Raw genomic sequence first — 54,185 nt, forward strand, 5'->3', positions numbered from 1 at the left:
CAGGACGCCGAGGGCCGCGCCCGGGCCGACCGGGCTGGGGCGGAAGGCGAAGCGCGCACCCTGGCGGCGGAGATCGCCGCGCTCGAGAAGCTCCTCTCCGGCGATGACGGGGACGGCGCGCCGCTGCTGGACCGCTTGCAGGTCGAGACGGGGTTCGAGGCGGCGCTCGGCGCGGCGCTCGGCGACGATCTCCGTGCGTCAGGGATCGGGGCGGAGGAAACCGAAAAGGCCGGCTGGACCACGCTCCCGCCTTACAACCGACCGTCGGCACTGCCGCACGAGGCGACGCCGTTGGCGAACCGCGTGACGGCGCCCGCCGCCCTGTCCCGGGCGCTGTCGCAGGTCGGCCTCGTCGAACCGAACACGGCCGAGCGTTTGCAGGCGCAGCTGCGGCCGGGGCAGGTGCTGGTCTCGACGAAGGGCGATCTGTGGCGTTGGGACGGGTTCCGCGTCCCGGCCGGGTCCGCCCCTTCGGCCGCCGCGCTTCGCCTGCGGCAGACCAACCGGCTCGTGCGTCTGCGCGCGGAGCATGCGGCGGCAGAAGGGCGGGCCGAGGCCACGCGTGACGACCACGCGGCGCAAGCCCGGCGGTTGACGGAAGCCCGGTCGGCCGAGGCGGCGGCGCGCGATGCGCGGCGCGATACGGACCGGGCGCTGAGCGAGGCGGGGCGGCGGCTTGCACAGGCCGAGGGCGCGCGTGGCACGGCCGAAGCGCGGCTCGAGACGGCCCGGAGGGCAGTGGACCGCCTCGACGGCGAGCTGCGCGACGCCCGGGGCGCGTTGCAGGAGGCGGAGGCGGCGCGGCGGGACCTTCCCCCTCTCGACGCGACGCGCGCGGCGCTGGAGACGCTTCGGGGCAGCGTCGAGGGTGCGCGGATGGCGATGATGGGTCGCCGGGCCGAGGTCGAGGAGCTGAAGCGCGACGCGGAGGCACGGGCGAAGCGGCTTCGCACGGTGGTTAAGGATCTTTCGGACTGGCGCGCACGCTTGGCCTCCGCCGATACGCGGCTCGGGGATCTGACCGCGCGGCGCCGGGCGATCGGGACGGAGCTCGAGGCTGCGCGGGGCGTTCCGGCTTCGCTCGCGGACGAGCGCGACGAACTGGCGCGGGAGATTGCGCGGGCGGAAAGCCGGCGGGACGCCGCGCGGGCCGCGCGTGTGTCGGGCGAGGCCGCCGCGCGGGATGCGATGCAGGCGGCGCGGGAGGCGGAGCGCGCGGCAGGCGAGGCACGGGAAGCGCGGGCGCGGGCGGAGGCGCGACGGGACGCGGCCGGCGAAACGCTGGGTCTGGCCGAAGCGCGGATCGCGGAGGCGCTGGACTGCACGCCGGCGGAACTGCTCGACGCGCTCGGCACCGATGCGGACACGATGCCGTCCGTCGCGACGGTCGAGACGAGGGTCGCGGCGCTTCGCCGGCAGCGTGACGGGCTCGGCGCGGTCAACCTGCGCGCCGAGGAGGATGCCCGCGAGGTGCAGGTGGAGTGCGACCAGCTCTCGACCGAGCGGACCGATCTCGAACAGGCGGTGGGTCAGCTGCGCGCCGGGATCGCGTCGCTCAACCGCGAGGGACGGCAGCGGCTGCTCGACGCGTTCGACACCGTGAACGAGAATTTCGCCACGCTCTTCCGGCACCTGTTCCAGGGCGGCGAGGCGCGGCTGGAACTGGTGGAGAGCGACGACCCGCTGGAGGCGGGGCTCGAGATCCTGTGCCAGCCGCCGGGCAAGAAGCTCTCGACGCTGAGCCTGCTGTCGGGCGGCGAGCAGACGTTGACCGCGCTGGCACTGATCTTCGCGGTGTTCCTCGCCAATCCCGCGCCGATCTGCGTGCTCGACGAGGTCGACGCGCCGCTCGACGACGCCAACGTCACGCGGTTTTGCGACATGCTCGACGAGATGACCCGCCGCACCTCGACCCGCTTCCTCATCATCACGCACCACGCGGTGACGATGGCCCGGATGGACCGTCTGTTCGGCGTGACGATGGTCGAGCCCGGGGTGAGCCAGCTCGTCAGCGTCGATCTGCGGAAAGCCGAGACGCTCGTCGCTTGATTGCCGCGGCGCAGAAGATTAACGGCAGGACAGGGAACTCGCCGCCGGTATTCGTGTAGGACCAGATGGACATCATCATCAATTCAGAACTCAGCTACGATTTCGCCGCGCCGACCGACGTCCTGCTGCAGATCGAGCTGGCGCATGTCGCCGGCCAGACGATCGGCGAGGAGGGGCTGTTCACGACGCCAGTGAAGGACTTCAACCGCATCCCGGGCGAGCAGGCCTTCGGGCAGCGGGCCTGGATGCAGGCCGAGGGCCGGCTCGACATCACCTACAAGGCCGAAGTCACGATCACCCGGCCCGACAGCGATTTCGACCACTTGGAGGCCAGCCCGCCACGAACCATGACGTCCGAGGCGACGTCGTTCCTAATGCCGTCGCGCTATTGTCCGTCCGACGAGTTCCAGGCCTTCGTCGCGGCCGAGTTCGGCAACCTGAGGGGCGGCCCGCTGATCGCGGCGATGCGGCAATGGATCGAGCGGAACTTCAGCTACGTGTCGGGATCGAGCAACGTGGCCACGACCGCGCGGGAGACGTTCGTGCAGCGACAGGGCGTGTGCCGCGACTACGCCCATGTGATGATCGCCTTCGCGCGCGCCGCGGGCATTCCCGCCCGCATCGTCTCGGTCTATGCGCCGCATGTCGATCCGCCCGACTTCCACGCCGTGGCCGAAGTCTGGCTGGAGGATGCCTGGCACCTCGTCGACGCGACCGGCATGGCGAAGCCCTCGGAGATCGCGATGATCGGTGTCGGCCGCGACGCGGCGGACGTCTCGTTCCTGCAATCCTTCGGGATGGCGACGATGGTGCGCCAGCAGGTGACCGTACGCGAAGCCTGACCGCGTCAGGCCAGATGCCCCACCAGGCCGAGGACGGCCACCACGATCAGGGCCAGCCCCCAGGCACGCCACAGGGCGGCACAGGCCGCGTCGATATCCGCCGAGTTCGTCGTGCGCCGTCCGCCCGCGTTGACCCAAGGGAAGTCCTGCATCCGGCCGTCGTAGCTGCGCGGCCCGGCCAGCGCGAGGCCGAGGATCGGGGCCAGCGCCGCTTCGGGCCAGCCGGCATTCGGCGACCGGTGGCGGCGCGCGTCGCCGGGAACGCGCGACAGATGGTGCAGCGCGCCGTGGCTCGCGAGCAAGACGAGCGCGGTCAGGCGCGCGGGCATCCAGTTCATCACGTCGTCGAGCCGCGCGGCGGCCCAGCCGAACGCTTCGTGGCGGGGCGTGCGATAGCCGATCATGCTGTCGGCCGTGTTGACGACCTTGTAGACCATCATGCCGGGCAGGCCGGCGATCATGTACCAGAAGATCGGAGCGATCACGCCGTCGGACAGGTTCTCCGCCGCGCTCTCGATCGCCGCGCGGGCGATCTGGGCCGCGTCCATGTCGCGCGTATCACGCCCGACGATCCGCGACACCGCCTCCCGCCCGGCTTCCGGCGAGGCGCGGAGGGCCCGTGCCACGGCACGGACGTGATCCACGAGCGACCGATGGGCCAGGAGGATCGCGGCAAAGGCGATCTCGAGCAGGCCGAGATCGGGGATTGCGGTGATCGTCAGTCCCGCGAGCGCGGCTCCGGCGACGAGAAGTAGGATCGCCGCCACGCCCCGTGCCCGCCGCATGGCCCCGCGATTCAGACGGGCGTCGAGTCCGGCGACGCCCCGTCCCATCGTCACCGCGGGGTGCGGGAACCGCCGCCACAACCAGTCGGGCTCGCCCAGCCAGGCGTCGAGCAGCATGGCCAGCGTCAGGATCACGCCAGCACGGCCTCGAGACGCGGCCATCCTTCGGCCGGTGGCAGGCCGAGGCGAAGCCAGATGTCGGAATAGGGAAAGGTCCGGGACCAGATGCGGTGGTGCGCCAATCGGCTCTGAAACGCCGACGCATCGGGGAGGGCGTAGAGCCGGAAAAGCGTCGTGCCGCCGAGGCAGGTGCCATGCGGCGCCATCAGCGCGTCGAGTCGTGCCGCATCGCGTGCCAGCCGCGCGCGGGTCCGATCGGCCCAATCCGCGTCGCCGAGGGCCGCCGTCCCGATGGCCAGCGCCGGCCCCGCGACAGGCCACGGCCCGAGCGCGTCGGCAAGTCGTGCGATCGTTTCGGGCCGGGCGATGGCGAAGCCGAGGCGCAGCCCGGCCAGTCCCCAGAACTTCCCGAAGCTCTTGAGCACGACCGTCCCCGGACGCTCTGCCAGCCGGATGAGGGAGGCGTCCGGGGTCACGTCGCAGAAGCTCTCGTCGATGATCGCAAGCGGGGCGTCCGCATCGGTCTCCGAATGCAGGCGGCCGTCGGGATTGTTGGGATGGACGATCACGATCGCCTCGCCCCCCGCCGCCGTCACCGTCCAGCCCGCCATCCGGAAGGCCGCTTCGTGCTCGTTGTAGGTCGGTCCGGGAATGGCGACGCGGCCGCGCGGCGCGAGATACGGCAGCCGGGGAATGAGGGCGGAAACGCCCGGCGCGGCGAGGATCTCCGCCCCGTCCGGCACGGACCAGGCCTGTCGTGCGGCGGCGCGCAGGGCGGCTTGCGCGTTCCGGTCGGGCAGCGTCGCCCAGGCGCGGGCGGACAGGTGCGGGATCGGGTAGGGTTCGGGATTGATGCCCGTGGACAGGTCGAGCCAGGCCTCGGCGCCTCCCCCGAACCGGGCGCGCGCGGCGTCTAGACCGCCGCCGTGGTCGAGGTCCGGACTCACTCGGGGAGGGGCGGGTGCCGCGTGACGAAGTGCCCCTTGATCGCCGCCGGCCAGTCCCGGTACGGCACGACCCCGGTCGCGCTCGCGGCGTGCCGCGCAGCGTAGTCGATCAGGCCCGCCGCGACATCCTCGGACGGTTCGAACCCGCCCAGCGTGTACGCCATCTTTCCCGGCGATTGCAGCGTCACGTTGCAGGCACGAGAGCAGCCCATCAGGCAGGAATGCCGCCGCGTCCGGACTTCCGCCGCGTCCGACGACAGGGCTTCGACCAGCTCGGCCAGGGCCTCTCCGTCGGTGCGGCCGGACGCGCTCGTCCAGTCGTCGCGTTTGCAGGTATCGCAGATGGTAATCGTCGTGGTCATCCCGCCCCCTGGATCGTCCGGCGGAGATAGACCGCGCGTTCCGGACATTGCAATGAGCAGGATTCCGCCGAGGCCGCGGCGGATCCGGTTTGTTAACCCCTGTCCTCCGCCACCGCCCGACACTGCGCCGATTGCAAGGCGTTCGCGTAACGGTAACGGGTTGGGAGTGGGTGAGATGACGCAACGGGTACACCGGGCCCTCGTGGTCGGGTCGAGCTACGGCGATGACGACAGGCGGCAGCAGGCGATCGACACTCTGTCCCGGGAAGGGGTAGAGATGCACTTCGCCGCGAGTCAGCACGAGGCCGGGGTCTGGCTTTGCGAGAACAACCCGTCGGTCGTCCTGATCGACCTGACGCTGGAGGATGGAAGTCCGCTGGCGGTCGCGAATTTCTGCAGCTATCGCCGCCCGGACGCGCGGGTCGTCCTGCGCGGGTGCGGGCGTCTCTTCACCGACGGCTCGATCTTCGCCCTGATCGACAACGTCCATGCGCTGGTCGCCGACCACACGACGGAAGACGACCTCTCCGCGCTACTCTCCTTTCATGCCTCCGCGCCACGCGACGGGGTGGCGCAAAAGGACGGGGCGGTTTTCGAGCCGCACTTATCCGCGCGTCCCGCCGGGCTAGCCCCGCCCGTGGGGCGCGTTCCAGTCTAGGTCCGGCCCGATGGGCACGATCCGATGCGGGTTAATCGTGTCGTGGCTGTAATGGTAGTGCTGCCGGATGTGCTCCATGTCCACCGTCCCGGCCACGCCCGGCACTTGGTAGAGTTCGCGGGCCCAGCCCCATAGGTTCGGGTAATCGACGATCCGCCGGCGGTTGCACTTGAAGTGGCCGTGATAGACCTGATCGAAGCGGACGATCGTGGTGAAGAGGCGCCAATCCGCCTCGGTCAGCCGGTCACCGGTCAGGTAACGGTTCCCGGACAGAATGCCTTCCAGCCAGTCGAGCGCCTCGAACAGGGCATGCACGGGCGCCTCGTAGGCGTCCTGCGTCGTGGCGAAGCCGGCCTTGTAGACCCCGTTGTTCACGTCGTCGTAGACGCGGTCGTTGATACGGTCGATCTCCTCGCGCAGGTCCTCGGGGTAGTAATCCGCGTCGTTGCCCGTCAGCCCGTCGAAGGCCGAATTGAACATCCGGATGATCTCCGCGCTCTCGTTGGAGACGATCGCGTCGGATTTCGTGTCCCAGAGCACGGGGACGGTCACCCGCCCGGAGATGTCGGGCTTCGCCTTCGTGTAGATGTCGCGCAGGAAGGGCAGGCCGAACAGCCGATCCCCGGTCGCCCCCTTCATGTCGTCGCGGAAGGTCCAGCCCTCCGACAGCATGTGCGCATGGACGACGGAGACGGGGATCAGGTCCTCGAGCCCCTTCAACGCGCGCAGGATGAGCGTCCGGTGCGCCCAGGGACAGGCCAGCGAGACATAGAGATGGTAGCGTCCGCCCTCGGCCGCGAAGCCGCCTTCGCCGCCCGGCCCGGGCGCGCCGTCGGGCGTGATCCAGTTGCGGAACTCGGTCTCGGAACGGACGAACGCGCCGCCCGTCTCCTCGGTGTCGTACCAGACGTCCTGCCATTTTCCGTCGACCAGCTTGCCCATCGTTCCCTCCTTCAACGCGTCACACACACCTAGCGGCTGGCCGCGCCATGAGAAGTGATGGCCCCGCGCAGGCCCTGCGCGGTTGCGAACAGGGGCGCGGGCCTACTTGTAGGCGACGGTGGCGACCTCGTAATCCTTGGTGCCGCCCGGCGTGCGGACCTCGACGCTGTCGCCCTCCTCCTTGCCGATCAGCGCGCGGGCCAGCGGCGAGCGGATGTTGAGGAGCCCGTTCTCGATATCGGCCTCCTGCTCGCCCACGATCTGGTAGGTCTTCTCCTCCTCCGTGTCCTCGTCGACGAGGGTGACGGTGGCGCCGAACTTGATCGGGCCGCTGAGCTTGGCCGGGTCGATGACCTCGGCGCGGGAAATCAGGCCCTCGAGTTCCTTGATGCGCCCCTCCACGAAGGATTGCTTCTCGCGGGCGGAATGGTACTCGGCGTTCTCCGACAGGTCGCCATGCTCGCGCGCCTCGGAGATGGCGCGGATGATGGCCGGCCGCTCCTCGGACTTCAGCTTCTTCAGTTCGGATTGCAGCGCGGTCATGCCGCGCGGCGTCATCGGTACTTTGTCCACGGACTTCTCCCCCAGGGGCCCGATGGCCCCCGTTCCTTGCGTTGTTCCGACTGTATCAGCGGCAAGCACAGGCGCAACACGCGCGTCAGAAGGTCCGGGCGATCCCCGCGCTGGCCGAGCCGGAGACGGTGATGGCCGGCTCGACGGTACGCGCCTCGGGTTCGACCTGCGACGGCGGGACGGGGCGTCCGTCGATCCCGCAGCCGGCAAGAAGGAGGACGAGCGGCAGCAGGCGCATCATGCGAGGCGCTCTTTCCAGCGAGCGACCTGCGCGCGGACGTTCGCGGGCGCGGTGCCGCCGTAGGAGGTGCGCGACGCGACCGAGTTGCGGACGCCCAGCACGTCGAACACGCCCTCGGTGATCCGCGGCTCGACCGCGTGCATCTGCTCGATGCTGAGCTCCGGCAGGTCGATTCCCGCCTCCTCGGCCAGCTTCACCAGTGCGCCGGTGACGTGGTGCGCCTCCCGGAACGGCAGGTCGAGCTCGCGGACGAGCCAGTCGGCGAGGTCGGTCGCCGTCGAGAAGCCGGAGGCCGCCGCCGCCTCCAGCGCTTCGCGGTTGGCGTTCATGTCGCCCACCATCCCCGTCATCGCGGCGAGCGCGAGCATCAGGCTGTCGGCAGCGTCGAAGACCTGTTCCTTGTCCTCCTGCATGTCCTTCGAATAGGTCAGCGGCAGCCCCTTCATCACCATCAGGAGCGCGGCCTGCGCGCCGAAGATCCGTCCGATCTTGGCGCGCAGGAGCTCGGCCGCGTCCGGGTTCTTCTTCTGCGGCATGATCGAGGATCCGGTGGTCCAGCGGTCCGACAGGCGCACGAAGCGGAACTGCGCGGAGGACCAGATCACCAGCTCCTCCGCGAGCCGGCTCAGATGCATCGCGCAGATCGTGGCGGCGGACAGGAACTCGAGGGCGAAGTCCCGGTCGGATACCCCGTCGAGCGAATTGGCGCAGGGCCGGTCGAAGCCGAGCGCGTCCGCCGTCATCTCCCGGTCGATGGGGAAGGACGTGCCGGCCAGCGCCGCGGTGCCGAGCGGGCACTCGTTCATCCGGCGGCGGGCATCCTCGAAGCGTCCGAGGTCGCGACCGAACATCTCCGCGTAGGCCAGCATATGGTGGCCCCAGGTGACCGGCTGCGCGGTTTGCAGATGGGTGAAGCCCGGCATGACCCAGTCCGCGCCCTGCTCGGCCTGCGCGACCAGCGCGCCGATCAGGCGCGGCAGGGCGTCGATGGCGGCATCGGCCTGATCGCGGACCCACATCCGGAAATCGAGCGCGACCTGGTCGTTGCGCGACCGCGCGGTATGGAGTCGTCCGGCGGCCGGGCCGACGAGTTCGGTCAGGCGGGCCTCCACGTTCATGTGGATGTCCTCGAGCGCGGTGGAATACTCGAACCGGCCCTCCTCGATCTCCCTGAGCACGTCGAGAAGCCCCGCCCGGATCGCCTCGGTATCGGCCTCGGAGACGATGCCCTGCGCGGCGAGCATCGCGGCGTGGGCGCGGCTGCCCTCGATGTCCTGACGGGCCATGCGCCGGTCGAAGCCGATCGAGGCGTTGATCGCCTCCATGATCGCGTCGGGCCCTTCCGCGAACCGGCCGCCCCACATCTTGTTCGACTTCTTCTCCGATGGCTCGGACATGGAACGCCTCTCGCTGTGATCTGCCCCCGCGCTATATGGCCTGCCTCGGTGCATCGCCACCCCCGGCGCCCGCGGCGCGCCTGTCGCGCGGGCGGTCGTGTCCCGACCGGCTTGCGAGTGGCCCGGATCCGGCCCGGGGCCGGCATCGAAATGGGATCGGCGACGTGGATCGGGGCCGCGACGTCCTGTCGGCGCGCAAGATGCTCGCGTCGATGGAGGCCGACAGCGCGCCGGGCATGGGTGCGGCGTCCTGCGGGGACAGGCTCGCCATTGTCACCTCAAGCGGTCCGAGGTCATCTTTCGGCAATACGACATGATCGAGTCAAACTCGTGACATTCGCCGGACGCTGGCTAACCCATCGGTAACGTCTCCCCGGCGATGTCCTGCCTCCAAGGAACCGGAGCAGGATCGATGATGAGCTTTGACCTCTTGATGGATTTCGTCGGGTCCCTCGCGGTCCTCGGCATGCTCGTGCTGGCCTACGGGACGCTGCGCCACCGGTTACCGGAGCACGGGGCCGTGGGCGTCGTGAAGGGGGCGCTCTTCGGTCTCGTCTCGGTCCTGCAGATGTACTACGCCTTCAGCCCCGCCGAGGGCATCATCATCGACCTGCGTTGCGTTCCCGTCGTGCTGGCCGGCGCGTTCCTCGGCCTGCGCGCCTGTCTCGTCTGCGTCTTCATCGCCGCCGCCACGCGGCTGCAGCTGGGCGGGATCGGCGCGATGACCGGCGTTGCCGGCATCCTGCTGGCCGGTGCGGCGGGCCTGCTGTGGCGCGGGCTCATCGGACATCGCCGGGGAATCACGGCGATGCTCTGGCTCGCCGCCATCGCGAGCTGCCATCTGTGTGCGATCGTGCTGCTGCCCTACGACAACGCGATCTGGTTCCTGCGGGAAGCCGCCCTCGTCCTCGTCGCGGCCTACTTCCTCGCCATTCCGCCGATCGGTCTCCTGATGGAGCGCGAGCGCCTCCGCATCCGCGATGAAACGCGGCTCCGCGCCGATGCGATCGCGGGGCTGGGCGACCGGTTCATGCCGCGCCAGGCCTTCGAATGGGCGCTGACCCAGGCCGCGACCTCGGGCACGTTGCGCGGCGAGGTCGTCGTGGTCGGTCTGCACCTGCACCGTCGCAACCGGATGCTGCAGCTCTGGGGTCCGGAGGCGGAGGACATTGCGATGCGGGCCATGCGCGACCGTCTCGACGGGATCGCGCCGAAGGGCAGCTTGGCCGGTGCGGTGCGCGACGAACTCGTCCTGCTGGCGCTGCCCGGCCTGCCGGAGCAGAGCGTCGACGCGCTGCTTGCGCGGGTCCGCCGCGAGATCACCGAGATGCCCGTGAAGGTCGCGGGCACGGCGTCCCTGCGACTTTCAATCGACGTGACGGTACGGCGCTATCCGCAACTGCCGGCCTTCGCGGAGGTCGTCGAAGACCTGGCGATACGGAAACCGCTGCTCCCCGTTCCCGCCCGTACGCCTGCCAAAGCGGCGCCTGCCGAGGATTTGCGGCATGGCCCGGGCACGCTGGCGGGGCCCGACATGCTTTTCGAGACGTTCGACCGCCTGCACGCGCTGCGCTTCGGCTCGGTCTGACCGGCGCGATGTTGCATAGGCCCGCCGGCCCCGTCATATCGGATCGCATGGTTCGGACGGACGGGACGCAGCGGGCATGACGCAATATCTCGATTTCGAGAAACCCTTGTCGGAGGTCGAGGGCAAGGCCGAGGAGCTGCGCGCGATGGCGCGGTCGGATTCCAAGGTCGATGTCGAGAAGGAGGCCTCCCAGCTCGACCAGAAGGCGCGCGACATGCTCGCCAACCTCTACCGGAACCTCTCTCCCTGGCAGAAGGCGCAGGTCGCCCGCCACGCCGAACGGCCGCATTGCAAGGACTATATCGAGCGCATCTTCACCGAATGGACGCCGCTCGCCGGCGACCGGAACTTCGCCGACGACCATGCGGTGATGGGCGGGCTCGCCCGGCTCGACGGACGGTCGGTGATGGTGATCGGCCACGAGAAGGGCCACGACACCCGCACCCGGATCGAGCGGAACTTCGGCATGGCGCGTCCGGAGGGCTACCGCAAGGCGATCCGCCTGATGCAGATGGCCGACCGGTTCGGCCTGCCCGTGGTCACGCTGATCGATACGCCCGGCGCCTATCCCGGCAAGGGCGCGGAGGAGCGGGGCCAGTCCGAGGCCATCGCGCGGTCGACGCAGGAATGCCTCCGCCTCGGCGTGCCGCTCGTCAGCGTGGTGATCGGGGAGGGCGGCTCCGGTGGCGCCGTGGCCTTCGCGACGGCGAACAGCGTGGCGATGCTGGAGCACTCGATCTATTCGGTGATCTCGCCCGAGGGCTGCGCCTCGATCCTGTGGAAGGATGCCGAGAAGATGCGCGAGGCGGCGGAAGCGCTGCGGCTCACCGCGCAGGACCTGCTCAAGCTCGGCGTGATCGACCGGATCGTGGCCGAGCCGCTGGGCGGGGCGCATCGCGACCGCCACGCCGCCATCGCCTCCGTCGGCACGGCGCTGACCGCCATGCTCGCCGAGTTCGACGGCCAGAACGCCGAGACCCTGCGCGGACAGCGCCGCGCCAAGTATCTCGGCATGGGCTCGAAAGGCCTCGCGGCCTGACGACCGCGACGGGTCAGGTGCGCCGGTACACGCCCTCGGGAAGGTTCAGCGCGGTGACGAGGTCGCGCAGCTGCCCGTTGGTCAGCGTCACCCGGATCGGCTCCCCGCTGCGGGGGTCGAGTTGCGTCAGGGTCACGCACTCCTCGAAGGCCGAGACGACGACGTCCTCGCCCGGCGGCGTGCCGGGTTCGCCCTCGTCCACCAGCGTGACCACCGTGGCGTCGAATCCGTGTTCGATCGAGAACATCCGTCCTCCTTCGCTATCCCATAACCATATCGCGACTTTGCGCTGACATCGCCAACGTCCATCCTGTAGACAGCCAGAATCTAACGTTTTCCGGGGAGAGATCCATGCGCCTTCCTTTCTTCGCCGCGCTGGCGGGATGCCTTCTTTCGGCCTGCGTCGCGGTCGAGTCCTCCGCGCCGAGGGCCCCGCTGCCGGAAGGGCCGGTCCCCGACCGGGTCTCGAGCGCCACGGCGACGACGAACTTCCGCACCGCCGTGAACCGGGTGGAGCCGGCGGCGGAGTCGCTCTGCCGCCAGCGATCGCAGGGCATCAACTGCGACTACCTCATCCGCATCGATCCGAACCCCAGCGCGCCGCCGAACGCGTTCCAGTCCCTCGATCCGAACGGACGGCCGATCATCACCTTCACCCGCAGCCTGATCGCGGAAGCGCGCAACGTCGACGAGATCGCCTTCGTCGTCGGCCACGAGAGCGCACACCACATCGAGCAGCACATCGCCCGACAGCGGCAATCGGCGGCGACCGGCGCGCTGGTCGGCGGGCTCATCGCCTCGGTCGCGGGCGCGGACGGACGCACCGTCAACGAGATCAGCCGGCTCGGCGCCGGGGTCGGCGCGCGCCGCTTCTCCAAGGATCACGAGCTGGAGGCCGATGCGCTCGGCACGATCATCGTCGCGCGGGCGGGCTACGATCCGGTCCGGGGCGCGCAGTTCTTCACCCGCATCCCCGATCCCGGCGACAGCTTCCTCGGAACGCATCCGCCCAATGCCGACCGCATCGATATCGTGCGCCGGACCGCGGCCGGGCTCTGATCGTCCGATCAGAAATTTGTGATTTCACGGGCGGGCGTCCCGCGTCGATCCTACGTCCTCGCCGATGACGGAAGGAGGGCCGCCATGATCCATAGACGTAAAGTGCTGTTCGGGGGCGCCGCCGCAGCGGCCCTGGCGGCGGGGGCCGGCATCTGGCTGACCAACGACACGGTCGCCGGAGGTACATTCGCGCTGGATCTGTCCGAGGAGGAATGGCGCGCGCGGCTGACGCCCGAGGAATATGCCGTGCTGCGAAAGGGCGCCACGGAGCGGCCTTTCTCGAGCCCGCTGAACGACGAAAGCCGGGACGGCGTCTTCACCTGCGGCGGCTGCGCGGAGGCGCTCTACCGCGCGGAGACGAAATTCGAGAGCGGCACAGGCTGGCCGTCCTTCACGCAGGCCATCGACGGCGCCGTCGGGACCAAGCCGGACCGGTCGCTCCTGATGGTGCGGACGGAGGTGCATTGCGCGAATTGCGGCGGCCATCTGGGCCACATCTTCGACGACGGGCCGGAGCCGACCGGCAAGCGGCATTGCCTGAACGGCGCCGCACTCGACTTCGAGCCGGCCGCGGCCTGACCGCTCAGACCACGCGACCCCAGAGGTCGTACTCGCTGGCCTCGTCCACTTCGACGTCGAGGATGTCGCCGGGGGCCAGCGTCTCGAACCCTTCGTCGATGAAAAGGTTGCCGTCGATCTCCGGCGCGTCGGCTTTCGTTCGGCAGGTCGCGCCCTCCGCATCGACCGTGTCCACGATCACCGCCTGCCGCGTGCCGACCTTGGCCGCGAGTTTCGCGGCCGAGATCGCCTGCGCGCGCTCCATGAAGCGGGCGAACCGCTCCTCCTTGACGTCTTCGGGCACGTGGTCGGGCAGGGCGTTCGAGCGCGCCCCGGCCACGTTCTCGTAGCGGAAGGCGCCGACCCGGTCGAGCTGCGCCTCGTCGAGCCAGTCGAGGAGCGTCTCGAACTCGGCCTCGGTCTCGCCGGGATAGCCGACGATGAAGGTGGAGCGCAGCGTGATCCCGGGACAGATCGCGCGCCATTCGGCGATCCGGTCGAGCGTCCGCTCCGCCGCCGCCGGACGCGCCATGCGGCGCAGCGTGTCGGGATGCGCGTGCTGGAACGGCACGTCGAGATAGGGCAGCACCGCGCCCTCCGCCATCAACGGCACGAGGTCGCGCACGAACGGGTAGGGATAGACGTAGTGCAGCCGAACCCAGGCGCCGAGGGAGCCCAGATCGCGCGCGAGGTTCACGATATGCGATCCCGCCCCCGCGCGGTCCTTCCAGTCGGTGCCGTAGGCGGAGGTGTCCTGACTGATGACCAGCAATTCCTTCACGCCTGCCTCGACCAGCTTCTCCGCCTCGCGCATCACCGCCCGGTGCGGGCGCGAGGCGAGGCGGCCCCGCATGTCGGGGATGATGCAGAACCGGCACTTGTGATTGCAGCCCTCGGAAATCTTCAGATAGCTGAAATGCCGTGGCGTCAGCGTGACGCCGGAGGCCGGCAGCAGGTCCACGAACGGGTCCGGCGCGGGCGGGACGCTGGCATGGACGGCGTCCAGCACCTGCTCGTATTGTTGCGGCCCGGTGACGGCCAGCACCTTCGGATGCGCGCCGGTGATGTAGTCCGGCTCCGCGCCGAGGCAGCCGGTGACGATCACCCGCCCGTTCTCGCGCAGCGCCTCGCCGATAGCGTCGAGGCTTTCGGCCTTGGCGCTGTCGAGGAAGCCGCAGGTATTCACGATCACCGCCTCGGCGCCCGCGTAGTCCGGGCTGATCGCGTAGCCCTCGGCGCGCAGCCGCGTCAGGATGCGCTCGCTGTCCACCAGCGCCTTGGGGCAGCCGAGGCTGACCATGCCGATCTTCGGTTGGCCGGGCCGGGCATCGCCCGGCAGGACGGCGCGCGGCGCAAGGTCGGGGCGGAGCTCGGGCGGGTTCTGCGACATGGGGCGGCACATAGGCGCGCCGGAGACCGGGCGGAAGCCCTTGCGGCTTTTCGATGCGCGTTTCATCGTCCGCAAAAAGGGGCCGGGCATGAAATGGATCGTTCGGGGCGTGATCGCGCTCCTTTTGCTCGCGGTGGTCCTGGTGGGGGCCGTGTGGCTGATCCCGACGGAGCGGATCGCCCGGCTCGCCACCGACCGGATCGAGGCCGCGACCGGTCGCGCGTTGACGATCGAAGGATCGGTCTCGGCGACGCTCTGGCCTCGGCTCGGCGTCCGGGCAGAGGGGATCACGCTGGCCAATGCAGACTGGTCGGTGGCCGGGCCGATGCTCGTGGCGGAAGCGTTCGAGATCGGCATGTCGCCCGGCATCCTGCTCGGCGGCGACGTCCGGATCGACAGCCTGACGGTCGATGGCGCGCGGCTCGTGCTGGAGCGCCGTGCGAACGGGAGCGGAAACTGGATTTTCGATACGGGGCCGGACGACACCGCGCCGGACGACGAAGGGACGGCCGGCCCCGGGACGGGATCGGACGCGTCGATGACGGATCTGGCGGTCGACGACGCGGTCCTGATGGACTCGGAAATCGTCTGGATCGACCATGCTACCGACCGGCGGATCGAACTGCGGGACGTGAACCTGCAAACCGCCTTCGCCGGGATCGACGCGCCGGTCGAGCTCTCCGGCAGCGCGGCCCTCGGCGAACATCCCGTCCGGTTGGACGCGCGCCTCGAGGCGTCCGCATCGCTTCTCGACGGCGCGCCGGCCGCCGTGACCGTCTCGCTGGATACAGAAGCGATGGCGCTCGACTTCGACGGGCGGCTCGGTATCGACCCGGTGTCGCTCGAAGGCGTCGCCACGGTCGCCTCCTCCGATGGCTTCGCCCCGCTCGAGGCGTTGGGCGTGGCGCCGCCAGCGCTGCCGCCGGGTCTCGGCGCGGCGCAGGTGGATGTCGCCGCGTCCGTCACGCTCACACCGCAAGGCACGCTGCACCTTCGCGACATCGCGGCGGCGTTCGACGGCAACCGCATCACCGGCGATCTGGACCTCGATCCGACCGGCGAGCGACCGCGTCTCGTCGGTGCGCTCGCGGCGGACGCGCTGACGTTTCCCCGCCCCGACGGGTCCGGTGGGGCGGGGAACAACGCGGGTGGCGGCAGGGAAGGGTGGTCCGCGGACCCGATCGACGTCTCGGGCCTCTTCGCGCTCGACGCCGAACTGACCGTCGACACGGGGGCCATCGCCTACGGCGACGTCGGCATCGACGCGCTCACGGCGGCCCTGACGCTGGAGAACGGCCGCGCCGTCCTCCGGCTCGACCCGCTCCGCGCCTACGGCGGGGCGGTAACGGGCCGGGTGGTGGTGAACGGGCGCGGCGGGCTGTCGAGCCGGGCCGTGCTGGACGTGACCGGGTTGGAACTGCAATCGCTCCTGACCGACCTCGCCGGGCAGGACCGGCTCAGCGCGACCGGCGCGGCATCCATCGACCTGCTGGGCTCGGGCGAGAGCTTGCGCGCACTGATGGCCGGGCTCGAAGGCGAGGTGTCCTTGCGGCTCGGGCCAGGGACCTTCGCCGGCCTCGACATAGCTGGAATGGTGCGGACCCGCGACCTCGGGTATCGCGGTGAAGGGCAGCAAACGGTGTTCGAAGCGTTGTCGGCCTCCTTCGACGTCGCGCAGGGCGTCGCGCGCGGCGACGACCTGACGATCGAGGCGCCCTACCTTACAGCGACGGGGGCGGGGGCCATCGACCTCGGGCGGCGGAGTCTCGACTACCAGCTGATCCCGACCCTGCGCCCGGACGGCGACGGCGACGGCCTTACCGTCCCTCTTCTGATCGACGGCCCGTGGGACGATCCGCGCGTGCGTCCCGACCTGGAATACGTCGCGCGGCAGCAGCTCGACGTCGACGGCGTGCAGGACCGGGCCGAGGATCGCGTCCGCGAGAAGCTGGCCGAGGAACTGGAGGTCGCGCCCGAACGGCTCGACAGTCGCGAGGCCATCGAGGACGCGATCCGCGAGCGGGTGGGCGATCGGCTCAGGGGCCTGCTCGGCGATCGTTGACGCCCGGTCGCTGGACCCGAACCCGTCGGCGCGGTATCAGCGCGACAACCTGAAAGGGATTCCATGAGCGTCAGCCTCACCAGCACCTTCATCAAACCGGTCCATCGCGAGGGCCCGAAGTTCATCGCCGCCTTCGCGGTCGTCACCGCCATCCTCTGGCTCCTGTGGGAACCCCTGGGTCTCGTCGGGCTCGTGCTGACGGTGTGGTGCTACTACTTCTTCCGCGATCCGGAGCGGACGGTTCCGATGGACGAGGGGCTGATCGTCTCGCCCGCCGACGGCATCGTCTCGCTGATCGGACCGGCCATCCCGCCGGCGGAGCTCGACCTCGGACCCCAGCCGCTGATGCGTGTCTCTGTCTTCATGTCGGTCTTCGACTGCCACGTGAACCGCGCGCCCGTCGCGGGCGAGGTGACGGAAGTGGCCTACCGGCCCGGCAAGTTCTTCTCCGCCGAGCTCGACAAGGCGTCGGAGGAAAACGAGCGCAACGGGCTGGTCCTCACGATGGCCGACGGCACGCGGCTCGGCGTGGTGCAGATCGCGGGCCTCGTGGCGCGGCGCATCCTCTGCGAGGTCGATGCCGGCGCCCAGCTCGAGCGGGGCGACCGGTTCGGCCTGATCCGCTTCGGCTCCCGCCTCGACGTCTATCTGCCCGAAGGCACCGCGCCGCGCGTCGCGGTAGGGCAGGTGATGACTTCGGGCGAATCGATCCTCGCCGTGATCGGCCGCGACGATACCGCCACCGCGAGGACGGAATGACCGCCCCGCGCGAGCCGCGGGAGACGCCGTTCCCGGTCGTCCTGCTGCTGCCGAACCTCGTGACGATCCTCGGCCTGTGCTTCGGCCTGACCTCGATCCGCTTCACCTTCGCCGATCAGTACAGCTGGGCCGCGGGCTTCCTCGTGCTCGCGGCGCTCGTCGACGGGATGGACGGGCTGCTGGCGCGGCGCCTGAACGCGGCTTCGCCCTTCGGGGCAGAGCTCGACTCGCTGTCGGACTTCGTCTGCTTCGGCGTGTCTCCCGCGCTTCTGGTCTACAATTTCGGGCTCGAGGGTCTGTCGGGGATGGGGTGGGTCGCCGCGCTGACCTTCGCGATCTGCTGTTGCCTCCGGCTCGCACGGTTCAACGTCAACGCGAAGGCGGAGACGAACTCGAAAGGATCCTTCACCGGCGTGCCGGCGCCGGCGGGGGCGATGCTGGGCATCTTTCCCGTCTCGCTGCACCTCGCCGGGTTCCTCGACCTGCGCGACGTGCCGATCCTGATCGCGGTCTGGATGATCTTCGTGGGCGGGCTGATGGTCGCGCGGTTCAAGACCGTCTCGCTGAAATCGGTCCGCATCAGCCGGGAGAACGCCGTCTACGTCCTGATCGGCGCGACCGTGGCGATCGGCTTCATGCTGACGCGGCTCTGGTTGTTCCACGTCCTGATGTCGGTGATCTATCTCTGCATGCTGCTGCAGGGGATGATCGCCCAGCGGCGTCGCCGCCGGGCAGGCTGATCCGCCTGGATCAGCGACGACGGTCCCGACGCGAGGACATCGGCTGGAACGCGACGGAGACATGCGCCTCGCAATAGGGTTTGCCGGCCTGGACCTGCAGGCCGCAGAACCAGAACTTCTCTGTCGCAGGGTCGCCGATCGGCCATTTGCAGGTCCGCTCGGTCAGCTCCATCAGCGAGATCTTCTTCGCCGTCTTCTCGACCGCGTTCACCTTCGCGAGCGCCTCGGGCGAGATCTCGTTGGCCGAAGGCTGCGGCGGCAGCGGCTGGCCGGCCATCAACGGCTTGCGTAGGGGCGTGACGGAGGCGCCGTGCGGCACCGCGGCCATCGTGCGCGGCTCGTCGTCGTCGGGCTCCGGCTCGGGTTCCGCCGCCGCCGCCGGCGCCTCATCGGGCACGACCGACGGCTCGGGATCCGCGGCGACGTCCGCGAGGGGGGCGGTGTCCGCGACCGGCTTCGCTTCCTCGGTGCCGCGGTTCGACAGGCCCAGCCGGTGAACCTTGCCGATCACGGCATTACGCGTCACGCCGCCAAGTTCCTTGGCAATCTGCGAGGCCGAGGCGCCCTCGGTCCACATCCGCTTCAGCGTCTCGACACGCTCGTCCGTCCAGGCCATCGATGTCTCCTTGTCTGCCCGCTCCGGCCGCCAGCACGCGCGAGGGGTGGCGATCCCGAAGGAAAGACTATTGTAAGCATCCCGCGGCGGCGCGACAAGGCGGCCCGCCCGAGATGGAGGCACAGGACATGACCGACACGACCGCGATGCAACAGGACGCGCAGGCCGCCCGCCACGGGGTACGCCGGTTCGGGCGAGTCAACTGGCTCGGGCTGCAGACGCTGATCCTGCGCGAGGTGCGGCGTTTCAGCTCGGTCTGGACCCAGACGCTGCTGGCGCCGCTCGCCACCGCGGCGCTGTTCCTGCTGGTCTTCTCGCTCGCCGTCGGCACGCGCCGGGGGGACGTGATGGGGTTGCCCTTCGTGCATTTCCTAGCGCCCGGCATCCTGATGATGACGGTGATCCAGAACAGCTTCGCCAACGTCTCCTCCTCGATCGTGATTTCCAAGGTGCAGGGCAACATCGTCGACACGCTGATGCCGCCGCTCTCGGGGGGCGAACTGGTGGTGGGCTACCTCGCCGGCGGGATCGCGCGTGGCCTCGTCGTCGCGGTCGCGATCGCGGTGCTGATGTTTCCGTTCCTCGGCCTCGGCATCCACAATCCACTGATGGCGCTCGTCTGGGTCGCGCTCGGCGGCGCGTTCCTCGGCGCGCTCGGGCTCGTCGCGGGGGTGTTCGCCAACAAGTTCGACCAGATGGCGGCGATCACCAACTTCATCATCACGCCGCTGAGCTTCCTGTCGGGCACGTTCTACTCGATCGACGGCCTGCCGCCGGTGATGCGGGCGCTGAGCCACGTCAATCCGGTGTTCTACCTGATCGACGGGCTGCGATCCGCCGTGCTCGGCGTATCGGACAGCTCGCCGGTGCTGGGCTTCTTCGTCGTATCGGCCGCCACGTTCGCCGTCGCGCTGCTCGGATGGTGGATGTTCCGGACGGGCTACCGCCTGAAGTCCTGAGAGGCGGGCGGCCTCAGACGTCGAGGCACCAGCGCATGATCGCCTTCTGCGCGTGCAGCCGGTTCTCGGCCTCGTCGAAGACGATGGATTGCGGCCCGTCGAGCACTTCGTCGGTGATCTCCTCGCCGCGATGGGCGGGCAGGCAATGCATGACCAGCGCGTGCTCCGGCGCGGCCGCCATCAGGCGGGCGTTTACCTGGTAGGGGCGCAGCAGGTTGTGGCGGCGCTGGCGCGAGGATTCCGCGTCGCCCATCGACACCCAGGTATCGGTCACGACGAGATCGGCGTCCCGCACCGCCGCTTCGGGGTCGCGCTCGATGCGGACCTCGCAGCCGGCCTGCCGCGCAGCGCCGACGAGCGCCTCGTTCGGGTCGAGCTGCGCGGGGCCGGCGAAGGTGAAGTCGAAACCGAAGCTCGCCGCCGCGTGCAGGAAGCTCTGCGCGACGTTGTTGCCGTCGCCCATCCAGGCGACGCGCTTGCCGGCGATCGGGCCGCGATGCTCCTCGAAGGTCATCACGTCGGCCATGATCTGGCAGGGATGGGAGTTGTCGGTCAGGCCGTTGATGACCGGCACGGTCGCGTGCTCGGCCATCTCGCTCAGGATGTCCTCGCCGAAGGTGCGCAGCATGATGAGGTCGACATAGCGCGACAGGACGCGCGCGGTGTCGGCGATGGTCTCGCCGTGGCCGAGCTGCATCTCCGCGCCCGAGAGGACCATGCTCGTGCCGCCCATCTGGCGGACGCCGACGTCGAAGCTGACGCGGGTGCGGGTGGAGGGCTTCTCGAAGATCAGCGCGACGACCCGGCCGGCGAGCGGCAACTCGTCGTCGGGCGTGCCCTTGGGCCGGTCCCCCCGTGCCGCCTTCATCGCGTTCGCGCGATCGAGGATGGCGCGCAGCGCGGCCGGGTCGGTGCGGTGGATGTCGAGGAAATGGGTCATGGGGATCTCCGGTCGGAAGGCGCCGGGGGCTGTCTGCCCCCGGACCCCCGAGGATATTTCGGAAGCAAAGACGGTCAGACGTCCGCAGGCTCGGTGATCGCCGCCGCGACCCGGTCGAGCCGCGTCAGCGCCTCCCGCAGGTCCGCGTCCTCGATGTTAAGGGCGGGAAGCAGGCGGACGACGTTGTCGGCGGCCGGGACGAGGCAGACCTGCTCGCGGTAGGCGCCCTGGATCACGTCCGCGTTCGGAACCTTGCATTTCAGGCCCAGCATCAGGCCCGAGCCGCGCACCGCATCGAAAACGTCGGGGTAGGAGGCGACGAGGCCTTCCAGTCCCTGCCGGAACATGCCGGCCTTGCGCCGCACATCCGACAGGAAGCCGTCGGTTGCCACGATCTCCATCACGGCGTTGCCGACGGCGCAGGCCAGCGGGTTGCCCCCGTAGGTCGAGCCGTGCGTGCCTGCCGTCAGCCCGACCGCCGCCGCTTCGGTCGCCAGCAGCGCGCCGAGGGGGAAGCCACCGCCAATGCCCTTCGCCACCATCATGATGTCGGGCGCGACGCCCGCCCATTCATGCGCGAAGAGCTTGCCGGTCCGCCCCATCCCGCATTGCACCTCGTCGAAGACGAGAAGCGTGCCGGTCGCGTCGCAGAGTTCGCGCAGGCCGCGCAGGCACTGGTCGGGCACCGGGACGATCCCGCCCTCGCCCTGCACCGGCTCGACGATGATGGCGGCCACGTCGTCGGCCTCCATCGCCGCGCGGAGCAGGTCGTGGTCGCCGAAGGGAAGGTGACGGAAGCCGGGCAGAAGGGGGCCGAAGCCGCGGGTCATCTTCTCGGACCCGGCGGCGGCGATGCCGGCGGCGGAGCGGCCGTGGAAGCTGCCGGTGAAGGCGAGGATGACGTTGCGTTCGGGCGCGCCCTTCTCGAACCAGTACTTGCGCGCCATCTTGACCGCGAGCTCGCAGGCCTCGGTGCCCGAATTGGTGAAGAAGCAGGTATCGGCGAAGGTCGCCGCGACGAGCCGCTCGGCCAGCGCCTCCTGCTGGGGAATGTGGTAGAGGTTCGACGTGTGCCAGAGCGCCTGCGCCTGCTCGGTCAGCGCACGGGTCAGGCCGGGATGCGCGTGGCCCAGCACGTTGACCGCGATCCCCGCGCCGAGATCGAGAAAGCGTCGCCCGTCCGCTTCCACCAGCCAGGACCCTTCGCCCGAGACGAAGCTCAGGGGGGCGCGGTTGTAGGTGGGAAGGATGGCGGAGATCATGGCCGGGTCCTGTCGGTTGAAGGGTCAGGCGTTCGGGGTGGCCGAATTACGGGGGTCTGTCAATTCTGGCGCCGCATGCCTCGGGGCGACCCGCAATCGCCCGACCCTCCCTCGACATCGCCCCGCCGAGTGGGCAAGGGTTAACGGCATGTGGCCCCGTACCCGCGCTCTTTCCGTTCACCTCCTGACCGCCACCGGCGCGGTCTTCGCGATGCTGTCGCTTCTCGCGGCGGTGGAGGGGGCGTGGTCCGGCATGTTCCTGTGGCTGCTGATGGCGCTGATCGTCGACGGGGTGGACGGTCCGCTCGCCCGCCGCTGGGACGTGACGTTGCACGCCGCGCGGTTCGACGGGGTGCTCCTCGACCTTATCATCGACTACCTGACCTACGTTTTCATCCCAGTCTACGCGCTCTACGCGAGCGGTCTCGTGCCGGGCTGGCCGGGCTGGGGCATCCTGATCGTGGTGCCGTTCGCCTCCGCGCTGTATTTCTGCGACACGCGAATGAAGACACCGGATGCGAGCTTCGAGGGGTTCCCCGGCTGCTGGAACATGGTGGCGCTCGTGGTCTTCGTGCTGGAGCCGAATCCGTGGCTGACGCTCGGCGTGTCGATCCTGCTGGCTGTGGCGATGTTCATGCCGTGGCGGTTCGTCCATCCGGTGCGGACGGAACGCTGGCGGCCGGTCACGCTGGCCATCACCTCGGCCTGGATGGTGCTGGCGCTGATCGCGGCCTGGGGCGAGTTCGGCCTAGGCGAGGTGCTGGGCTGGGCCTTCGCGATCTGCAGCGTCTACCTGCTCTGTGCCGGTCTGGTGCAGCAGGCGACTGAAAGCGTGCGCGCCTAGAGGTCCACCGGGCCGTCCGGGTTCGATTCGGACTCGGCGTCCGGATCGGTCGTCAGCGGCTCTTTCCGGCGGATAATGATGTCGCCGTTCTCTAGGATCTCCGGCGCCTCGTAAGCATCGACATCCTCGACCACGTCGCTGAGGTTGCGCTGCAGCTCCTCGAGATAGGGGCGGGCGTCCTCCGCCAGCCCCTGGAAGCCGCGCAGCGCCGGCTCCACCTCCTCGCGCAGCCCGTCCATGAAGAGCCGCAGGCCGCGTTCCATCGAAGAAGATCCGTCTTCGGGGGACGGCGCCGTCTCCTGCGCGGCGGCGGGAACGGCGAGGAGCAGGGCGAGCACGACGTGTTTCATAGATTGGCAGATGTAGCGGGAACCGGGTCGGTCAAGGCCGCTCCCGGTGACGTATGCAGGGCGGCCCATAGCCATCACGCCGCGCCGGCCTGTATCCGCTCCCAGGCGCGGTTGACCGCGACCAGCCGCTTCTCGGCGAGCTTCACCGCCTCCTCCGGCAGGCCGCGCGCCATCAACCGGTCGGGATGCGTCTCGCGCACCGCTTGGCGCCAGGCGGCGCGGATCTGTGGCAGCGGCGTGTCCGGCGCCACGCCCAACACCTCGTAGCAATCGGGCTCGCCCGCGCCGAAGCGGGCCCGGAGCGAGCGGAACTCCCGGTCGTTCAACCCGAAGATCGCGGCGACACGGGCGAGGAACGCGTCCTCGCCCTCATGGTAGGTCCCGTCCGCCATCGCGATGTGGAACAGCCCGTCCATCAGGTCGCGCAGCGTCTCGTGATCGTCGGCGAACATCCGGTGGATCCGACGGGCGTAATCCTCGAACCCGGCCACGTCCGTGCGGGCGAGGTCGAAGACGCGGGCAGCGTTGTCCTCTTCCTCGGGCGGGATGGTGAAGATCTCCCGGAATGCGGCGACTTCGGCCCGGCTCACATGCCCGTCGGCCTTTGCCATCTTCGCGCCGAGCGCGATCACCGCGATGGTGAAGGCGACCGAGCGCTCGGGCGGGGCGCGCAGGCGGTCGAACAGGTTCGAGAGCGCTTCGCCCGGCGCGAGGCTGGCGAGGGCCGCGAGGATGCGGGACCAGAGATTCATGGCCGCGACCCTAGCCGCTCGTCAGCGCGACGAGAACGGCGATCTCGGAAAGTTGCTGCACCGCGCCCAGGACGTCCCCCGTCTGGCCGCCGATCCGGGCGCGGGCGAGACGGCCGAGCCCCCAGAGCACGCCCACGACGAGCGCGCCGGCGAGCAGACCGTGCGCGCCGTGCAGGACGAGCGCCCCGGTCGCCAGCGCCACGGCGATGTAGGCCGCGCGTGCGGGGGGCCGCCCGGTCCCGCGCGACAGCCCGTCCGGGCGGGCGGCCGGCAGCCAGCGCATCGCCACCGCCATCGGCGCACGGCTGACCAGCGCGGCGGTGAGAACGACCGCGAAGAACTGCCCCTGCATCAGCGCCGTCACCACGAGCGACCAGCGCAGCATCAGCGACAGGACGAGCGCGATCGTCCCGTAAGTGCCGATCCGGCTGTCGCGCATGATCTCGAGCCGCCGCGCAGGATCTCCGCCGCCCCAGAGCCCGTCGGCGGTATCGGCCAGTCCGTCCTCGTGCAGCGCGCCGGTGAGCAGGACGGAGACCGCCACCGTCACCGCCGCCGCCACGGCCTGCGTCGCGCCGAGCCCCCAGGCGAGCCAGCCGCAGGCGGCCGCGACGATTCCCACGAGGAGACCGATCAACGGCCAGGCCCAGGCGGCCTCGGCGGCGCGCGGGGTCGGCGTGCCCCGGACGGGCAGGCGGGTGAGAAGCATCGCCGCTGCGGTCAGGTCGGTTTTCAGGCTCATGTCGCACCCGTCTGGTGAAGTGACGCACCGTCGCATATCGCTGCCGCCGATGCCGGTAAAGCCGGCGACGGACCACGAATGACGGAGCATCCCATGACCGACCTCGCCACCTTCGCGGATCTCCGTGCCGCGCTGGCCGACATGCCCGGCCCCGATGCGACCGCCCGGACCGCGGCCGCGGAACGCAACGGGCAGCTGACCAAGCCTCCCGGTTCGCTCGGACGGCTCGAGGACCTGGCGATCTGGTACGCGGGCTGGGTCGGCGAGCCGCGGCCCGCGCTCGACGCGCCGCAGGTGCTGGTTTTCGCCGGCAATCACGGCGTCGCGTCGCGGGGCGTTAGCGCCTTTCCGACCGAGGTGACGGCGCAGATGGTCGGAAACTTCCGCGCGGGCGGGGCGGCGATCAATCGGCTCTCGGACCTCGCCGGGGCCCGGATGGACGTGCACGCGCTCGAACTCGACCGCCCGACCGAGGACTTCACCGAAGGCCCTGCCATGTCCGAGGCAGAGATGTGCGCAGCCTTCGCGACCGGCTGGAACGCGGTCGATCCGGCGGCGGATCTCCTCGTCACCGGCGAGATGGGCATCGGCAACACGACATCGGCCGCCGCCATCGCCTCGGCGCTCCTCGGCGGGACCGACTGGGCCGGGCGCGGGACGGGCGTGGACGATTCGGGCCTCGCGCGGAAGGAGGCGGCGATCGCCGCGGGCCTCGCCGCCAATCCGGGGCGCAGCGGGTTCGAGGTCCTGGCCGCGCTCGGCGGGCGGGAGATCGCCGCGATGGCCGGGGCCATCGCCGGAGCGCGGGCGCATCGCGTGCCGGTCCTCCTCGACGGGTTCATCTGCTCCGCGGCGGCGCTTTGCCTTCACGCGGAGGCACCCGGCGCCCTCGATCACTGCCTGGCCGGGCATCTCTCGGCGGAAGGCGCGCATGCGCGGATGCTGGAGGCGTTGGGTTTGGTCCCGCTGCTCGATCTTGGCCTGCGGCTGGGCGAAGGGTCGGGCGCGGCGCTGGCCATACACATCCTGCGCGGCGCGCTGGTCTGCCATTCCGGCATGGCCACTTTCGAGGAGGCGGCGGTCTCCGGCGGCTGAGACGGCGATGGGACGCGCCCTACGTTCCATCGGGCGTACCGATCACACGACGAGCGTCAGAGCCCGTCGGAGTTCCCGGTCCGCCTGTCGCGCTCCGCGAGCACCATCGCCAGCGTGTCGGCCATCGCCTTCGCGCCCGCCCCGCTCGTCACGCCGCCCACCCCGACGCGGCGGCCCGTTCGCCACCACATGCCGGGCGCCCAGGCCAGGCCGATCGGTCGTGTCAGGTGCAGGACGAACCCGTTCGACGGCTTGAACGCGAAGACCCCCCGGTCGACCGACGCAATCAGATCCATCGGCGCGATGAGCTCCCCGTTCTCCTGCCGCAACCCGTTCGCGTCGAGCACCAGGGCCTGTGCCGATTCGCACCAGCCCTCCCGGGCGAGGATCAGCACGACGATACCGAGGCCCAGCAGCACCGCGCGCCAGCCGAACGGCATGGTCGACGACGCGACCGAGATCCAGACGAGCAGCGCCCCGAGCGCCAGATGGACGGCGAGGCTCGTCGTCCGTCGGGCAAGCGAGGCGTGAAGGACGTGCAGGGGGTCACTCATGCTTCCACGTAGACCTGCGGCCGCGGGCTGGCAATCGCAGTGACCTGCGGCTACGCATCGCGAATGCTGCACACGCTTCGTCACGGCCGGGCCACCAGCGCGCCTCCGCTCCTGATCGTCCACGGGCTGTTCGGCTCGGCACGGAACTGGACCGCGATCGCCCGGCATCTGGCGCGGGACCGGGAGGTCGTGGCCGTCAATATGCGCAATCACGGGGCGAGCCCGTGGTTCGACACGAACGGCTACGCCGACATGGCGGCCGATCTGGCCGAGGTGATCGGCGACGTGCCGCACGACGTGCTCGGCCATTCGATGGGCGGCAAGGCGGCGATGGTGCTCGCCCTGACCGAGCCCGCCCGGCTGCGCCGCCTGATCGTCGCCGACATCGCACCCGTCGCCTACACGCACACGCAGTCGCATCTGATCGAAGCGATGCGGCGGGTCGATCTGTCCACCGTCACCCGCCGCTCCGACGCCGCCGCGCAACTCGGCGACGTGCCCGACGACGGCACGCGCGCGTTTCTGCTGCAATCGCTCGACGTTAAGGCGCGGCGGTGGACTCTCAACCTCGACGCGCTCGAGCGGGAGATGCCCGAAATCGTCGGCTTCCCCGAGATCGACGGCCGGTTCGACGGCCCGGCGCTGTTCCTGTCGGGCGGGGCGAGCAACTACGTCCGCCCCGAGCATCGCGACCGGATCAAGGCGCTGTTCCCCGAAGCCCGGTTCGCGAAGATCCCCGGCGCGGGACACTGGCTCCACGCCGAAAAGCCGCGCGAGTTCGAGGCGACGGTGGCGGCCTATCTCGACGCGTGACCGCGCATCCGCAAAAGGGGCTGCATTTCACCCCACACGACCGCATCGGCGGGTGTCCGGCGAAGCGGCGCCCCGTGCCTTTCCCGGCTAAACACTCCGCGAAACCAAATCAAGCCCCTGACCTCTAGACCGCCAATCCCTCCGGCTCCGCGAGGCCGTTCGCGCGGCAGCAGGCCGTCAGCGTGTTGGCGAGCAGGCAGGCGATCGTCATCGGTCCGACGCCCCCCGGCACCGGCGTGATCGCGCCCGCGACCTCGGCGCAGCTCTCGAAGTGGCAATCGCCCACCAGCCGCGACTTGCCGGCCTCGCCCGGCACCCGATTGATTCCGACATCGATCACCGTCGCGCCCGGCTTGATCCAGTCGCCCGGCACCATCTCCGGCCGGCCCACGGCGGCCACGACGATGTCGGCGCGGCGCACCACCGCGCCCAGATCCCGCGTTCGCGAATGCGCCACCGTTACCGTCGCCGAATCGCCCAGCAGAAGCTGTGCCATCGGTTTGCCGACGATGTTCGACCGGCCGATCACCACGGCCTCCATTCCAGACAGCGAACCCAGCTGGTCGCGCAGCATCAGCAGGCAGCCCAGCGGCGTGCAGGGCACGAGCGCCTTCTGGCCCGTGTAGAGCATGCCGACGTTGGAGACGTGGAACCCGTCCACGTCCTTCGCCACGTCGATCGCCTCCAACACCTTGGCCGCATCGATATGCGCCGGCACCGGCAACTGGCAGAGGATGCCATGCACCGCCGGATCTGTGTTGAGCCGGCCGATCAGCTCGAGCAGGTCCGCCTCGGGCGTGTCGGCGGGCAGGCGGTGCTCGACGCTCTCCATGCCGACCTCGACCGTCTGCCGGCCCTTGTTGCGCACGTAGACCGCGCTGGCCGGGTCCTCGCCCACCAGCACGACGGCGAGTCCCGGCGTCACGCCGGCCGCCTTCACGCGCGCGACCTCCTCGGCGATGCGTTCGCGCAGACGCGCGGCAAAGGCCTTTCCGTCGATGATCTTGGCTGTCATGGGGTCTCCTTCGCTGCGCCGTCGCAGCCATCTATACGCGGCCGCGAGCGGGACGCCATCGGGGGGCGGGTGCCTGTCCGCGCGTGTCCGGATGCTCTCCGCGCGCGGCACGCGGGCGGGTTGGCGGAGCCGAGCGGATGGCGGATGCGGCCTTGCTGCCGATGGCGTCCGGCCCGTCGTCCGGACCCGCGGTCGTCGTCCAGCCCGCGCTTGCGAGGACCAGCTTGCCGTTCGAACGGACCTGTATTCGGTCGGTCGCGCGCTGCGACAGCTTCGCTCGGTCGTGCCCATTACGGAAAAGGCCCACGTCGTCGATGTCGATTGCCGCGCCGGTCAACTCGACCAGTCGCCTCTGCACAACATGTGCGATCTCGATATCGGTCCTGACGGCATGGCGATCTCACACGAAGCTGGGCGCGGTCTATGCCTCACGCGTATCCGCGTCCGGATCGCGGTCATGGCGGAAACCGACATTCCGCCCGCCACCCGCGGCGCGTAGCCGGGTCCTGCGGCACCCGCCGAATCGCGGAACCTCGCCGATCGATCTGCGATTGGCTGCCAGTCGTTTCTCCGAAAACCGGCAGAACCGTGCCGAGATGCAGAATGGACCGAGGACGACCGCCATCAGCCTCTTGATCCATACCGGGTTCGCCACCGGGGTCGCGCTCGCCGCCTGTCAGGCCTTGACCTGACGGGGTGCCGCGTCAGGACGCGCGCCACACCCGCTGATCGGGGACATGCAGCCGCACGCCGTCGCCGATCCGGACGTCACCCACCCGTTCGACCCAGGCCGTCACGCCGCGCCGCCCGCGTGCCGCGCGACGGAACGCCTTCGCATCCCCGCCGGTCTCCCGCGCGATGACGGGGCCGGGGAGATGACACGGACGGTTCTGCATGTCGACGGTGATGGTCGCGCCGCTGTCGAATTGCAGGCGGGCGGAAGGCGGGAGATGGCTGAAATCGGGGATCCCGCTCACCGCCATCGTCGCGCCGAGCCAAGCCGGGTCGAGGCGTTCGAGACCCATGCCCTCGGCAATCTCGGCCAGTTCCTCGGTACCGACGAGGGCGAGTTGCCGTGCGTTCCGGATCTCCGTCCCGCGCGGATAGAGGTCGAGCACCCGGCTGCAGGACGGTCGCGTCGCGCCACCGTGATCCTCGCCCGCCGGTCCCGCGAAGTCGAGCCGCAGCTCCGTCGCCGATACCGAAGCGAGATCGGCCGCGCGGGAGGGAACCAGTCCGAGCCATTCGACCCGGCCGACGACATCCGTCCGCGTCAGGGCCGGCACGACGCGACCCGGCGGGAGCCCGACAGCAAACGGCCGGCCCCGCGGGGCCGGCCGTCATCGATAACCGGCCTGACTGGCATCAGGTAGACGGTTCGGGTTTCGGCGCGATGCCGGGTCCCTTCGCCTTCGGCTTGGTCTTCGGGATCGCCGTCAGCGACGGCCCGCCGGTGCTTGCCGCGTCGTCGTCGTCGTCTCGTCCCAGCGGCTCGCCGTTGATCACCTTCATGATCTCCGGCCCGGTCAACGTCTCGTATTCGAGAAGCCCCTGCGCCAGCCGCTCCAGATCGTCGCCCTTCTCAGTCAGGATGCGCTTCGCCGTCTCGTAACCCTCGTCCACGAGCGCGCGCACCTTGTCGTCGATGACTTTCTGCGTCGTACCCGAATGCGTGGTCCCGCCGCCGTAGCTGCCCAGATGCGATTGCTGCTCGTTCGCGTAGTCGATGAAGCCCAGCTCCTCAGCATAGCCGAACTGCGTGACCATCGCGCGGGCGATCTTGGTCACCTGCTGGATGTCGGAGGCCGCGCCGGAAGTGACGTTCTCCTTGCCGAAGATCAGCTCCTCGGCCACGCGCCCGCCCATCGCCATCGCGATCTTCGAGGTATACTTCTGGTAGCTCACCGAAAGCTGGTCGCGCTCGGGCAGGGACAGGACGAGGCCGAGCGCCCGGCCGCGCGGGATGATCGTCGCCTTGTGGATCGGGTCGTGCTGCGGGACGTTCAGGCCGACGACCGCGTGGCCCGCCTCGTGATAGGCGGTCAAGCGCTTCTCGTCCTCGGTCATCACCATCGACCGCCGCTCGGCGCCCATCATCACCTTGTCCTTGGCGCTCTCGAAATCGTCCATCGTCACGACGCGCCGGCCAATCCGAGCGGCCATCAGTGCCGCTTCGTTCACGAGGTTGGCGAGATCCGCGCCCGAGAAGCCCGGTGTGCCGCGCGCGATGATCCTGAGATCGACATCGGCGCCGAGCGGCACCTTGCGCGCATGGACGCCGAGGATCTTCTCGCGACCCTTGATGTCGGGGTTCGGCACTTGGACCTGACGGTCGAAGCGGCCGGGCCGCAGGAGCGCGGGGTCGAGCACGTCGGGACGGTTGGTCGCCGCGACAATGATGATGCCCTCGTTGGCCTCGAAGCCGTCCATCTCGACCAGAAGCTGGTTCAGCGTCTGCTCGCGTTCGTCGTTGCCGCCGCCGTAGCCGACGCCACGCGACCGACCGACCGCGTCGATCTCGTCGATGAAGACGATGCAGGGCGCGTTCTTCTTGGCCTGCTCGAACATGTCGCGCACCCGGCTGGCGCCGACGCCTACGAACATCTCCACGAAGTCGGAGCCCGAAATGGTGAAGAACGGCACGCCAGCCTCGCCGGCGACGGCGCGCGCTAGAAGCGTCTTGCCGGTACCCGGGGGGCCAACAAGAAGTGCGCCCTTCGGGATCTTGCCGCCGAGGCGGGAGAATTTCTGCGGATTGCGCAGGAACTCGACGATCTCTTCTAGATCGTCCTTCGCCTCGTCGATGCCGGCCACGTCATCGAAGGTCACGCGACCGTGCTTCTCGGTCAGCATCTTGGCCTTGGACTTGCCGAAGCCCATCGCGCCGCCCTTACCGCCGCCCTGCATCCGGTTCATGAAGAAGATCCAGATGCCGATCAGGACGAGGAACGGCAGCCAGAGCGACAGCGCGCTAAGGAAGCCCGACTGTTCCTGGCTCTCGGCCACGATGCTCACGTCATTGGCCAGCAGCAGGTCCGTCACGTCGACGTCGGAGGGCTTGATCGTGAAGTTCTCGCCGCCGCCGGAGCCGCGGAACACGATCCGCTCCCCGTCGAGCGTCACGTTCGAGACCGACCCGTTCTCCACCCGGCTGATGAAGTCGGAATAGGGCACCTCGCGCGCCGACAGCGAGGAGCCGCCGCCGGAGAAGAGCTGGAACAGGGCCATCACCAAGACGAAGAGGACCACCCAGAAGGCGATGTTGCGCGCGTTTCCCAAGAAGAATACCTCCAAACGGCGCGGGCGGCCCCGCGCATGCCTATCCGGGCAAGATAGTCACTTCCCGGTCACGTTCAACGGCTGATCAGGGTTGCGGTAAAGGCGCGACGCGGCGTCGCGCGCCATCCGGCGGACAGGCCGGCCAGCGGCGCGGCCACCAGCGCGCCGTCCGGGTCGCGGATCGCCGGTGAGGCGAGGAGGGACCGGCGGGGCAGGCCGCTCTCGCGCCACGGCGTCGCCGCCACGTCCGGGCCGAGCGCCCCGATCGCGAGGCCGGGCCCGACGGGCCCGTCGAGGCACCACCGGCCGTCCCAGACCTCCCCGACCGGAACCGGCGGCGCGGTGGCGGCGGCTTCCCGCGCAACCCGCAGGCGACCCTCCGCCACGGGCCAGAGCACGCAACCACCCAGCGTCCGCACCCCGCCATCGGGCAGCGCAGCGAGCAGACGGTCGATCTCGCCCGTGCGCGGCGGATAACCGTCCCCGCCGATCCAGCGCAGCGCGGCGAGCAGGAGACGCCGGGCCTGCTCGCGCTCGTTCTCGATCAGGTCGAGCAGGGCGGGCCGGTCGAACAGCAGGTCCCCGCGATCCTCGGTGACGATCCCGGCCGCCAGATCGGCCGCGCGTCGCGCGAGGCTGTGGCGGGCGTCGTCGAGGAAGCCGGCCGTCCGGGCGAGCGCGCCCGCGTCGAGATCGAGCGCCGCGATCGCCTGCCGCACCCGTACGCGCTCGAAGGCCGCATCGTCGTTGGACGGGTCCTCGATCGGCGCGACACCGCATTCCGCCAGATGACGGCGCAGCGTGGCCCGCCCCAGGCCGAGAAACGGACGCCCGAAGGCCGGCCCCGCGCCGAAGCGGCCGGCCATCCGCGCGAGCCCGTCGATCCCCGCGCCGCGCCGCAGCCGCATCAGCAGCGTCTCGGCCACGTCGTCGGCCGTGTGGCCGAGCAGGATCACGCCCATCTCGTTCCGTCGCCCCCAAGCCTTCAGCGCGTCGTATCGCGCCGCCCGTGCCCGCGCCTGCAGGTCCGGACCGGGTTCGAAATCGTCGAGGGTCAGCGTCTCGTGCGGGCAGTCGTGCGACGCGCAGAGCGCCGCGACCCGCCGTGCCTCGTCCGCCGACGCGGCGCGCAACCCGTGATCGACCGTCACGGCGCGCACGACGACGCCCTGCGCCCGGCCCCAGTCCAGCGCCGCCAGCAGCAGCGCCGTCGAATCGCCACCGCCCGAGACGGTCACGGCCACGGCGCCGGGCGCGCCGTCCGCGAAGAAGTCGTCGAGAGCCGTCTGCAGCCGGCCCGCGACCGGCGCGCTCACGAGCAGCCGAGGCCCGCCTGCGCCGACTGCGCCTGTCCGACCTGCGGCGAGTCCGGGAAGCGGACCGCGACCTCCGACAGGGTGAGGCAGGCCTCGTCCGTTTGCCCCAATGCACCCAGCGCGGTGCCGAGCCCGACCAGCGCTTCGGGCGCGCGCGGACCTTCCGGCGTGGCCGAGAACGTCTCGAGATAAGCGCGCGCGGCCTCCGCGTCCTGCCCGGCATTGGCATAGGCCTGTGCCTGATAGAAGCGGGCATCCTCCGACAGCGGGCCGGTCGGGTAGGCGGCCAGGAAGGTTCCGAACGCCGCGGCCGCGGCGGCATTGTCGCCGGCGTCGAAGGCGGCCTTGGCGGCGTCGAACTCCGCCTGCTCGCCCGAGGCCAGCGAGGCGCCGCCCGCCGGCGCGTCCTCGACCGGGGCAGGGGCAGATCCGGTCCCGTCGCCCGCGCTTTCCTCCGCGCCCCCGAGCGGTCCGGGGTTCGGCAGGGTCGCGATGTCGCAGTCCGTCGTCAGCTCGCAGAGCTGGAAGCGCAGATCCTCGATCCGGGTGCTGCCGTCCTGTGCGACGCGTTCGATGCGGAACGACATCCGCTCGGTTGCCTGCGTCAGCCGCTGCAGTTCCGATTCCATCGCGTTCACCCGGTCGAGCACCGTCGAGCCGCCGACCGAGACGTTGGGTCCGCCGGTCGTGTTGAGCTCGCGCATGAGCCCCTGCATCTCGACGCGCAGCACGGCGAGCTGCTGGCGGATGTCCGCGAGCGTCTCCTCCTGCTGCGCCGCGGCCGGAAGCGCCAGCACGGAGGCGAGGAGGGCGGCGCGCAGCATCACACGCCCGCCCCTGCGGCGAGCACCGTCACCGCGCGGCGGTTCTGGCTGTAGCAGGCCTCGGTCGAGCAGATCTGCAACGGCCGCTCCTTGCCGTAGCTGATCGTACGCAGGCGGCTTGCGGCGACGCCCTGGCTGATGAGGTAGTCGCGCGCCGCGTTGGCCCGCCGTCCGCCGAGCGCGAGGTTGTATTCCCGCGTGCCCTGCTCGTCGGCATGGCCTTCGATCAGCGCGGTGTAGCCCGGATTGGCGTTGAGCCATTGCGCCTGCCCGGCGAGGATCGTCTGCCCCTCGGGCGACAGGGTGGACTGGTCGACGGCGAAGAGCACGCGGTCGCCGATGCTCTGCTGGAAATAGGCGACCGAGGTCGGATCGCCCGGGCCGCCCGGCACGTAGCCGCCCGCGCCCGCGCCGGTGCCGTAGGGGTCGTAGCCGCCCGCACCGGCCCCCGCGCCCCCGCCGAGCCGGTTGCCGCAGCCGCCGAGCGCCAGGGCCGCCATCAGGATGATCGCCGTCGTCTTCATGTGAAATCCCCTATCGAAGTAGCGGACCCCAGGACGGGTCCGAGGCCGCCGCGGGTGTCGCGGCGCGTTGCAGGTTCCGGCCGGTGATGTCGACCGTGTAGAGGGCGGGCGCGCCGGTCGCGCCGGAGGTCTCGCGGGTGAACATCACGACGCGGCCGTTGGGCGCCCAGGTCGGCCCCTCGTCGAGGAACGCCCCGGTCAGGAGCCGCTCCTCCGATCCGTCGGTGCGCATCACGCCGATATGGAAGCGACCCGCATTCTGCTTGGTGAAGGCGATGTAATCGCCCTTGGGCGACCAGACCGGCGTGCCGTAGCGCCCCTCGCCGAAGCTGATCCGCTGCCCCTCGCCGCCCCTGGCCGGCATGATGTAGAGCTGCGGCGCGCCGGAGCGGTCGCTCTCGAAGACGATGCGGGTGCCGTCGGGAGAGAAGCTCGGCGCCGTCTCGATCGAGGGCGCGTCGGTCAGGCGCGACGTCTGCCCGGAGGCGAGGTCGAGGACGTAGAGGTCGGTGTTGCCCGACACCTCCGCCGAGTAGACGACCCGGCCGCCGTCGGGCGAGAAGCGCGGCGCGAAGCTCATGTTCTGGTCGACGCCGCCCACGGTCGTCTTCTGCAGCGTCGCCACGTCGATCACGGTCACGCGGGGAAACCCGCTCTCGTAGCCCGTGTAGATGATCCGGCTGCCGTCCGGCGAGAAGCGGGGCGCCAGCACGATGGCGTCCGACGACGTAAGGTAGGTGACGTTCGCGCCGTCGTAATCCATCACCCCGATGCGCTTCTGCCGCGCGTCCTTCGGGCCGAGTTCGGAGACGAAGGTCACGCGGCTGTCGAAATAGGGGTCCTCGCCGGTGATGCGCGAATAGGCGGCGTCGGCCACCTTGTGCGCCATGCGCCGCCACCCCTCGGCGGTGCCCGCGAATTGCAGCCCGTCGCCCAGCGGCGCCTCGCTGAACACGTCGTAGAGGCGGAACTGCACCACGATACGCCCGTCGCCCTCGGCCAGCACCGACCCGGTGATCAGCGCCTGCGCGTTGATCGCCTTCCAGTCCGAGAACTGCACCGGCGCGTCGAAGCTGCCGATCCGGGCGACATGCGCCTCCTGCGGGATCTCGCGGAACAGCCCGGTATTGGCGAGGTCGGCGGCGATGACCCGGGTGATGTCCTGCGCGAGGCCTTCCGCCGCCGCGTTGCGCGCAACGAAGGTCGGGACGGCGAAGGGCAGGGGCTCGATCACGCCGTCGGTGATCTCGATCCGCAGCGGGCCGGGACTGTCCTGCGCCATCGCGGGCCCGGCAAGGACCAACAGGGCGGCGAGGGCCCGGAGGAATGTCGTCAACCGAAGCGTCATGGTCTCCCTTTCGGTATCGCTGTCCCGTATCGCCAAAGCGGCGGGGTTACTCAATGGCCCCGAACGGAATACGCGTCGCGGCATCACCGCGTCCGCATCTCGTCGGGGTTGAAGGTCATCTCGATCTCGCGCCACTGCTCGTACTTCTCCGCCGGCAGGTCGAAGCCCGCGCGCCCGCATTGCAGGATCGCCCGCCGCCCGGCCTCGTAGGCCTGTTGCGCGGCGGCCTCGGACCCGCCCGAGAAGCCCGTGAGGCGCAGGCTGTCCGTTTGCGGCAGCCCGTCGCGCGTCATCGACATGAAGATCGTCACCGTCGTCCCCATCGCCTCCGTCGAGAGGCTGCCGAGGTTCCAGCAGCGACTGACGGCGACGCGCAGCCCGTCGCGCTCGCCCTGCGTCAGCGGCGGCCCGGATGGCGCGGGGGCGGACGGCTCGGCCGCCTCGGCCAGCGCACCGGCGATGGCATCGGCCAGCGGGTCCGCCTCGGGCTCGGCCGGCTCAGGCTCGGCTTCCGCGACCTCCGGCTCCGGTTCGGGCGGCGGTGCGGGCGCAGCCTCCGGCTCCGGCGCGGGTTCCGGCGCGGACGGCGCCGTCTCCGCCACGACGGGGACTGGCGGCGCAGGCTTGCGGTTCGGCCGGGGCGAGCGTTCGGGCGCGCGCGCGGGAGTCATGTCCTCGGTCACGATCACCGGCGCCGTCGCCTCGGGCGCGGCGGGGGTCGGCGCCTCCTCCGGCGGGGTCTCGGGCTCGGCGGGCGCGGGCGTGGCCGGCGACTCCGCGACCGGCGCGGTCTCCGTCAGCGGCGGCGGCGCGGGGGTGGGCACGGCCGTCACGATGTCGGCCTCCCGCGGCGCGGGCATGTCGGAGATCGCCGCGTCGGGCGCATCCGCGGGCGAGGCCGGCGCCGGCGGCGTCTCGGACGCGACCTCCGCCTCGGGGGCCGCGAGCCGGCTCGTGTCGGGCACCACGTCCCGCGCGGCGGAGGCAAGCGCGTCGGGCGGCGGCGCGACCGGCGGGGCCGTCTCCTCCGCCGGCGCGGCCGGGGGCGGGGTCGCGTCGGCCTCGGGTTCGACCGGGGCGGCGGGCGCCGGCACCTCCGCGAGATCGGGCGCGTCCGACACCAGCGCGTCGAACTCCGCCGAGGACACCACCGACACGGCCGCTACGCTCACGCTGTCCTCGTTCGGGGCCGGCGGGAACAGGCCGGCGACCAGCGCCCAGAGCAGCGCGCCCCCATGCGCCGTGGCCGACAGCGCGACGGCCGTGCGGCGTTCCACGCTACTCCTCCGCCGTGCCGTCGAGCGTCGGACCCCCGGCATCCGTCACCAGGCCGATATTGCGGAAGCCCCCGGCATTGAGCGCCCCCATCACGACCATCACGTCGGAATAGGGCACCGTCCCGTCGGCGCGCAGGAACACCTTGTCGCCCTGCCGCTCGCCCGCGATGGCGCGCAGCCGCGGCAGAAGCTCGTCGCGCGGCACCTCCTGGGAGCCGATGAGCACCCGCCCGTCCGCCGCCACGGTCAGCGCCAGCGGCTCCTCCTGCTCCTGCGGCAGCGGCGCGGCGGCCGTCTCCGGCAGCTCGATCGGCACGCCCGCCGTCAGGAGGGGGGCGGCCACCATGAAGATGATGAGCAGCACCAGCATCACGTCCACGAAGGGCGTGACGTTGATCTCCGACATCGGCCGGGCGCCGCCCGACCCGCGCCGCCGCCTGCGGCCGGTATTGCCGCCGCCGCCCGGCTGGATCGTGTGGGCCGCCATTCAGGCGGCGTCCAGCTGGCGCGACAGGATGGTGGCGAACTCGTCTGCGAAGGCCTCGTAATTGCCGGTGATCCGGTCCGCGTCGCGCGACAGCTTGTTGTAGAAAACCACCGCCGGGATCGCGGCGAGCAGGCCCAGCCCCGTCGCCAGCAGCGCTTCGGCGATGCCCGGGGCCACGACGGCGAGGTTGGTGTTCTGGCTGATCGCGATCTGCTCGAAGGCGTGCTTGATGCCCCAGACCGTGCCGAAGAGGCCGATGAACGGCCCCGTCGAGCCCACGGTCGCGAGGAAGGTCAGCCCCGAGGTCAGCCGGTCGCGCTCCTTGGCGATGGCCACGTCCATCGTCCGGTCGATCCGCGACTGCGTGCCCGCGATCAGCCCGCCGTCGTCGCGATGGCTGCGCGACCATTCCTGCATCGCGGCGGCGAAGATGCGCTCGGAGGCCGATTTCGGCCGCTCGCCGATCTTCTCGTAAAGCTCGTCGAGCGGGTCGCCCGACCAGAACGCCCGGTCGAAGGCCGCGGCGCGGGAGCGGGCGCGGCGGAACTGCATGACCTTCTGGATCAGGATCGCCCAGACCCAGATCGACGCCGCGAACAGCAGGATCATCACGATCTTGACGATGAATGTCGCGCGCAGGAACAGCGCCCAGATCGAAAAGTCGATCTCGCCGGCTCGCGCCAGTACTTCGGTTTCCATCGGACTGCCCGTCCCTTGCCGCCGGACCGTTGCTCGGCCCCTTGTTTCGAGGGCGAAGGCTAGCAGATGCCGGCGGCCTTGGCGAGGCGCGCCGCTCGTCCTACGGAAATGTGAGCTTCGTTAAGGCGGCGATGCACAAAGTTCGGGTGAACGGCACCGGCTTCCTACCGGCGTGGCACGGGGGCAACACGGGGCTCCTGTCAGATGCCGGGAGGATCGGCGCGTTTGCCGCTCGTCTCGTCCGAGCAGGAGGCCAGTCGGCCCGACCAGCAATAATCCTGACCTGATCCGATCCTAAAAGCCGCCACGCCCGGCGCAGGCCGGGCAGCCCCCGACCGCCCCCACGGGCGGGGGCTTCACCCCCACCCGCGGCCGGGGGCAGCCCTTTCGGAGATCCGCTGGAGACCGGCGACCTCCGCGGGCAGCCGCCTTGGCCTCCCGTCCGTGTCCATGCACACGATCGTCACCCGCGCCCGGAACAGGTCGGTCCCGTCCCGCCGCACCGTCTGCTCCAGCACGAAGCGCACCCGCGACACCGCTGCGACGCTCGTCTCGATCTCCAGCGTGTCGTCGTAGCGGGCCGGCCGCAGGTAATCCGCCTCGACCCGTGTCACGGCGAAGACGTGCCCCGCCGCACGCATCGCGGCCTGATCGATCCCGGCGGCGCGGATCATCTCGGACCGGGCGCGCTCGATGAAACGGAGATAGTTCGCATAGTAGACGATCCCGGCGAGATCGACGTCCTCGTAATAGACCCGGACGGTCCAGAGATGCGTCATCGTCCCGCCGTACGCTGCGCGAATTTATTCATGTCCTGCAAACGATTACCCACGGGTAACCCGGCGCCTCACTGCCGCCGTCCCGTCCGCGCCGCGAGGCGGAGCGCGTGGCTCGCATCCTGCGACATCGCCGGCAGGACCGGGTCGTAGGCCGCCCGCAGCACCTCGGCGATCTCCGATCGCAGCACCGTCCGCCCCTCGTGGAGGGCGAGCGGCGAGGTCTCGCCGAAGGCGCTGTCGGACCAGAGCAGCATCGCCTGCACCATCTGGTTCAGGGCCAGCGTGTCCGCCGGCACGTCCGACAGATGCGCGTCCATGCGGATGAAGGCGAAGCAGGCCCGGATCGCGCCGTCCGCGTCGAAGCGGAACAGCCGGTACTGGTTCGCCTCCCCCGCCTCGAGCCGGCCGAGCAGCGGGCCGAGGTCGGGCACCAGCCGGTCGAGGTCAGGCACGCCGGAAAGCTCCGCCCAGTCGGAGACGAAGAACACCATCAGGTTCGCCCCGAGCTCCGGGTCCGTCTCCGCCATCCGGTGGTCGGTCAGCACGCAGAGCGCCTCGATCGCACCCTTTAGGACCGAGATCGTCTCCTCCGTCACGCCGAACACGACCGGCACGATCGGCCGGCCCCAGCGCGCGAAGAGGAACGTGCCGTCGGCGCGGGTGAACAGGGCTTCGATGTCTTGCGGATCGATCGCATTCATGGGGCAGGCGTGCCACGCCCGTTCCGGAGGGTCCACCCGTCTGGACGCCGCGAACGGGGTTGCGTAGGGCGAAGCCTGTCGAATGGAGGCGCCCATGGCCGAGATCACCCCCGCGAGCTGGACTGCGCTGACGACGCTGGACGACCAGGCCGCCGCCGAGGGACTGGGCGCGGCGCTCGAGGAGCAGCTGGAACCGGACGGGGTCGGCGTCTTCGAGATGGAAGACGGCTCGGGCCTCTGGGAGGTCGGCGCCTATTTCGCCGAGGCGCCCGACGAGACCGCGCTCGCGCTCCTCGCCGCGGCCTACGATGCCCGGCCCTTCGCCGTCTCCGAGATCCCGCCCACGGACTGGGTCGCGCATGTCCGGCGCGAGCTGCGCCCCGTCGAGGCCGGGCGCTTCTTCGTCTACGGCAGCCACGATTCCGACCGGGTGCCCGAGGGGCGGGTCGCGCTGCTGATCGAGGCGGCGATGGCCTTCGGCACCGGCCATCACGGCACGACGCAGGGCTGCCTGCTGGCCTTCGAGGCGCTGCTTGCCGCCGGCCGCGCGCCGGGGCCCGTCGCCGATATCGGCGCCGGGACGGCGGTGCTGGCGATGGCGGCGGCGAAGGTCTGGGCGGACGTGCCGGTCCTCGCCTCCGACATCGACGCGGTCGCGGTCGAGGTGGCGGCGGCCAACGTCGCGGAGAACGGATTGTCGGGGCGGATCGACTGCGTCGAGGCCGCCGGGTTCGATCACCCCGCATTGGCCCGGGCCGCGCCGTTCGACCTGATCTTCGCCAACATCCTGAAGGGCCCCCTGATCGAGCTCGCCCCCGACCTCGCGGCGCACGCGGCGCGGGGCGGGCACGCGATCCTGTCGGGCCTTCTGAACCCGCAGGCGGACGACGTGATCGCCGCCTACCAGGCGGCGGGCTTCGCGCTGGCGGACCGTCTGACGCTCGGGGACTGGACGACGCTGACGCTTCAGCGCCGCTGACGCGAAAAGGGCCGCCCGGGAGGGGCGGCCCTTCGCGACCGGGGCTTGCGAGTGACGTCCGCCGGAATCAGCGCCGGCGGGCCCAGGAAACGATGTCGCCGCGCTCGAGGCCGATGTCGTAGAGTTCCCGGTCGGTGAGCCGGTGAAGCATCTTCAGCGTCACCCGGCGGTCGTTCCAGGAAATGATCCGGCCAAGGATCGCGGAGAGGAGATTGGTCGCCGGTGCGGGGCGGGCGGTGCGGAAATTGTCGAAGGTGGCCACGGGGGTAATCCTGTCAGGCGGTGCGAACGGGGAATTGGCGGCCATACCGACCGCCGCTGTTACAGGCAGGTAAGCGGCGTTCGCAACTTGCACAATAATAATGCAAGCATGGCCGATATGCGCGCATCACATGACCGGTTTGCGAATCCTTACCGTGGCCTGCGGGCCGCCACGTCCCTGCTGGCACCGGCGGTTCGCTCGCGCGGGTGGCCTGCCGCCGACGGCTATGCTACGCCATGATCAAATCAAGAACATCGGGCAGGTCGGATGCGCGTGATAGGGATCGATCCGGGGCTTCGCGCCTGTGGCTGGGGCGTCATCGAGGTCGACGGCTCGCATGTCCGGCACGTCGCGAGCGGCACCTGCCGGCCCGAGGGCGACGCGCTGTGCGACCGGCTCCTGTCGCTGCACACGCTTCTGCGCGCGGTGGTCGCGGCGCAGGCGCCCGAGGCCGCGGCGATCGAGCAGACCTTCGTGAACAAGAACGGGCAGGGCACACTGAAGCTCGGCCAGGCCCGGGGCGTGGCGATGCTCGTCCCCGCCCAGGCCGGGCTCCGGGTCGGGGAATACGCGCCGAACGCGATCAAGAAGGCGGTCGTGGGCGCCGGCCATGCCGACAAGGCGCAGGTCCTGCACATGGTGCGGCTGCAGCTTCCGGGCTGCGACCCGGATTCGGCCGACGCGACCGACGCGCTCGCCATCGCGCTCTGCCACGCCTTCCACCTGCGATCCTCGAGCCGTCTCGCGGCCGCGCTCCGGGCGTGATGGCATGATCGGGCGGCTGACCGGACGGCTCGACCACAAGGGGGAGGATCACGTCCTGCTCGACGTGAACGGCGTGGGCTATATCGTGCATTGCTCGGACCGCACCATCGCCGCGCTGCCGCCCGTGCGGTCGCCGGTCGCGCTCTGGACCGAGCTTCTGGTGCGCGAGGACCTGCTGCAGCTCTTCGGGTTCCTGACCCTGCAGGAGCGGGAATGGCACCGGCTCCTGACCTCGGTGCAGGGGATCGGCGCGAAGGGCTCGCTCGCCATCCTCGGCGTGCTGGGCGCGGACGGGGTGGCGCGGGCCATCGCGCTGGGCGACGCAAATGCGGTGAAGGCCGCGCCGGGGGTGGGCCCGAAGATCGCGCTGCGCGTGGTCAACGAGCTGCGCGGCAAGGCGCCGGCGATGATGCTGAAGGAGTCGGGCGCGGACCCCCTGATCGAGACCACCGGCCCGGCGCCCTCCGCCGAGCCCGCCCCAACCGGGGAACCGGCCGGGCTCGCCGGCGCGCAGGCCGAGGCGCTGTCGGCGTTGTCGAACCTCGGCTACGCGCCGGTGGACGCCGCGCGCGCGGTGGCGCAGGCCGCCGACGGGGCCACCGACACGGCCGGCGTGATCCGCGCGGCGCTCAAGCTGCTGGCGCCGAAGGAGTAGGGCGATGTTCACGCTTCACGACGTGCTGGACCGGGCCGGGATCGCCCCGACGGATGCGAACGTGATGTTGCATTCGCCGAACCACGGCAATCTGGAGCAAGTGCTTCCCTCTCTCGTCAAGACGCGGCGGCGGGCGATGGAAGCCTTCCAGTCCTTGCACAGCGTCGGCGCAGAGGCTGCCCTTAAGCGCGGACGGCCCTGGGTCCTGTCATTCGTCAAGATCGGGCAGGACGTTCCGACGTCCCATAGCCGGATGCTCTTCGCAGGGGTCTACCGGAACCAGGGTCACCGGCACCGCCCCAAGGAGGAGATACTTTCGGATCCCGAGATCGTCTTCCTGCGAGAGACGTTCAGCTACCTGGATCAACTCGAGACCTCCGCCGAACTTCAGAAGCGCGTCTGGTTCGATCTTCCGATGGACGACGCCCTGACGGAGCTGCAGGGGCGTCTCGTCCTGTCCGTCCGCCTGACCCCGAATTACGTGCGCCGCGCGGAGAACCTCGAAGCGACGGTCCGCGCCATTCACGAAGCATCGGTGTTCGATGCCGATCCGCCGGACTGGCGCCGATGGGTCCTACCGGCGGCGCAACTCCGGGCAATCCCGCCCGGCTGGGCGGCGCGGCTCCGGGAATGGCGGGGCATCTATCTGATCGTCTGCCGGGACGACGGCGCGCGCTATGTCGGCTCGGCCTACGGAGAAACGAACCTGCTCGGCCGCTGGCAGGCGCATGTCGCGCGCGATTTCGGCGTGACGGCCGAATTGGCCGCCCGCGATCCCGCTACGTTCGACTTTTCCATTCTCGAACGTGTATCGCCCGACATGCAGGTCGACACGATCACCAAGCTGGAACAGGGCTGGATGCAGCGTCTTCATACCCGAACGCACGGTCTGAACGCATGATGGACCGCGAGCCCCTTCTCGATGCTGATGCGCCCGACGAGATCTCCGACGACCGGGCGTTGCGGCCGCAGCGGCTCGACGAGTTCATCGGGCAGAAGGAGGCGCGGGCGAACCTGCGCGTCTTCATCGAGAGCGCGCGGCGGCGGGGGGAGGCGATGGACCACGTGCTGTTCCACGGCCCGCCCGGTCTCGGCAAGACGACGCTGGCGCAGATCATGGCGCGCGAGCTGGGCGTGGGGTTCCGGATGACCTCCGGGCCGGTGCTGGCCAAGGCCGGTGACCTGGCCGCGATCCTGACCAATCTGGAGCCGCGCGACGTGCTCTTCATCGACGAGATCCACCGGCTGAGCCCGGCGGTGGAGGAGGTGCTTTATCCCGCGCTGGAGGATTTCGCGCTCGACCTCGTGATCGGGGAGGGGCCGTCGGCGCGGACGGTGCGGATCGACCTGCAGCCCTTCACGCTGGTGGGGGCGACGACGCGGCTTGGCCTGCTCACGACGCCACTGCGCGACCGGTTCGGCATCCCCACGCGGCTCGAGTTCTACACGGTGCCGGAACTGCACCAGATCGTCACGCGGGGCGCCCGGCTGCTCGGTGCGCCGGCGACGGAGGACGGCGCGCAGGAGATCGCGGAGCGCGCGCGGGGCACGCCGCGGATCGCCGGGCGGCTGCTGCGCCGGGTGGTGGATTTCGCCGTGGTGGAGGGGGACGGGACCGTCACGCGGGAGATCGCGGACAGCTCGCTCACCCGGCTGGGTGTCGACCGGCTGGGCCTCGACGGGGCGGACCGGCGCTACCTGCGGCTCATCGCGGAGAATTACGGCGGCGGGCCGGTGGGGGTGGAGACGATCTCGGCCGCGCTGTCGGAGAGCCGCGACGCGGTGGAGGAGGTGATCGAGCCCTTCCTGCTGCAGCAGGGCCTGATCGCGCGGACGCCGCGGGGCCGCGCGCTCGGGCACAAGGGTTGGACGCACCTCGGGCTGGCGGCGCCGACGCGTGCGCCGGACCTGTTCTCCTGACGCCGCACCGGGTCCGCCCGTTCGGTGCGGCTGCGCGCAGGTACGTCGCGGACGCTGACCTTTCCTCCTTCCGGCGGGGGGCGTAGGGGAAGCCGGAGACTCGCGAGGCTCTCCATGATCAAGCTCGACATCCTGTCAGACCCGGCCTGCCCCTGGTGCTATATCGGCAAGACCCACCTGTTCCGGACGCTGAGCCGGCGACCGGACCATCCGTTCGTGCTGGAATGGCATCCGTATCAGCTGAACTACGACATGCCCGCGGGCGGCGTGGACCGGCGTGCTTATCTGGAGGCGAAGTTCGGCGGGCGCGAGGGGGCGGCGAAGGCCTACGCGCCGGTGCTCGACGCGGCCGAGGCGGCGGGGCTGACCATCGATTTCGGGGCCATCGCGCGCACGCCGAACACGCTCGACGCGCATCGACTGATCCACTGGGCGGGGCTGGAGGCGAAGCAGACGCCGGTCGTGCAGGCCCTGTTCGAGGGGTATTTCGAGCGAGGCCAGGACCTCGGCGACACGACGGTGCTGACCGGGATCGGCGCCGCATGCGGATTGGACGAAGACATGCTGGAACGATTGTTCGCCTCCGACGCGGATCGGGAGGACATCCGGGCCCGGGACGCCCATGCGCGGGAGCGGGGCGTCACTGGCGTGCCGACCTTCGTCATCGGCGGGCAGCACGTGGTCACGGGCGCGCAGCCGCCGGAGCTCTGGGCGCAGGTCATCGACGAGTTGCTCGCCGCCCCCGGGGAGGACCGGGCGTGAGCGCGCCGGCGGACGTCCCGGCACAGGCCATCGCGCCCGAGCGGGCGCGGGCGCTTTCGGAGGTCGAGTTCATCGCGCTGATGGCGATGCTGGTGGCGACGATCGCCTTTTCCATCGACTCGATGCTGCCGGCGCTGCCCCAGATCGGGCAGGAGCTTTCGCCCGGCAACGCCAACGCGGCACAGCTGGTGATCGTGGCCTTCGTCTTCGGCATGGGGCTCGGCACGTTGTTCACGGGGCCCCTGTCGGACGCGCTCGGGCGCAAGAACGTGATGCTGGGCGGGGCGATCCTGTACTGCGTGGGCGCGCTCGCCGCCGCCGCCGCGCCGAGCCTCGAGATGGTGTTGCTCGCGCGGATCGTGCAGGGGCTGGGCGCCAGCGGGCCGCGCGTGGCGGCGCAGGCGATGATCCGCGACCTCTATGCCGGGCGCGGGATGGCGCGGATTTCGAGCTTCGTGATGATGACCTTCACGCTCGTCCCCGCCTTCGCGCCGCTGATCGGGTCGCTCATCATCGACGTGGCCGGCTGGCGCGGGCTGTTCGCGGCCTTCGTGCTGTTCTCGGCGGTGACCTCGGCCTGGCTGGCACTCCGGCAGCCGGAGACGCTGCCCCGCGCGCTGCGGCGTCCGATGCGGCTGACGCCGCTGCGCCTGGCCTGCGGCGAGGTGCTGGCGCATGCGAACGTGCGGCGCTCGATCCTGATGCAGACGCTGGTCTTCGGCGTGCTCTTCGGCACGATCACTTCGGTGCAGCAGGTCTACGACGTCTCCTTCGGCCGGGCGGAGAGCTTCCCGGTCTGGTTCTGCATCGTCGCGCTGATCTCGGGGACGGCCTCCTTCGTGAACGCGCGGCTGGTGATGCGGCTGGGGATGCTGTGGCTCCTGCGACGGGCGCTGATGGTGCATTTCGTCCTGTCGATCGCGCTGCTCGCGGCCTGGTCCTCGGGAATGGTCCCGCGAGACGCCCTGTTCGCGCTGTTCCTGCTCTGGCAGATCGGCACCTTCGCGATGGCGGGGTTCACCATCGGCAACCTGAACGCCGTGGCGATGCAGCCGATGGGGCATATCGCGGGGATGGCGTCCTCGGTGATCGCCGCGGTGAGCACGGTCCTCGCCGTCGTCGTCGCCGCCGCGATCGGGCTCTCCTTCGACGGCACGCCGGTCCCGCTCGCCTTCGGGGCGGCGATCTGCATCGCGCTCGCGCTGCTGATCTCGCGCCGGCTGGAGGAGGAACCGATGGACCTGCCCGCGATGGGGCAAGCGGTGCATTGAGGGCGGCGGACCCGGTTCGGGGCCGTTCCGATCCGTGAAGCGCTCGGGCCCCGTGATGTGACGGGCCATGGGTCACCTCACGCCAAGGCAATGATCCGCCGGTCTGCCGGGCCGCGCCTGACCGCATCCCGGGGGCTCGGCCCCGCCTGCAAACGGGACCTGCCGTCGCCATAGCGACCTCGCGGTCCCATTCCGTCGTCCGACGACGCTAGGGGCGGTCCTTCTCGGGATGGGCGTCGATCAGGTCCTCGCCCTGCAGCAGGACGTTCGCGGCGTAGCCATGCACGACGATCGAGACGAGGATCGTCACGCCCACGATCCGCCACAGCGTCTCGATGTCGGTGAACTCCGCATGGGTCTGCGCGTAGGCGATGTAGAAGATCGACCCCATCCCGCGAATGCCGAAGAAGGCGACGCTGCGCCGCTCCTCCGGATTGCAGCGATGGCCGATCAGCGCGACGTAGCCCGCGAGCGGGCGCAGGACGAAGACGAGGGCGAGCGCGAAGCCCACGTCGCGCCATGTCACGTCGAAGAGCGTGCCGGCGCCGATGAAGGTGCCGAGCCAGAGCAGAAGGATGGCGAGGAGGATCGCCTCGAGTTGTTCGGCGCCGTGGTGGACGTATTTCTCGTAGCCGTCGTGGTCGGGATGACGCGGGGTCGAGCGTCCGGCCCGCGCGGCGAAGAACACCGCAAGGAAGCCGTAGCCGTCCACCGCCTCGGCCACGCCGTAGCTCAGGAGCGTCGAGGCGAGGATGACAACCACCGCGTTCCAGGCGCCCTGGGAGCCGTCGCCGATCGGCGAGAAGGTCACGGTGCTGAGCAACCAGCCGACGCCGTAGCCCGCGACGATCCCGGCGGCGACGCGATAGAGCACGTCGAAGCCGAGCCAGCTCCACAGCCATGCCTCGCCCTCGATCATCGTGGCCGCGCCGAGCGTCGCTGCGTGGATTGCGAAATAGACGAAAGGGAAGGCCAGCCCGTCGTTCAGCCCCGCCTCCGCCGTCAGCGCGACCTCCATCGGCGCCTCGTCCTGGCCGGGCGGCGAAACCTGGACCGAGCGGGCGAGGACCGGATCGGTCGGCGCGAGGACGGCCGCGAGGAGCAGCGCGCCGGGCAGGGTGAGGCCGAGCCAGGACACGCCGAGCGCCGTGACCCCGAGCAGCGTCAGCGGCATGCAGATGGCGAGCAGGCGCCAGGTCGGGTTCCAGCTGCGCCAGCCGGCCCGGGTGTCGATCGCGAGGCCGGCCACGGCGAGCGAGATGATGACGATGAGCTCCGACGCCCGCTCGATCACCCCGGCCTGCCAGCCGCCGGCGAGCGGATTGACGATCGGCATGCCGAGGCCGGCGAGGAACGCGCCGGCCAGCACGTAGAAGAACGGCAGGTTGAAGATGCGGAAGCGCTGCAGCGCCGGTTGCAGCGACAGGCCGAACAGGGCGAGCCCGGTGATGATGTAGATGACGTCGCGGCCGTCGATGGTCTCAAGCATCCGTCGAAGCTAGTGCGCGGGCACCCGACGTCGCGCGAAATCGTCCGTCAGCTTTCGCCGCCCCCGCGCCGGGCCGCGCCGGCCTGCACGGCGAGGTCGCGGGCCATCGCGAAGGCACCCTTGATGCGGTCGGCCTCGGTCGGGAAGTCGCGCTTGAGGACGAGCTTGTCGCCCTTGATGGTGGCCGCGCCGCGCTCGGACTTGATGAAGTCCACCAGCCCCTCGGGCCGGGCGAAGCGGTTGCCGTGGAACTCCACCGTCGCGCCCTTCTCGCCCACGTTCAGCTTCTCGATGCCGGCGGCCTTGCACATCGCCTTGATGCGCACGATCCGCATCAGGACGTTGACCTCCCGCGGGAGCGGGCCGAACCGGTCGATGAGCTCGGCGGCGAAGCCTTCGAGCTCCACCTTCTTCTCGAGCCCCGACAGGCGGCGGTAGAGGCCGAGCCGCAGGTCGAGATCGGCGACGTAATCCTCGGGGATCAGCACCGGCACGCCGAGATTGATCTGCGGCGACCAGTCGTCCGAGAGCGCGTCGGGTAGGTCCATCGTGCCGGCCTTGAGCTTGCCGATCGTCTCCTCCAGCATCGACTGGTAGAGTTCCGGCCCGACCTCGCGCATCTGGCCGGACTGCTCCTCGCCGATGATGTTGCCACCGCCGCGCAGGTCGAGGTCCTGGCTGGCGATGTTGAACCCGGCGCCGAGCGCGTCGATCGCGCCGAGCGCCTTCAGCCGCCGCTCCGCGCTGGTGGTGAGCTTGGCGCGGGGCTTCGTCGTCAGGAAGGCGTAGGCGCGGGTCTTGGAGCGGCCGACGCGGCCCCGGATCTGGTAGAGCTGGCTCAGCCCGAACATGTCGGCGCGCCAGATGACCATCGTGTTGGCGGTGGGGATGTCGATGCCGGACTCGATGATCGTCGTGGACAGCAGCACGTCGTACTTGCCGTCGTAGAAGGCGTTCATCCGGGCGTCGAGATCGCCCGCGGCGAGTTGACCGTGGGCGATGACGTAGCTCAGCTCCGGCAGCTGCTCGCGCAGGAACGCCTCCATGTCGGGCAGGTCGGTGATGCGGGGCACGACGACGAAGGACTGGCCGCCGCGGTAATGCTCCCGCAAGAGCGCCTCGCGAACCTGCACGGCGTCGAACTCGGAGACGTAGGTGCGGATGGCGAGGCGGTCGACGGGCGGCGTGCCGATGATCGACAGGTCGCGCACGCCGGTGAGCGACATCTGCAACGTGCGCGGGATCGGCGTGGCCGAGAGCGTGAGCACGTGGACGTCGGAGCGCATCTCCTTCAGGCGCTCCTTGTGGGTCACGCCGAAATGCTGCTCCTCGTCGATGACGAGCAGGCCGAGTTCGGCGAAGCGCACCCCCTTGGCGAGAAGCGCGTGGGTGCCGATGGCGATGTCCACGGTGCCGTCGGCGATGCCGGCGCGGGTCTCGGCGGCCTGCTTGGCGGGCACGAAGCGGGAGAGCTGCCGCACCCGGATCGGCAGGCCCCGGAAGCGGTCGGCGAAGGACTTGGCGTGCTGGCGGGCGAGCAGGGTGGTGGGCGCGATGACGGCCACCTGCTTGCCGGAGGTCGCGGCGATGAAGGCGGCGCGCATCGCCACCTCGGTCTTGCCGAAGCCCACGTCGCCGACGATCAGCCGGTCCATCGGATTGCCCGAGGCAAGGTCGGTCGCGACGTCCTCGATCGCCTGCAGCTGGTCGTCCGTCTCCTCGTAGGGGAAGCGGGCCGCGAAGGCCTCCCACATGTCGCGGGGCGGCTCGAGGATGGGGGCGCGGCGCAGCGCGCGCTCGGCCGCGATCCGCATGAGCCGTTCGGCGACCTGACGGATGCGCTCCTTCAGGCGGGCCTTGCGGGCCTGCCAAGCGCCGCCGCCGAGCTTGTCGAGAAGGCCCTCCTCCTGGCCGTAACGGCTGAGGAGTTCGACGTTCTCGACCGGCAGAAACAGCCGGTCGCCGCCCGCGTATTCGAGCGCCAGGCATTCGTGCGGGGCGCCGGCGGCGGTCACCGTCTCGAACCCGGTGAAGCGGCCGACGCCGTGATCCACGTGGACGACGAGGTCGCCCACCGACAGCGCCTGCGCCTCGGTCAGGAAGTTCTCGGCGCGACGCTTCTTCTTCCGGCCGCGGATCAGCCGCTCGCCCAGCACGTCCTGTTCGGAGATGACGGTGAGCCGCGTCTTGCCGACCGGTCCCTCCCAGCCGCGGTCGAGCGCCCAGACGGCCAGCCCGACCTCGCCCTTCGCGATCTCGGTCAGGCGGCGGACGGCTTTCAGCCCGGCGACGCCCTGATCCTCTAGCAGGCCCTGCAGACGCTCGCGCGCGCCGCCGGAATAGCTCGCGATCACCACGCCGCCGTCGCCGCGCTTCTCGGCGATATGCGCGGCCAGCGTCTCGAACAGGTTGACGTCCTCCAGCTGCCGCTCGGGCGCGAAGCTGCGGCCGATCCGCCCGCCGGCATCGGTGACGCCCGGGCCCGGCGCGGTGGGAAGCGGCGAGAGGTGCAGCACGCGGCGACCCGCGAGCGCGGTGTCGAGCGCCTCCGGATCGAGATAGAGCGTCTCGGGGCGGGCGGGCTTGTAGACGCTGTCGACGCGGCCCTTGGCCAGCATCGCCTCGCGCCGGTTGTCGAACATGTCGGTGATCTGCGTCCAGCGCTCGGCATGGTGCGCGGGGGAGGCCTCGTCGAAGACGAAGGAGGCGCGGGGCAGGTAGTCGGGCAGCGTCTCCAGCGTCTCGTGGAAGAAGGGCAGCCAGTGCTCCATTCCCTGCGCCTTCCGACCGGCCGAGACCGCCTCGTAAAGCGGATCGTCGGTGCCGGCCGCGCCGAACTCGATGCGGTACGTTTGCCGGAAGCGGGTGATGGCCGGGCCGTCGAGGATGACCTCGGAGACGGGGGCGAGCTCGATCAGCTGCAGCTGGTCCGTGGTCCGCTGGGTCGCCGGGTCGAAGCGTCGCAGCCCGTCGAGCGTGTCGCCGAAGAGGTCGAGCCGGATCGGCTGCGGCTGGCCCGGCGGCCAGATGTCGATGATGCCGCCGCGCGGCGACCAGTCGCCGGGCTCCGTCACGGTGGGCGTCTGGGTAAAGCCCATGCGGACGAGGAAGTCGCGGAGCGCGTCCTCGTCGATGCGCTGGTTCAGGCGGGCGGCGAAGCCCGCGCCCCGGAGCGTCGCACGGGAGGGGATGCGCTGGGTGACGGAGGCGAGCGTGGTCAGGATCACGAAGGCGCCGTCGAGCCCGTGCGCCAGCGCGGTCAGCGTCGCCATCCGGGTCGCGGCGATCTCGGGGGCGGGCGAGAGGCGGTCGTAGGGCAGGCAGTCCCAGGCGGGCAGGCGCAGGACGGTGACGCCGGCCCGATGCGTGCGGAGCGCGGCGGCCATCGCCTCGGCCCGCTTGTCGTCGCGCGCGACATGGACGACCGGCTGGCCCTTCTCGAGTTCCTTCAGGACGACATGCGCGTCGTAACCCTCGGGGGCACCACCGACACGGAGGTGACCCTTCGGCAGGGGGGAGGTGGCGTCCAGCATGGGGGATGCAGGTAACGACCGGCGCCGCGGTGTCAATGCCGCCGGCGGTCCGTCAGGGGTGCAGGACGCTCATGTTCAGGTTCACCCACATCCCCCACATCGAGGTCACGAAGATCGACATGATCCCGACGAACTGGATCGTCCGGCGCGTGCGGTAGAGAAGGTTGCCCAGATCGGCCACGTCGAGCCCCGGCACGCGCCGTGCCGCGCGCAGCATGATCGCCCCCACCAGCGTCATCGGGATCAGGAGGAGCAGCACCGCCTGCGCGAACTCGAACCCGTAGAGGAATCCGGCCAGCGCAAACGAGGTGATCGCGAAGCAGAGCAGCGCGACGATGACGAGCCCCGCCCGGTCGGCGATCTCGGTCAGGCGGCGGGCATGGATCCGGGCGAGCGCCTCCATGTCGGCGAGTGCCTGCCCGTCGCCCGAGGCGGCGCGGCGGACGAGATCGAAGGGCACGCCGACGATCCAGTGCGAGGCGGTCGACCACAGCGCCGCCAGCGCGATCCAGAACCAAAGGTTCGAGAAGGACCGCAGGTCGATGGCCTCGAAGGCCAGTTCCAGAAAACGGAAATCCAATTTTCCCCGTCCCTATCTATCGGCCCGTGCATGTCGCCCGGGCGGAGGCGGGTTGGCAAGCGCGGGCGGCTTGCGGGGGGCGGGCATCTGTCGCAAAGCTGCATCATGTCCGCCGCCTATCCCGCTTCCCGCCCGCGCCGCCTGCGCCGAACGCCCGCGCTGCGCGCCCTGACCCGCGAGCACCGCCTCTCGACCGACGACCTGATCTGGCCGGTCTTCGTCTGCGAGGGCGACGGCGTGACGCAGGAGGTGCCGTCGATGCCCGGCGTGATCCGTCGCTCCGTCGACCTGACCGCGGAGGCGGCGGCCGAGGCGCACGGCATGGGCATCCGGGCGATCTGCCTGTTCCCCTATACCGACCCGTCCCTCAAGAGCGACGATTGCGCGGAGGCGTGGAACCCCGACAACCTGTCGAACCGGGCGACGCGGGCGATCAAGCGGGCGGTGCCAGAGATCGCGGTGATGACCGACATCGCGCTCGACCCCTACAACGCGCAAGGTCATGACGGGATCGTGCGCGACGGGGTGATCGTCAACGACGAGAGCGTCGTGGCGCTGGTGAAGATGGCGATGGCGCAGGCCGAGGCGGGGGCCGACATCCTCGGGCCGTCGGACATGATGGACGGGCGGATCGGCGCGATCCGCAGCGCGCTGGAGGCGGCGGGCCGGAGCGACGTGACGATCATGTCCTACGCCGCCAAGTACGCCTCGGCATTCTACGGCCCGTTCCGGGACGCGGTGGGCGCATCGGGTGCGCTCAGGGGCGACAAGAAGACCTATCAGCTCGATTTCGCCAATTCCGACGAGGGGCTGCGCTGCGTCGCGCGCGACCTCGACGAGGGGGCGGACATGGTGATGGTCAAGCCCGGCCTGCCGTATCTCGACCTCTGCCGTCGGGTGAAGGACACCTTTGCCGTACCGACCTACGCCTATCAGGTCTCGGGCGAATACGCGATGATCCGCGCGGCGGCGGGCAACGGCTGGATCGACGGCGAGCGGGCGATGATGGAGAGCCTGATGGCCTTCCGCCGGGCGGGCTGCGACGGCGTGCTGACGTATTTCGCGCCCGAGGCGGCTTCGCTCATCCGGGCGGGGTGGGAGTAGCGGCCTCCCCCGGGGGTTCGCCGTTGCGCCGTCCGTCGCGGCGCGGCAGGGAGAGCGCGTGAAACCGCGATCCGACACCGCCCGCCTCGCCGCCCTGACGCTCGTGCTCTGCGTGGTGGCGGGCCTGCTGCTGCCGCGCATGGGGGCCGCGCTGGCGGAGGTCGCCGGCTTCGAGGCGGCCGTGATCTGCCGCGGCGACAGCCTGGCGGTCCTGCATCTGGGATCGGACGGGACGCCGGTCGAGGTCGAACTTCCCGACCACGGACCCTGCGCGGTGCCCGATCTCTTGCGCGAAGTCGTGCCCGCCACGCCGGTCTGGCACCGTCTGGTTCCCGTCGCGCGCCCCGCCGTCGCCACAAGCGTCCCGCCGCCGCTCGCGCGTTGGCACGGTCCGCCGCCGAAGCGGGGCCCGCCCCGGCCCGCCTGATCCCCGCCCCGGCGATGCCGGGACCGCCTTCACGACAGATCAGGACAAGACCATGAAACGCATCCTATTCCTCGCCGCCCTTCTGGGCGCCCCCGCGCATGCGCATGACTACGCGACCGGCGCGCTCGCCATTGCGCATCCCTATGCCATCGAGACCGTGGCTAACGCGCCCGTCGGCGGCGGCTACATGACGATCTCCAACACCGGTCCGACCGACGACCGGCTCATCGCGGTCGAGGTCGCGCCCGACCTGGCCGGCCTCGTGCAGCTGCACGAGATGTCGATGGATAACGGGGTGATGCGAATGGGTCCGCTGGAGGGTGGCGTCCCGCTCCCGGCGGGCGAGACGGTCACGCTGGAGCCCGGCGGGCGGCACGTCATGTTCATGCAGCTCGGCACGGGGCTCGCGGCGGGAACCGAGATCCCCGCCACCCTGATCTTCGAGAAGGCCGGGCCGGTGGACGTCGTCTTCAAGGTCGAGCCACGCGGCGGCGAGGACGGCCATTCCGGGCATTAGGTCGTCCGGGCCGGCCTGTCGCCGGCCCGCATCCGTCAGGCGCCGACGCCGATCGGGCAGGTGACGCCGGTGCCGCCGATGCCGCAATAGCCCGCCGGGTTCTTGGACAGGTATTGCTGGTGGTAGTCCTCGGCGGGGTAGAAGGCCGGGGCGTCGACGATCTCGGTGGTGATCTCGCCGTAGCCGGCGCCCTTCAGGCGCGGCTGGAAGGCCTCGCGGCTGACCTCGGCGGCGGCCTTCTGCTCGGGCGTGTAGGTGTAGATGCCGGAGCGGTATTGCGTGCCCATGTCGTTGCCCTGGCGCATGCCCTGGGTCGGGTTGTGGCCTTCCCAAAAGGTCCGCAGCAGGTCCTCGTAGGCGATCTTCTCGGGGTCATAGATCACGCGGACGATCTCGTTGTGCCCGGTCCGGCCGGAGCAGACCTCCTCGTAGGTCGCGTTCGGCGTATAGCCGCCGGCATAGCCCACGAGGGTCATGTGCACGCCGGGCAGCTTCCAGAACATGCGTTCCACGCCCCAGAAACAGCCCATGCCGAACATCGCTTCCTCCATGCCCGCGGGCACGTCGTTCGAGAGAGGCGTGCCGTAGACGTGGTGCGTTCCGGTCAACGGGATCGGGGTGTCGCGGCCGGGCA

57 protein-coding genes (2 of these 57 only partly in view) are annotated in these 54,185 nt (G+C 70.4%); 24 read left to right on the forward strand and 33 right to left on the reverse strand.

Going from position 1 to position 54,185, the window contains the following annotated elements; genetic code table 11:
• Together smc and Q1A87_RS04600 are read left to right on the forward strand one after the other, a co-directional pair.
• Positions 1 to 2,049: the 3' portion of a chromosome segregation protein SMC gene (gene smc, locus Q1A87_RS04595; RefSeq protein ID WP_299647531.1), read on the forward strand. Its footprint begins 1,413 nt before the window's first position; the window shows 2,049 of its 3,462 coding nt (coding positions 1,414-3,462); its start codon lies beyond the left edge, outside the window; its stop codon occupies positions 2,047 to 2,049.
• A 65-nt stretch (positions 2,050 to 2,114) separates the two neighbouring features.
• Positions 2,115 to 2,891: a transglutaminase family protein gene (locus Q1A87_RS04600; RefSeq protein WP_299647533.1), complete on the forward strand. Its 777-nt coding sequence runs from the start codon at positions 2,115 to 2,117 to the stop codon at positions 2,889 to 2,891.
• A gap of 5 nt (positions 2,892 to 2,896) precedes the next feature.
• Here Q1A87_RS04600 and cbiB read toward each other — a convergent pair whose 3' ends face one another.
• The 3 genes from cbiB to Q1A87_RS04615 are packed head-to-tail and all read right to left on the reverse strand — an operon-like array spanning position 2,897 to position 5,105.
• Entirely contained in the window at positions 2,897 to 3,811 is a 915-nt protein-coding gene (gene cbiB / locus Q1A87_RS04605) for an adenosylcobinamide-phosphate synthase CbiB (protein ID WP_299647535.1), read from the reverse strand.
• Entirely contained in the window at positions 3,808 to 4,743 is a 936-nt protein-coding gene (locus Q1A87_RS04610; protein ID WP_299647536.1) for a threonine-phosphate decarboxylase, read from the reverse strand. The genes cbiB and Q1A87_RS04610 overlap by 4 nt, the downstream gene beginning before the upstream one ends.
• Entirely contained in the window at positions 4,740 to 5,105 is a 366-nt protein-coding gene (locus Q1A87_RS04615) for a DUF1636 domain-containing protein (RefSeq protein ID WP_299647537.1), read from the reverse strand. Before Q1A87_RS04615 ends, Q1A87_RS04610 begins: the two co-directional genes overlap by 4 nt.
• A 175-nt stretch (positions 5,106 to 5,280) precedes the next feature.
• Between Q1A87_RS04615 and Q1A87_RS04620 the strand changes: the two genes are divergently transcribed.
• Entirely contained in the window at positions 5,281 to 5,763 is a 483-nt protein-coding gene (locus Q1A87_RS04620) for a hypothetical protein (protein WP_299647539.1), read from the forward strand.
• Here Q1A87_RS04620 and Q1A87_RS04625 read toward each other — a convergent pair.
• From Q1A87_RS04625 to argH, 4 genes are all read right to left on the reverse strand, one after another.
• Positions 5,731 to 6,705: a glutathione S-transferase family protein gene (locus Q1A87_RS04625; RefSeq protein ID WP_299647541.1), complete on the reverse strand. Its 975-nt coding sequence runs from the start codon at positions 6,703 to 6,705 to the stop codon at positions 5,731 to 5,733. The two genes, Q1A87_RS04620 and Q1A87_RS04625, sit on opposite strands and share 33 nt — an antisense overlap.
• A 102-nt stretch (positions 6,706 to 6,807) precedes the next feature.
• Positions 6,808 to 7,278, reverse strand: coding sequence for a transcription elongation factor GreA (gene greA / locus Q1A87_RS04630; RefSeq protein ID WP_299647543.1), 471 nt, complete (start codon positions 7,276 to 7,278; stop codon positions 6,808 to 6,810).
• An 85-nt stretch (positions 7,279 to 7,363) separates the two neighbouring features.
• Entirely contained in the window at positions 7,364 to 7,519 is a 156-nt protein-coding gene (locus tag Q1A87_RS04635) for an argininosuccinate lyase (protein ID WP_299647545.1), read from the reverse strand.
• Positions 7,516 to 8,916, reverse strand: coding sequence for an argininosuccinate lyase (argH, locus tag Q1A87_RS04640; protein WP_299647547.1), 1,401 nt, complete (start codon positions 8,914 to 8,916; stop codon positions 7,516 to 7,518). The genes Q1A87_RS04635 and argH overlap by 4 nt, the downstream gene beginning before the upstream one ends.
• Positions 8,917 to 9,331: 415 nt before the next feature.
• Here argH and Q1A87_RS04645 point away from each other — a divergent pair, with 415 nt between their 5' ends.
• Both Q1A87_RS04645 and Q1A87_RS04650 read left to right on the forward strand, forming a co-directional pair.
• Entirely contained in the window at positions 9,332 to 10,504 is a 1,173-nt protein-coding gene (locus Q1A87_RS04645) for a LytS/YhcK type 5TM receptor domain-containing protein (protein ID WP_299647549.1), read from the forward strand.
• A 76-nt stretch (positions 10,505 to 10,580) separates the two neighbouring features.
• The gene (locus Q1A87_RS04650; protein ID WP_299647551.1) at positions 10,581 to 11,543 is read left to right on the forward strand and encodes an acetyl-CoA carboxylase carboxyltransferase subunit alpha; all 963 of its coding nucleotides are present in this window, start codon (positions 10,581 to 10,583) and stop codon (positions 11,541 to 11,543) included.
• A 13-nt stretch (positions 11,544 to 11,556) separates the two neighbouring features.
• Here Q1A87_RS04650 and Q1A87_RS04655 read toward each other — a convergent pair whose 3' ends face one another.
• The gene (locus Q1A87_RS04655) at positions 11,557 to 11,790 is read right to left on the reverse strand and encodes a hypothetical protein (RefSeq protein WP_299647553.1); all 234 of its coding nucleotides are present in this window, start codon (positions 11,788 to 11,790) and stop codon (positions 11,557 to 11,559) included.
• 104 nt (positions 11,791 to 11,894) lie between these two features.
• Between Q1A87_RS04655 and Q1A87_RS04660 the strand changes: the two genes are divergently transcribed.
• On the forward strand, positions 11,895 to 12,602 hold the full coding sequence (locus Q1A87_RS04660) for a M48 family metallopeptidase (protein WP_299647554.1): 708 nt from the start codon (positions 11,895 to 11,897) through the stop codon (positions 12,600 to 12,602).
• An 84-nt stretch (positions 12,603 to 12,686) separates the two neighbouring features.
• Complete coding sequence (gene msrB / locus Q1A87_RS04665) at positions 12,687 to 13,181, forward strand: peptide-methionine (R)-S-oxide reductase MsrB (RefSeq protein WP_299647555.1); 495 nt, start codon at positions 12,687 to 12,689, stop codon at positions 13,179 to 13,181.
• 4 nt (positions 13,182 to 13,185) lie between these two features.
• Here the strand turns inward: msrB and rimO are convergent, their stop codons facing one another.
• Complete coding sequence (rimO, locus tag Q1A87_RS04670; protein WP_299647667.1) at positions 13,186 to 14,550, reverse strand: 30S ribosomal protein S12 methylthiotransferase RimO; 1,365 nt, start codon at positions 14,548 to 14,550, stop codon at positions 13,186 to 13,188.
• 88 nt (positions 14,551 to 14,638) lie between these two features.
• On the opposite strand from rimO, the gene Q1A87_RS04675 reads away from it, so the two are divergent.
• From Q1A87_RS04675 to pssA, 3 genes are all read left to right on the forward strand, one after another.
• The gene (locus tag Q1A87_RS04675) at positions 14,639 to 16,612 is read left to right on the forward strand and encodes an AsmA family protein (protein WP_299647556.1); all 1,974 of its coding nucleotides are present in this window, start codon (positions 14,639 to 14,641) and stop codon (positions 16,610 to 16,612) included.
• A 63-nt stretch (positions 16,613 to 16,675) separates the two neighbouring features.
• Positions 16,676 to 17,371, forward strand: coding sequence for a phosphatidylserine decarboxylase (locus Q1A87_RS04680; protein WP_299647557.1), 696 nt, complete (start codon positions 16,676 to 16,678; stop codon positions 17,369 to 17,371).
• On the forward strand, positions 17,368 to 18,111 hold the full coding sequence (gene pssA / locus Q1A87_RS04685; protein ID WP_299647558.1) for a CDP-diacylglycerol--serine O-phosphatidyltransferase: 744 nt from the start codon (positions 17,368 to 17,370) through the stop codon (positions 18,109 to 18,111). The genes Q1A87_RS04680 and pssA overlap by 4 nt, the downstream gene beginning before the upstream one ends.
• A gap of 10 nt (positions 18,112 to 18,121) precedes the next feature.
• Here the strand turns inward: pssA and Q1A87_RS04690 are convergent, their stop codons facing one another.
• Positions 18,122 to 18,727, reverse strand: a complete 606-nt coding sequence (locus Q1A87_RS04690; RefSeq protein ID WP_299647559.1) for a GcrA family cell cycle regulator — start codon at positions 18,725 to 18,727, stop codon at positions 18,122 to 18,124.
• A 128-nt stretch (positions 18,728 to 18,855) separates the two neighbouring features.
• Between Q1A87_RS04690 and Q1A87_RS04695 the strand changes: the two genes are divergently transcribed.
• Positions 18,856 to 19,686, forward strand: a complete 831-nt coding sequence (locus tag Q1A87_RS04695) for an ABC transporter permease (protein ID WP_299647560.1) — start codon at positions 18,856 to 18,858, stop codon at positions 19,684 to 19,686.
• A 13-nt stretch (positions 19,687 to 19,699) separates the two neighbouring features.
• Here Q1A87_RS04695 and argF read toward each other — a convergent pair whose 3' ends face one another.
• Together argF and Q1A87_RS04705 are read right to left on the reverse strand one after the other, a co-directional pair.
• On the reverse strand, positions 19,700 to 20,626 hold the full coding sequence (gene argF, locus Q1A87_RS04700) for an ornithine carbamoyltransferase (protein WP_299647561.1): 927 nt from the start codon (positions 20,624 to 20,626) through the stop codon (positions 19,700 to 19,702).
• 74 nt (positions 20,627 to 20,700) lie between these two features.
• Positions 20,701 to 21,888: an aspartate aminotransferase family protein gene (locus Q1A87_RS04705; protein ID WP_299647562.1), complete on the reverse strand. Its 1,188-nt coding sequence runs from the start codon at positions 21,886 to 21,888 to the stop codon at positions 20,701 to 20,703.
• A gap of 148 nt (positions 21,889 to 22,036) precedes the next feature.
• Here Q1A87_RS04705 and Q1A87_RS04710 point away from each other — a divergent pair, with 148 nt between their 5' ends.
• On the forward strand, positions 22,037 to 22,732 hold the full coding sequence (locus tag Q1A87_RS04710) for a phosphatidylcholine synthase (RefSeq protein WP_299647563.1): 696 nt from the start codon (positions 22,037 to 22,039) through the stop codon (positions 22,730 to 22,732).
• On the opposite strand, the gene Q1A87_RS04715 is transcribed toward Q1A87_RS04710, so the two are convergent.
• The 3 genes from Q1A87_RS04715 to cobS form a co-directional block, all read right to left on the reverse strand.
• The gene (locus Q1A87_RS04715) at positions 22,729 to 23,070 is read right to left on the reverse strand and encodes a hypothetical protein (protein ID WP_299647564.1); all 342 of its coding nucleotides are present in this window, start codon (positions 23,068 to 23,070) and stop codon (positions 22,729 to 22,731) included. The two genes, Q1A87_RS04710 and Q1A87_RS04715, sit on opposite strands and share 4 nt — an antisense overlap.
• 86 nt (positions 23,071 to 23,156) lie before the next feature.
• A complete protein-coding gene (locus tag Q1A87_RS04720; protein ID WP_299647565.1) occupies positions 23,157 to 23,834 on the reverse strand; it encodes a TerB family tellurite resistance protein in 678 nt (225 codons plus the stop codon).
• A 10-nt stretch (positions 23,835 to 23,844) separates the two neighbouring features.
• Positions 23,845 to 24,576, reverse strand: coding sequence for an adenosylcobinamide-GDP ribazoletransferase (gene cobS / locus Q1A87_RS04725; protein WP_299647566.1), 732 nt, complete (start codon positions 24,574 to 24,576; stop codon positions 23,845 to 23,847).
• A 93-nt stretch (positions 24,577 to 24,669) separates the two neighbouring features.
• On the opposite strand from cobS, the gene cobT reads away from it, so the two are divergent.
• Positions 24,670 to 25,671 (forward strand): nicotinate-nucleotide--dimethylbenzimidazole phosphoribosyltransferase, encoded by a 1,002-nt coding sequence (gene cobT, locus Q1A87_RS04730; RefSeq protein WP_299647567.1) that lies wholly within the window; start codon positions 24,670 to 24,672, stop codon positions 25,669 to 25,671.
• A gap of 56 nt (positions 25,672 to 25,727) precedes the next feature.
• Here cobT and Q1A87_RS04735 read toward each other — a convergent pair whose 3' ends face one another.
• A complete protein-coding gene (locus Q1A87_RS04735) occupies positions 25,728 to 26,225 on the reverse strand; it encodes a hypothetical protein (RefSeq protein ID WP_299647568.1) in 498 nt (165 codons plus the stop codon).
• A 63-nt stretch (positions 26,226 to 26,288) separates the two neighbouring features.
• Here Q1A87_RS04735 and Q1A87_RS04740 point away from each other — a divergent pair, with 63 nt between their 5' ends.
• Complete coding sequence (locus Q1A87_RS04740) at positions 26,289 to 27,038, forward strand: alpha/beta fold hydrolase (protein WP_299647569.1); 750 nt, start codon at positions 26,289 to 26,291, stop codon at positions 27,036 to 27,038.
• 124 nt (positions 27,039 to 27,162) lie between these two features.
• On the opposite strand, the gene folD is transcribed toward Q1A87_RS04740, so the two are convergent.
• The 12 genes from folD to Q1A87_RS04800 form a co-directional block, all read right to left on the reverse strand.
• Complete coding sequence (gene folD / locus Q1A87_RS04745) at positions 27,163 to 28,053, reverse strand: bifunctional methylenetetrahydrofolate dehydrogenase/methenyltetrahydrofolate cyclohydrolase FolD (protein WP_299647570.1); 891 nt, start codon at positions 28,051 to 28,053, stop codon at positions 27,163 to 27,165.
• A 704-nt stretch (positions 28,054 to 28,757) separates the two neighbouring features.
• Positions 28,758 to 29,339 carry a sulfurase gene (locus Q1A87_RS04750; protein WP_299647571.1) on the reverse strand — a complete coding sequence of 194 codons (582 nt, stop codon included), beginning with the start codon at positions 29,337 to 29,339 and terminating at the stop codon, positions 28,758 to 28,760.
• A gap of 79 nt (positions 29,340 to 29,418) precedes the next feature.
• Positions 29,419 to 31,332, reverse strand: a complete 1,914-nt coding sequence (gene ftsH / locus Q1A87_RS04755) for an ATP-dependent zinc metalloprotease FtsH (RefSeq protein WP_299647572.1) — start codon at positions 31,330 to 31,332, stop codon at positions 29,419 to 29,421.
• A gap of 74 nt (positions 31,333 to 31,406) precedes the next feature.
• Positions 31,407 to 32,648, reverse strand: a complete 1,242-nt coding sequence (tilS, locus tag Q1A87_RS04760; protein ID WP_299647574.1) for a tRNA lysidine(34) synthetase TilS — start codon at positions 32,646 to 32,648, stop codon at positions 31,407 to 31,409.
• Positions 32,645 to 33,472 carry a tol-pal system protein YbgF gene (gene ybgF, locus Q1A87_RS04765; protein WP_299647576.1) on the reverse strand — a complete coding sequence of 276 codons (828 nt, stop codon included), beginning with the start codon at positions 33,470 to 33,472 and terminating at the stop codon, positions 32,645 to 32,647. Before ybgF ends, tilS begins: the two co-directional genes overlap by 4 nt.
• Positions 33,472 to 33,996, reverse strand: a complete 525-nt coding sequence (gene pal / locus Q1A87_RS04770; RefSeq protein ID WP_299647578.1) for a peptidoglycan-associated lipoprotein Pal — start codon at positions 33,994 to 33,996, stop codon at positions 33,472 to 33,474. Before pal ends, ybgF begins: the two co-directional genes overlap by 1 nt.
• 10 nt (positions 33,997 to 34,006) lie before the next feature.
• Positions 34,007 to 35,344: a Tol-Pal system beta propeller repeat protein TolB gene (gene tolB / locus Q1A87_RS04775; RefSeq protein WP_299647580.1), complete on the reverse strand. Its 1,338-nt coding sequence runs from the start codon at positions 35,342 to 35,344 to the stop codon at positions 34,007 to 34,009.
• Positions 35,345 to 35,427: 83 nt separating this feature from the next.
• Positions 35,428 to 36,621, reverse strand: coding sequence for a hypothetical protein (locus tag Q1A87_RS04780; RefSeq protein ID WP_299647582.1), 1,194 nt, complete (start codon positions 36,619 to 36,621; stop codon positions 35,428 to 35,430).
• Position 36,622: 1 nt separating this feature from the next.
• Positions 36,623 to 37,108 carry an ExbD/TolR family protein gene (locus tag Q1A87_RS04785; protein ID WP_299647584.1) on the reverse strand — a complete coding sequence of 162 codons (486 nt, stop codon included), beginning with the start codon at positions 37,106 to 37,108 and terminating at the stop codon, positions 36,623 to 36,625.
• On the reverse strand, positions 37,109 to 37,807 hold the full coding sequence (tolQ, locus tag Q1A87_RS04790; RefSeq protein ID WP_299647586.1) for a protein TolQ: 699 nt from the start codon (positions 37,805 to 37,807) through the stop codon (positions 37,109 to 37,111).
• A 356-nt stretch (positions 37,808 to 38,163) separates the two neighbouring features.
• On the reverse strand, positions 38,164 to 38,586 hold the full coding sequence (ybgC, locus tag Q1A87_RS04795; RefSeq protein ID WP_299647588.1) for a tol-pal system-associated acyl-CoA thioesterase: 423 nt from the start codon (positions 38,584 to 38,586) through the stop codon (positions 38,164 to 38,166).
• Positions 38,587 to 38,654: 68 nt separating this feature from the next.
• Positions 38,655 to 39,287, reverse strand: coding sequence for a hypothetical protein (locus Q1A87_RS04800; RefSeq protein ID WP_299647590.1), 633 nt, complete (start codon positions 39,285 to 39,287; stop codon positions 38,655 to 38,657).
• A 94-nt stretch (positions 39,288 to 39,381) separates the two neighbouring features.
• Here Q1A87_RS04800 and Q1A87_RS04805 point away from each other — a divergent pair, with 94 nt between their 5' ends.
• A complete protein-coding gene (locus Q1A87_RS04805; RefSeq protein ID WP_299647592.1) occupies positions 39,382 to 40,266 on the forward strand; it encodes a 50S ribosomal protein L11 methyltransferase in 885 nt (294 codons plus the stop codon).
• A 67-nt stretch (positions 40,267 to 40,333) separates the two neighbouring features.
• Here the strand turns inward: Q1A87_RS04805 and Q1A87_RS04810 are convergent, their stop codons facing one another.
• Entirely contained in the window at positions 40,334 to 40,528 is a 195-nt protein-coding gene (locus Q1A87_RS04810; RefSeq protein ID WP_299647594.1) for a DUF1127 domain-containing protein, read from the reverse strand.
• A gap of 267 nt (positions 40,529 to 40,795) precedes the next feature.
• On the opposite strand from Q1A87_RS04810, the gene ruvC reads away from it, so the two are divergent.
• The 6 genes from ruvC to Q1A87_RS04840 all read left to right on the forward strand — a co-directional run bounded on the left by ruvC (position 40,796) and on the right by Q1A87_RS04840 (position 45,901).
• Complete coding sequence (gene ruvC, locus Q1A87_RS04815; RefSeq protein ID WP_299647596.1) at positions 40,796 to 41,293, forward strand: crossover junction endodeoxyribonuclease RuvC; 498 nt, start codon at positions 40,796 to 40,798, stop codon at positions 41,291 to 41,293.
• A 4-nt stretch (positions 41,294 to 41,297) separates the two neighbouring features.
• On the forward strand, positions 41,298 to 41,948 hold the full coding sequence (gene ruvA / locus Q1A87_RS04820) for a Holliday junction branch migration protein RuvA (RefSeq protein WP_299647598.1): 651 nt from the start codon (positions 41,298 to 41,300) through the stop codon (positions 41,946 to 41,948).
• 4 nt (positions 41,949 to 41,952) lie between these two features.
• Positions 41,953 to 42,849 (forward strand): GIY-YIG nuclease family protein, encoded by an 897-nt coding sequence (locus Q1A87_RS04825; protein ID WP_299647600.1) that lies wholly within the window; start codon positions 41,953 to 41,955, stop codon positions 42,847 to 42,849.
• A complete protein-coding gene (gene ruvB, locus Q1A87_RS04830; RefSeq protein ID WP_299647670.1) occupies positions 42,804 to 43,868 on the forward strand; it encodes a Holliday junction branch migration DNA helicase RuvB in 1,065 nt (354 codons plus the stop codon). The genes Q1A87_RS04825 and ruvB overlap by 46 nt, the downstream gene beginning before the upstream one ends.
• A gap of 114 nt (positions 43,869 to 43,982) precedes the next feature.
• Positions 43,983 to 44,630 carry a DsbA family oxidoreductase gene (locus tag Q1A87_RS04835; RefSeq protein WP_299647602.1) on the forward strand — a complete coding sequence of 216 codons (648 nt, stop codon included), beginning with the start codon at positions 43,983 to 43,985 and terminating at the stop codon, positions 44,628 to 44,630.
• Positions 44,627 to 45,901: a multidrug effflux MFS transporter gene (locus Q1A87_RS04840; protein WP_299647604.1), complete on the forward strand. Its 1,275-nt coding sequence runs from the start codon at positions 44,627 to 44,629 to the stop codon at positions 45,899 to 45,901. The genes Q1A87_RS04835 and Q1A87_RS04840 overlap by 4 nt, the downstream gene beginning before the upstream one ends.
• Before the next feature lie 208 nt (positions 45,902 to 46,109).
• Here Q1A87_RS04840 and Q1A87_RS04845 read toward each other — a convergent pair whose 3' ends face one another.
• Genes Q1A87_RS04845 through Q1A87_RS04855 form a run of 3 tightly spaced genes read right to left on the reverse strand, consistent with a single transcriptional unit; the run spans position 46,110 to position 51,503 of the window.
• A complete protein-coding gene (locus Q1A87_RS04845) occupies positions 46,110 to 47,390 on the reverse strand; it encodes a cation:proton antiporter (RefSeq protein ID WP_299647606.1) in 1,281 nt (426 codons plus the stop codon).
• A 47-nt stretch (positions 47,391 to 47,437) separates the two neighbouring features.
• Positions 47,438 to 50,923 carry a transcription-repair coupling factor gene (gene mfd, locus Q1A87_RS04850; protein ID WP_299647608.1) on the reverse strand — a complete coding sequence of 1,162 codons (3,486 nt, stop codon included), beginning with the start codon at positions 50,921 to 50,923 and terminating at the stop codon, positions 47,438 to 47,440.
• Between the two features lie 52 nt (positions 50,924 to 50,975).
• Positions 50,976 to 51,503: a component of SufBCD complex gene (locus tag Q1A87_RS04855; protein WP_299647610.1), complete on the reverse strand. Its 528-nt coding sequence runs from the start codon at positions 51,501 to 51,503 to the stop codon at positions 50,976 to 50,978.
• 105 nt (positions 51,504 to 51,608) lie between these two features.
• On the opposite strand from Q1A87_RS04855, the gene hemB reads away from it, so the two are divergent.
• Genes hemB through Q1A87_RS04870 form a run of 3 tightly spaced genes read left to right on the forward strand, consistent with a single transcriptional unit; the run spans position 51,609 to position 53,551 of the window.
• Positions 51,609 to 52,607: a porphobilinogen synthase gene (gene hemB, locus Q1A87_RS04860; RefSeq protein WP_299647612.1), complete on the forward strand. Its 999-nt coding sequence runs from the start codon at positions 51,609 to 51,611 to the stop codon at positions 52,605 to 52,607.
• Between the two features lie 58 nt (positions 52,608 to 52,665).
• Positions 52,666 to 53,034 (forward strand): hypothetical protein, encoded by a 369-nt coding sequence (locus Q1A87_RS04865; RefSeq protein ID WP_299647615.1) that lies wholly within the window; start codon positions 52,666 to 52,668, stop codon positions 53,032 to 53,034.
• 52 nt (positions 53,035 to 53,086) lie between these two features.
• The gene (locus Q1A87_RS04870; protein ID WP_299647617.1) at positions 53,087 to 53,551 is read left to right on the forward strand and encodes a copper chaperone PCu(A)C; all 465 of its coding nucleotides are present in this window, start codon (positions 53,087 to 53,089) and stop codon (positions 53,549 to 53,551) included.
• 35 nt (positions 53,552 to 53,586) lie between these two features.
• Here the strand turns inward: Q1A87_RS04870 and msrA are convergent, their stop codons facing one another.
• Positions 53,587 to 54,185, reverse strand: the 3' portion of a protein-coding gene (msrA, locus tag Q1A87_RS04875; RefSeq protein ID WP_299647619.1) for a peptide-methionine (S)-S-oxide reductase MsrA. The gene runs 52 nt beyond the window's last position; only the last 599 of its 651 coding nucleotides appear in the window; the start codon falls outside the window, past its right edge; the stop codon is at positions 53,587 to 53,589.

The sequence above is a fragment of the uncultured Jannaschia sp. genome (assembly GCF_947494055.1).
Classification (GTDB): Bacteria; Pseudomonadota; Alphaproteobacteria; order Rhodobacterales; family Rhodobacteraceae; genus Jannaschia.

What these genes read in the sequence shown, in the direction of transcription:
- Q1A87_RS04600 (WP_299647533.1), top strand. Translation starts at nt 2,115, where the DNA reads ATGGACATCATCATCAATTCAGAACTCAGCTACGATTTCGCCGCGCCG.
- Q1A87_RS04615 (WP_299647537.1), bottom strand. Translation starts at nt 5,105, where the DNA reads ATGACCACGACGATTACCATCTGCGATACCTGCAAACGCGACGACTGG.
- Q1A87_RS04620 (WP_299647539.1), top strand. Translation starts at nt 5,281, where the DNA reads ATGACGCAACGGGTACACCGGGCCCTCGTGGTCGGGTCGAGCTACGGC.
- Q1A87_RS04625 (WP_299647541.1), bottom strand. Translation starts at nt 6,705, where the DNA reads ATGGGCAAGCTGGTCGACGGAAAATGGCAGGACGTCTGGTACGACACC.
- Q1A87_RS04635 (WP_299647545.1), bottom strand. Translation starts at nt 7,519, where the DNA reads ATGATGCGCCTGCTGCCGCTCGTCCTCCTTCTTGCCGGCTGCGGGATC.
- argH (WP_299647547.1), bottom strand. Translation starts at nt 8,916, where the DNA reads ATGTCCGAGCCATCGGAGAAGAAGTCGAACAAGATGTGGGGCGGCCGG.
- Q1A87_RS04645 (WP_299647549.1), top strand. Translation starts at nt 9,332, where the DNA reads ATGAGCTTTGACCTCTTGATGGATTTCGTCGGGTCCCTCGCGGTCCTC.
- Q1A87_RS04650 (WP_299647551.1), top strand. Translation starts at nt 10,581, where the DNA reads ATGACGCAATATCTCGATTTCGAGAAACCCTTGTCGGAGGTCGAGGGC.
- Q1A87_RS04655 (WP_299647553.1), bottom strand. Translation starts at nt 11,790, where the DNA reads ATGTTCTCGATCGAACACGGATTCGACGCCACGGTGGTCACGCTGGTG.
- Q1A87_RS04660 (WP_299647554.1), top strand. Translation starts at nt 11,895, where the DNA reads ATGCGCCTTCCTTTCTTCGCCGCGCTGGCGGGATGCCTTCTTTCGGCC.
- msrB (WP_299647555.1), top strand. Translation starts at nt 12,687, where the DNA reads ATGATCCATAGACGTAAAGTGCTGTTCGGGGGCGCCGCCGCAGCGGCC.
- rimO (WP_299647667.1), bottom strand. Translation starts at nt 14,550, where the DNA reads ATGTCGCAGAACCCGCCCGAGCTCCGCCCCGACCTTGCGCCGCGCGCC.
- Q1A87_RS04675 (WP_299647556.1), top strand. Translation starts at nt 14,639, where the DNA reads ATGAAATGGATCGTTCGGGGCGTGATCGCGCTCCTTTTGCTCGCGGTG.
- Q1A87_RS04680 (WP_299647557.1), top strand. Translation starts at nt 16,676, where the DNA reads ATGAGCGTCAGCCTCACCAGCACCTTCATCAAACCGGTCCATCGCGAG.
- pssA (WP_299647558.1), top strand. Translation starts at nt 17,368, where the DNA reads ATGACCGCCCCGCGCGAGCCGCGGGAGACGCCGTTCCCGGTCGTCCTG.
- Q1A87_RS04690 (WP_299647559.1), bottom strand. Translation starts at nt 18,727, where the DNA reads ATGGCCTGGACGGACGAGCGTGTCGAGACGCTGAAGCGGATGTGGACC.
- Q1A87_RS04695 (WP_299647560.1), top strand. Translation starts at nt 18,856, where the DNA reads ATGACCGACACGACCGCGATGCAACAGGACGCGCAGGCCGCCCGCCAC.
- argF (WP_299647561.1), bottom strand. Translation starts at nt 20,626, where the DNA reads ATGACCCATTTCCTCGACATCCACCGCACCGACCCGGCCGCGCTGCGC.
- Q1A87_RS04705 (WP_299647562.1), bottom strand. Translation starts at nt 21,888, where the DNA reads ATGATCTCCGCCATCCTTCCCACCTACAACCGCGCCCCCCTGAGCTTC.
- Q1A87_RS04710 (WP_299647563.1), top strand. Translation starts at nt 22,037, where the DNA reads ATGTGGCCCCGTACCCGCGCTCTTTCCGTTCACCTCCTGACCGCCACC.
- Q1A87_RS04720 (WP_299647565.1), bottom strand. Translation starts at nt 23,834, where the DNA reads ATGAATCTCTGGTCCCGCATCCTCGCGGCCCTCGCCAGCCTCGCGCCG.
- cobS (WP_299647566.1), bottom strand. Translation starts at nt 24,576, where the DNA reads ATGAGCCTGAAAACCGACCTGACCGCAGCGGCGATGCTTCTCACCCGC.
- cobT (WP_299647567.1), top strand. Translation starts at nt 24,670, where the DNA reads ATGACCGACCTCGCCACCTTCGCGGATCTCCGTGCCGCGCTGGCCGAC.
- Q1A87_RS04735 (WP_299647568.1), bottom strand. Translation starts at nt 26,225, where the DNA reads ATGAGTGACCCCCTGCACGTCCTTCACGCCTCGCTTGCCCGACGGACG.
- Q1A87_RS04740 (WP_299647569.1), top strand. Translation starts at nt 26,289, where the DNA reads ATGCTGCACACGCTTCGTCACGGCCGGGCCACCAGCGCGCCTCCGCTC.
- folD (WP_299647570.1), bottom strand. Translation starts at nt 28,053, where the DNA reads ATGACAGCCAAGATCATCGACGGAAAGGCCTTTGCCGCGCGTCTGCGC.
- ybgF (WP_299647576.1), bottom strand. Translation starts at nt 33,472, where the DNA reads ATGCTGCGCGCCGCCCTCCTCGCCTCCGTGCTGGCGCTTCCGGCCGCG.
- pal (WP_299647578.1), bottom strand. Translation starts at nt 33,996, where the DNA reads ATGAAGACGACGGCGATCATCCTGATGGCGGCCCTGGCGCTCGGCGGC.
- tolB (WP_299647580.1), bottom strand. Translation starts at nt 35,344, where the DNA reads ATGACGCTTCGGTTGACGACATTCCTCCGGGCCCTCGCCGCCCTGTTG.
- Q1A87_RS04785 (WP_299647584.1), bottom strand. Translation starts at nt 37,108, where the DNA reads ATGGCGGCCCACACGATCCAGCCGGGCGGCGGCGGCAATACCGGCCGC.
- tolQ (WP_299647586.1), bottom strand. Translation starts at nt 37,807, where the DNA reads ATGGAAACCGAAGTACTGGCGCGAGCCGGCGAGATCGACTTTTCGATC.
- ybgC (WP_299647588.1), bottom strand. Translation starts at nt 38,586, where the DNA reads ATGACGCATCTCTGGACCGTCCGGGTCTATTACGAGGACGTCGATCTC.
- Q1A87_RS04800 (WP_299647590.1), bottom strand. Translation starts at nt 39,287, where the DNA reads ATGAATGCGATCGATCCGCAAGACATCGAAGCCCTGTTCACCCGCGCC.
- Q1A87_RS04805 (WP_299647592.1), top strand. Translation starts at nt 39,382, where the DNA reads ATGGCCGAGATCACCCCCGCGAGCTGGACTGCGCTGACGACGCTGGAC.
- ruvC (WP_299647596.1), top strand. Translation starts at nt 40,796, where the DNA reads ATGCGCGTGATAGGGATCGATCCGGGGCTTCGCGCCTGTGGCTGGGGC.
- ruvA (WP_299647598.1), top strand. Translation starts at nt 41,298, where the DNA reads ATGATCGGGCGGCTGACCGGACGGCTCGACCACAAGGGGGAGGATCAC.
- Q1A87_RS04825 (WP_299647600.1), top strand. Translation starts at nt 41,953, where the DNA reads ATGTTCACGCTTCACGACGTGCTGGACCGGGCCGGGATCGCCCCGACG.
- Q1A87_RS04835 (WP_299647602.1), top strand. Translation starts at nt 43,983, where the DNA reads ATGATCAAGCTCGACATCCTGTCAGACCCGGCCTGCCCCTGGTGCTAT.
- Q1A87_RS04845 (WP_299647606.1), bottom strand. Translation starts at nt 47,390, where the DNA reads ATGCTTGAGACCATCGACGGCCGCGACGTCATCTACATCATCACCGGG.
- mfd (WP_299647608.1), bottom strand. Translation starts at nt 50,923, where the DNA reads ATGCTGGACGCCACCTCCCCCCTGCCGAAGGGTCACCTCCGTGTCGGT.
- hemB (WP_299647612.1), top strand. Translation starts at nt 51,609, where the DNA reads ATGTCCGCCGCCTATCCCGCTTCCCGCCCGCGCCGCCTGCGCCGAACG.
- Q1A87_RS04870 (WP_299647617.1), top strand. Translation starts at nt 53,087, where the DNA reads ATGAAACGCATCCTATTCCTCGCCGCCCTTCTGGGCGCCCCCGCGCAT.